40 protein-coding genes and 3 pseudogenes are annotated in these 41,566 nt (G+C 44.8%); 20 read left to right on the top strand and 23 right to left on the bottom strand.

Annotated features, from left to right (window positions below; genetic code table 11):
- Positions 1-144: 144 nt before the first annotated feature.
- Positions 145-1,230, bottom strand: coding sequence for a hypothetical protein (locus NHN17_RS16505; RefSeq protein ID WP_255043721.1), 1,086 nt, complete (start codon positions 1,228-1,230; stop codon positions 145-147).
- Between the two features lie 317 nt (positions 1,231-1,547).
- Here NHN17_RS16505 and NHN17_RS16500 point away from each other — a divergent pair, with 317 nt between their 5' ends.
- The gene (locus NHN17_RS16500; protein ID WP_255043720.1) at positions 1,548-1,829 is read left to right on the top strand and encodes a hypothetical protein; all 282 of its coding nucleotides are present in this window, start codon (positions 1,548-1,550) and stop codon (positions 1,827-1,829) included.
- A 139-nt stretch (positions 1,830-1,968) separates the two neighbouring features.
- On the opposite strand, the gene NHN17_RS16495 is transcribed toward NHN17_RS16500, so the two are convergent.
- Genes NHN17_RS16495 through NHN17_RS16475 form a run of 5 tightly spaced genes read right to left on the bottom strand, consistent with a single transcriptional unit; the run spans position 1,969 to position 6,981 of the window.
- Positions 1,969-2,898, bottom strand: coding sequence for a hydroxymethylglutaryl-CoA lyase (locus NHN17_RS16495; protein WP_255043719.1), 930 nt, complete (start codon positions 2,896-2,898; stop codon positions 1,969-1,971).
- Positions 2,891-3,733 (bottom strand): enoyl-CoA hydratase-related protein, encoded by an 843-nt coding sequence (locus NHN17_RS16490; RefSeq protein WP_255043718.1) that lies wholly within the window; start codon positions 3,731-3,733, stop codon positions 2,891-2,893. The genes NHN17_RS16495 and NHN17_RS16490 overlap by 8 nt, the downstream gene beginning before the upstream one ends.
- Before the next feature lie 33 nt (positions 3,734-3,766).
- Complete coding sequence (locus NHN17_RS16485) at positions 3,767-5,371, bottom strand: carboxyl transferase domain-containing protein (RefSeq protein WP_255043717.1); 1,605 nt, start codon at positions 5,369-5,371, stop codon at positions 3,767-3,769.
- A 9-nt stretch (positions 5,372-5,380) separates the two neighbouring features.
- Positions 5,381-6,550 (bottom strand): isovaleryl-CoA dehydrogenase, encoded by a 1,170-nt coding sequence (locus tag NHN17_RS16480; RefSeq protein WP_255043716.1) that lies wholly within the window; start codon positions 6,548-6,550, stop codon positions 5,381-5,383.
- Positions 6,551-6,588: 38 nt separating this feature from the next.
- Entirely contained in the window at positions 6,589-6,981 is a 393-nt protein-coding gene (locus tag NHN17_RS16475) for a MerR family transcriptional regulator (protein WP_255043715.1), read from the bottom strand.
- A 167-nt stretch (positions 6,982-7,148) separates the two neighbouring features.
- Here NHN17_RS16475 and NHN17_RS16470 point away from each other — a divergent pair, with 167 nt between their 5' ends.
- Genes NHN17_RS16470 through NHN17_RS16440 form a run of 7 tightly spaced genes read left to right on the top strand, consistent with a single transcriptional unit; the run spans position 7,149 to position 14,798 of the window.
- The gene (locus NHN17_RS16470; protein WP_255043714.1) at positions 7,149-8,351 is read left to right on the top strand and encodes a thiolase family protein; all 1,203 of its coding nucleotides are present in this window, start codon (positions 7,149-7,151) and stop codon (positions 8,349-8,351) included.
- Positions 8,352-8,364: 13 nt separating this feature from the next.
- Positions 8,365-9,873: a CoA-acylating methylmalonate-semialdehyde dehydrogenase gene (locus tag NHN17_RS16465; RefSeq protein WP_255043713.1), complete on the top strand. Its 1,509-nt coding sequence runs from the start codon at positions 8,365-8,367 to the stop codon at positions 9,871-9,873.
- Positions 9,874-9,904: 31 nt separating this feature from the next.
- A complete protein-coding gene (locus NHN17_RS16460; protein ID WP_255043712.1) occupies positions 9,905-11,065 on the top strand; it encodes an acyl-CoA dehydrogenase family protein in 1,161 nt (386 codons plus the stop codon).
- Between the two features lie 25 nt (positions 11,066-11,090).
- The gene (locus NHN17_RS16455; RefSeq protein ID WP_255043711.1) at positions 11,091-11,873 is read left to right on the top strand and encodes an enoyl-CoA hydratase; all 783 of its coding nucleotides are present in this window, start codon (positions 11,091-11,093) and stop codon (positions 11,871-11,873) included.
- 43 nt (positions 11,874-11,916) lie between these two features.
- Positions 11,917-13,095: an enoyl-CoA hydratase/isomerase family protein gene (locus NHN17_RS16450; protein ID WP_255043709.1), complete on the top strand. Its 1,179-nt coding sequence runs from the start codon at positions 11,917-11,919 to the stop codon at positions 13,093-13,095.
- Positions 13,095-14,000, top strand: a complete 906-nt coding sequence (mmsB, locus tag NHN17_RS16445; protein WP_255043707.1) for a 3-hydroxyisobutyrate dehydrogenase — start codon at positions 13,095-13,097, stop codon at positions 13,998-14,000. Before NHN17_RS16450 ends, mmsB begins: the two co-directional genes overlap by 1 nt.
- A 39-nt stretch (positions 14,001-14,039) precedes the next feature.
- The gene (locus NHN17_RS16440; protein ID WP_255043706.1) at positions 14,040-14,798 is read left to right on the top strand and encodes an SDR family oxidoreductase; all 759 of its coding nucleotides are present in this window, start codon (positions 14,040-14,042) and stop codon (positions 14,796-14,798) included.
- A 247-nt stretch (positions 14,799-15,045) separates the two neighbouring features.
- Here NHN17_RS16440 and NHN17_RS16435 read toward each other — a convergent pair whose 3' ends face one another.
- Positions 15,046-15,570, bottom strand: coding sequence for an NUDIX hydrolase (locus NHN17_RS16435; RefSeq protein WP_255043724.1), 525 nt, complete (start codon positions 15,568-15,570; stop codon positions 15,046-15,048).
- 24 nt (positions 15,571-15,594) lie between these two features.
- Positions 15,595-16,620, bottom strand: coding sequence for an alpha/beta fold hydrolase (locus tag NHN17_RS16430; RefSeq protein WP_255043705.1), 1,026 nt, complete (start codon positions 16,618-16,620; stop codon positions 15,595-15,597).
- 101 nt (positions 16,621-16,721) lie between these two features.
- Between NHN17_RS16430 and galE the strand changes: the two genes are divergently transcribed.
- Complete coding sequence (gene galE, locus NHN17_RS16425) at positions 16,722-17,738, top strand: UDP-glucose 4-epimerase GalE (protein ID WP_255043704.1); 1,017 nt, start codon at positions 16,722-16,724, stop codon at positions 17,736-17,738.
- A 75-nt stretch (positions 17,739-17,813) separates the two neighbouring features.
- Here galE and NHN17_RS16420 read toward each other — a convergent pair whose 3' ends face one another.
- Entirely contained in the window at positions 17,814-18,425 is a 612-nt protein-coding gene (locus NHN17_RS16420) for a DUF2238 domain-containing protein (protein WP_255043703.1), read from the bottom strand.
- A 134-nt stretch (positions 18,426-18,559) separates the two neighbouring features.
- Positions 18,560-18,862, bottom strand: coding sequence for a hypothetical protein (locus NHN17_RS16415; protein ID WP_255043702.1), 303 nt, complete (start codon positions 18,860-18,862; stop codon positions 18,560-18,562).
- Positions 18,863-19,357: 495 nt separating this feature from the next.
- Here NHN17_RS16415 and NHN17_RS16410 point away from each other — a divergent pair, with 495 nt between their 5' ends.
- Positions 19,358-20,698 carry a DEAD/DEAH box helicase gene (locus NHN17_RS16410; protein ID WP_255043701.1) on the top strand — a complete coding sequence of 447 codons (1,341 nt, stop codon included), beginning with the start codon at positions 19,358-19,360 and terminating at the stop codon, positions 20,696-20,698.
- Positions 20,699-20,780: 82 nt separating this feature from the next.
- Here the strand turns inward: NHN17_RS16410 and NHN17_RS16405 are convergent, their stop codons facing one another.
- From NHN17_RS16405 to pdhA, 3 genes are read right to left on the bottom strand one after another with little or no spacing between them, the layout of a single operon-like run.
- Positions 20,781-21,929, bottom strand: coding sequence for a dihydrolipoamide acetyltransferase family protein (locus NHN17_RS16405; RefSeq protein ID WP_255043699.1), 1,149 nt, complete (start codon positions 21,927-21,929; stop codon positions 20,781-20,783).
- The gene (locus NHN17_RS16400; protein WP_255043697.1) at positions 21,926-22,909 is read right to left on the bottom strand and encodes an alpha-ketoacid dehydrogenase subunit beta; all 984 of its coding nucleotides are present in this window, start codon (positions 22,907-22,909) and stop codon (positions 21,926-21,928) included. Before NHN17_RS16400 ends, NHN17_RS16405 begins: the two co-directional genes overlap by 4 nt.
- Positions 22,902-23,990, bottom strand: coding sequence for a pyruvate dehydrogenase (acetyl-transferring) E1 component subunit alpha (gene pdhA, locus NHN17_RS16395; RefSeq protein ID WP_255043696.1), 1,089 nt, complete (start codon positions 23,988-23,990; stop codon positions 22,902-22,904). Before pdhA ends, NHN17_RS16400 begins: the two co-directional genes overlap by 8 nt.
- A 373-nt stretch (positions 23,991-24,363) precedes the next feature.
- Between pdhA and NHN17_RS16390 the strand changes: the two genes are divergently transcribed.
- Complete coding sequence (locus tag NHN17_RS16390) at positions 24,364-24,816, top strand: hypothetical protein (protein ID WP_255043694.1); 453 nt, start codon at positions 24,364-24,366, stop codon at positions 24,814-24,816.
- A gap of 346 nt (positions 24,817-25,162) precedes the next feature.
- Positions 25,163-26,077, top strand: coding sequence for a cation diffusion facilitator family transporter (locus NHN17_RS16385; RefSeq protein ID WP_255043693.1), 915 nt, complete (start codon positions 25,163-25,165; stop codon positions 26,075-26,077).
- A 118-nt stretch (positions 26,078-26,195) separates the two neighbouring features.
- Here the strand turns inward: NHN17_RS16385 and NHN17_RS16380 are convergent.
- Positions 26,196-26,858, bottom strand: a pseudogene (locus NHN17_RS16380) (IS1595 family transposase); the annotation flags it as partial.
- Here NHN17_RS16380 and NHN17_RS26055 point away from each other — a divergent pair.
- Together NHN17_RS26055 and NHN17_RS16370 are read left to right on the top strand one after the other, a co-directional pair.
- Entirely contained in the window at positions 26,847-27,080 is a 234-nt protein-coding gene (locus NHN17_RS26055) for an arginase family protein (RefSeq protein ID WP_373689572.1), read from the top strand. The pseudogene NHN17_RS16380 and the gene NHN17_RS26055 overlap by 12 nt on opposite strands.
- Positions 27,081-27,304: 224 nt before the next feature.
- Positions 27,305-27,721 (top strand): annotated as a pseudogene (locus NHN17_RS16370) (ethanolamine permease); the annotation flags it as partial.
- Between the two features lie 132 nt (positions 27,722-27,853).
- On the opposite strand, the gene NHN17_RS16365 reads toward NHN17_RS16370, so the two are convergent.
- From NHN17_RS16365 to NHN17_RS16350, 4 genes are read right to left on the bottom strand one after another with little or no spacing between them, the layout of a single operon-like run.
- Complete coding sequence (locus tag NHN17_RS16365; RefSeq protein ID WP_255043688.1) at positions 27,854-28,348, bottom strand: inorganic diphosphatase; 495 nt, start codon at positions 28,346-28,348, stop codon at positions 27,854-27,856.
- Positions 28,349-28,356: 8 nt separating this feature from the next.
- Entirely contained in the window at positions 28,357-29,448 is a 1,092-nt protein-coding gene (locus NHN17_RS16360) for an ABC transporter ATP-binding protein (protein WP_255043687.1), read from the bottom strand.
- Positions 29,449-29,455: 7 nt separating this feature from the next.
- Entirely contained in the window at positions 29,456-31,201 is a 1,746-nt protein-coding gene (locus tag NHN17_RS16355; RefSeq protein ID WP_255043685.1) for an ABC transporter permease, read from the bottom strand.
- A 2-nt stretch (positions 31,202-31,203) separates the two neighbouring features.
- Positions 31,204-32,187, bottom strand: coding sequence for an extracellular solute-binding protein (locus NHN17_RS16350; RefSeq protein ID WP_255043684.1), 984 nt, complete (start codon positions 32,185-32,187; stop codon positions 31,204-31,206).
- Positions 32,188-32,391: 204 nt separating this feature from the next.
- Between NHN17_RS16350 and NHN17_RS16345 the strand changes: the two genes are divergently transcribed.
- Positions 32,392-33,291, top strand: a complete 900-nt coding sequence (locus NHN17_RS16345) for a LysR family transcriptional regulator (RefSeq protein WP_255043683.1) — start codon at positions 32,392-32,394, stop codon at positions 33,289-33,291.
- 215 nt (positions 33,292-33,506) lie between these two features.
- On the opposite strand, the pseudogene NHN17_RS16340 reads toward NHN17_RS16345, so the two are convergent.
- Positions 33,507-34,145 (bottom strand): annotated as a pseudogene (locus tag NHN17_RS16340) (IS6 family transposase).
- A 674-nt stretch (positions 34,146-34,819) separates the two neighbouring features.
- Here NHN17_RS16340 and NHN17_RS16335 point away from each other — a divergent pair.
- A complete protein-coding gene (locus tag NHN17_RS16335) occupies positions 34,820-35,707 on the top strand; it encodes an IS982 family transposase (protein WP_255043682.1) in 888 nt (295 codons plus the stop codon).
- Between the two features lie 294 nt (positions 35,708-36,001).
- Here NHN17_RS16335 and NHN17_RS16330 read toward each other — a convergent pair.
- The 4 genes from NHN17_RS16330 to NHN17_RS16315 form a co-directional block, all read right to left on the bottom strand.
- Positions 36,002-36,684 (bottom strand): IS6 family transposase gene (locus tag NHN17_RS16330; RefSeq protein ID WP_255043723.1). Its coding sequence is split into 2 segments (ribosomal slippage): positions 36,002-36,280 and positions 36,283-36,684, totalling 681 coding nucleotides; the frame shifts between segments, so codons are not numbered across the junction.
- Between the two features lie 271 nt (positions 36,685-36,955).
- Positions 36,956-37,234, bottom strand: coding sequence for a ParB family protein (locus tag NHN17_RS16325; RefSeq protein WP_255043681.1), 279 nt, complete (start codon positions 37,232-37,234; stop codon positions 36,956-36,958).
- Positions 37,204-37,479 carry a hypothetical protein gene (locus NHN17_RS16320; protein ID WP_255043680.1) on the bottom strand — a complete coding sequence of 92 codons (276 nt, stop codon included), beginning with the start codon at positions 37,477-37,479 and terminating at the stop codon, positions 37,204-37,206. The genes NHN17_RS16325 and NHN17_RS16320 overlap by 31 nt, the downstream gene beginning before the upstream one ends.
- Positions 37,395-37,919 (bottom strand): ParB N-terminal domain-containing protein, encoded by a 525-nt coding sequence (locus NHN17_RS16315; protein WP_255043725.1) that lies wholly within the window; start codon positions 37,917-37,919, stop codon positions 37,395-37,397. The genes NHN17_RS16320 and NHN17_RS16315 overlap by 85 nt, the downstream gene beginning before the upstream one ends.
- A 22-nt stretch (positions 37,920-37,941) precedes the next feature.
- On the opposite strand from NHN17_RS16315, the gene NHN17_RS16310 reads away from it, so the two are divergent.
- The 4 genes from NHN17_RS16310 to NHN17_RS16295 all read left to right on the top strand — a co-directional run bounded on the left by NHN17_RS16310 (position 37,942) and on the right by NHN17_RS16295 (position 41,218).
- Positions 37,942-38,595 carry an IS6 family transposase gene (locus NHN17_RS16310; RefSeq protein WP_255043722.1) on the top strand — a complete coding sequence of 218 codons (654 nt, stop codon included), beginning with the start codon at positions 37,942-37,944 and terminating at the stop codon, positions 38,593-38,595.
- Entirely contained in the window at positions 38,596-38,985 is a 390-nt protein-coding gene (locus NHN17_RS16305) for a hypothetical protein (protein ID WP_255043679.1), read from the top strand. It begins immediately after the preceding gene.
- Positions 38,986-39,797: 812 nt separating this feature from the next.
- Entirely contained in the window at positions 39,798-40,136 is a 339-nt protein-coding gene (locus NHN17_RS16300; protein WP_255043678.1) for a hypothetical protein, read from the top strand.
- A 479-nt stretch (positions 40,137-40,615) separates the two neighbouring features.
- On the top strand, positions 40,616-41,218 hold the full coding sequence (locus NHN17_RS16295) for a DUF805 domain-containing protein (RefSeq protein WP_255043677.1): 603 nt from the start codon (positions 40,616-40,618) through the stop codon (positions 41,216-41,218).
- Positions 41,219-41,566 lie beyond the last annotated feature (348 nt).

Raw genomic sequence — 41,566 nt, 5'->3', positions numbered from 1 at the left:
ATTCAGGTATTCAAACAGCACCGATGCCTCAACGTTTACTTAAATTAGCTGAGGCTCGGTGGTAATCAGGTTTACTTTTGTAGCGTTGAATTTATTACTTATCTAAATTGATATGAATAATATGATTGGCGAGGGGAGATATATTTAATTTGTTGGGTAAGGTATTTTTCTGGCTAATCTATCTATCCCGCCTTCTGCCGTGAAAAATAATTCAAATTCGAGCATGATTCCCGGGTTAACTTTATATTGGTACTCATCCTGAAAGTCTAACTCGGGTGTGACTGTCATATAGAGCCAATCACTATAAAGGCGATGTTTCCATGCTACTGATACCCATGAGTTGGTAATGGAATAATTTGGCCGAGAATCAGCACTAATACCAATTGAATATTGCAGTAAGTCATCTTGACCTATTCTGTCAAATATTTCGGCCTGTTGTACAAACTCCCAATTATCATCATTGTCCAAATACTGTGCTGATGAGCTTAGTTTGAGAATAGTGCTGGGATCTTCAGGTGTAGAGAAGTAAAAATTCAAGGAGGTAAGGGCGCCAGGCCCTTTGGAATCGTAGTAAAAGACTTCTTGTTTAATCCTACTGGTCCACTTGTGGCTGAGTCTATCAATACGTCTGAGATCTGCACGAGCAAATGGATCAAGCGGAAGTTTTATCTTTAAACCAAGGTCAAGGTTTGTCCGCCAATTTCCCCATTGTTGACCTTGTAATTGCACACCACCGACAGCGCCAGATAAACTACTGTTTGAGCTATTTGATATACCACGTTGTTTATCTTCCAGTCTGTCAAAGTCATCCGGATCGGTGTCGAGGATAAGTTTCCAGTTTTTTTCAGTATGGGGTAAGTCGAGTTTCAATTTTACGCTGGCATCCAAATCCGCATAGTCACGGTGTGTATACCGACCTTTAAATTTTAAGCGTAAGTAGCTGCGATTAGTGATGGGTAGCTCTTCATCTTTTTTAGCCATGTAATGATCGATAGTGCTGCTGTAATCATGGATAGTATCAGAGATTTCATCTTGGGTTTCATCAATCCAATCTTGGAAACTATCTTCATCATTTATATCGGAATACAGCCTGTCATAATAGATATCATAGGGCTCTTCTCTTACTTCTGTTGCCATACCAGATGAAGAATGAATAAGTAGGAAGGTTAGGGCTAATCTAATTGATACCGCTTTGAGTATGAAATCAAAGCAAGTTAAATTACGCCACATTTTTGCTCTCCCATAACGACATGGACAATAGTAACCCATTGATATATTGACAAGTATAGACGAGTAACCAATGAATACATACAAAGTGGGTATATTTATGAAAATGAGATCTGATTCTAAAAAATTAAAACAAAAAATACCGAAATAATTTTATGTGCAATGTTCAATTTAAAACTTATGCAACTAAAACAGATGTTTACTACATGGAATAATTTGTTACACATGAAATTCCCGCTAATGAAAAATATTTTCCTCATCAACTACACTTATGATGTCTAGATTGATTAACACTCGTGGTTGAGTATTTGGAGAGACTAATGGATAGTGTTGACTTAGAAGGGATCAAAAGGGATGTTTCACACAAAGTAATCGATATTTTCGAATCATTTGAGGAGGAAAACAATTGTTTACCGACGTTGGAAGAATTTAGGCTGCTTTTCAATAATGAAGCAGATCAATTTATTGGACCTGCAGACACGCTTAACGTGAAGCCGGGTAGTGTCATGCACTCAAGGCTACAAGAGCGAGAGCAAAAAATGTGGCGTGCAGTAAACGAACTGGAGGCGGAGCAACGTTTCCTTCGTTCAGAAACTTACTAATTAATACTCAAGCCTTCGGGCATAATACAGCGGCGTAAGAAAAGACGTTACGAGTATCGGACGTAGTTCATGGTGAGTTAGTGGTAATTACTTTTTCTCGGGTAGTTACCACTTTTTTTTATATTTATGTAGGTTGGTATTACTGAAGGTATTTAGCTTTGAGCGCTAAAGATACATTCGAGCGTGGTGATATATTGAGTGCCTGGCAAATCATCCATCCCGCTTCAGCTAACGTGTTCAGGTTAATACCGGTCTCTATGCCCAATTGGTGACATAGATAGACAACATCTTCGGTGGCGACATTGCCACTCGCACCGGGTGCATATGGGCATCCTCCTAACCCTGCAACACTGGCATCAATCGTGTTAATTCCCATAGATAAAGCTTGGTAGATATTGGGTAAAGCCTGGCCCCATGTATTATGGAAATGCACGGCTATTTGATGGCTAGGGATGCGGCTAATAACAGTGTCTAACAGGTGTGCGACTTTCAACGGTGTGCCGGTACCTATGGTGTCTCCAAAAGAAACTTGATAACAGCCCATATCAATCAGCGTTTCAGCAACGTGCATCACTTGGTTTACGTCTGTGGCGCCGTCATAGGGGCAATCAATAACACAAGAGAGATAGCCTCTTACCGGTATATTGTGGAGAAGCGCTAAAGCCATCACAGGTTCAAAACGTTGAAGACTCTCGCTGATAGAACAATTGATATTGTGTTGGCTGAAACCTTCAGACGCTGAGCCAAATATAGCCACTTCATTGGCTTGTGCACTTAATGCCATTTCAAAACCTTGAATATTGGGGGTAAGTGCGGAATAGGTGATAGTTTGATTTCGTTCGATGGCACGCATCACATTTAAAGAATCGGCCATTTGTGGAACCCGCTTGGCTGAGACAAATGACCCCGCTTCAATATGACTAAGCCCGGATTGTGACAGTAAGTTGATGAAATCGACTTTGGTTTGCGTTGGTAGGGCCGTTTCGTTTTGCAAGCCGTCACGAGCACCTACTTCATATACAGTCACTGAGGTCGGAAAGTCACTGGAATTATCTGGTCGTCTAATCATGTTCTGTCATCCAGTTAGGTTTACGTTTTTCTAAAAATGCGTTCAAGCCTTCTTGTCCTTCAGGTGAAACACGCAATTTTGCAATGATCTGACTGGTTTTTTTTCTTAGTGATGAATCAATGGTCCCAGACTCACACATATGGCAAAGGACCTTAGCTTCTCGAACGGCATTAGGGCTGTTCTTTGCTAAATGACGAATAAAATGCTGAAGATGTTCATCGAAAGATTGAGTGGTTGGAACCATTGTATGGATGAGGTTGAGTTCTTTGGCGAGTTCGGCACTGATAAGTTCTGCTGTGAGCATATAACGCCTTGCCTGCCGTGGGCCCATAGCTCGGCAAACATACGGGCTAATGGTTGCAGGTGCTAGCCCAAGTTTGACTTCACTTAGACAAAATTGGCAGTCTTGAGAGGCTATAGCGATATCGCAACAGCAAATCAAGCCAAGCGCGCCGCCGAAAGCTGCTCCCTGAACCACGGCTATGGTAGGGACTGGGAAGGTGTCTAGCTGGTGGAGTAACTCGGCAAGTTTTTCGGCATCCTTTATGTTTTCTTCCATGCTGTAGTCAGCGAGAGATTGCATCCAATTGAGATCAGCCCCAGCACTAAAATGACTGCCATTTGCTCTTAGGACCATAACTCTTATTTTTGAATCGGCCCGGGAAAGCTGCAGTATATTGAGCAGAATCGCAATGCAGCGACTGTCGAAGGCATTTTTTTTATCTGGCCGGTTGAGTGTAATCGTTGCAATGCCTCTACTATCGATATTGAATAGCACGTCTTTGCTTTCAATGTTTAGATTGCTGTTACCATGCTCCGTGGTGATCCGATTCATGTCGCTACCTCATTTGATTGCTCATGTCGTACCTCACATTCGAAATATACCAAACGTACTGGCAGTTTTCGGTGCCCTTTGGCAAGCATGCAGCGCTGTGCCGACAATATGTCTCGTGTCACGGGGATCGATGATGCCATCATCCCAAAGTCGTGCGCTGGCATAGTAGGGTGAGCCTTGCTCTTCGTACAAATCACGAATAGGTTGCTTGAAGGCATCTTCCTCTTCGGCTGACCACTGTTCACCCTGTTGTTTTTTGTTCTCACGATTTACTTGGGCTAATACACCGGCGGCTTGCTCACCACCCATTACCGAGATGCGCGCGTTGGGCCACATCCACATCATTGTTGGGCTGTATGCGCGGCCACACATTCCGTAATTTCCCGCTCCGTAAGAGCCGCCAATAATGACGGTAAATTTAGGTACATCAGCACAAGCAACGGCCATCACCATTTTGGCGCCATGTTTGGCAATCCCTTCCGACTCGCATTTTTTTCCGACCATAAAGCCGGTAATGTTTTGCAGGAACAAAAGAGGAATGTTTCTTTTGCAGCATAATTCAATGAAGTGCGCCCCTTTTTGGGCTGACTCGGAAAATAAAATGCCGTTGTTGGCAACGATACCTACCTGTTGACCGTAGATTTTTGCAAAGCCACATACCAGTGTAGACCCATAAAGCGCTTTAAATTCATCAAACTCAGAATTGTCTACAACCCGGGCAATGACTTCTCGAATGTTGAACGGTGTGCGTAAATCGGTGCCGACAATGCCAAATAACTCCTCTGCAGGGTAATGAGGAGCCGGCGAGTTATGGTTTAAGGGTGCAAATGGTAGAAGGGCACAACTTTCTACGGCTTGTCTTGCTAATTCAATGGCATGTTGTTCATCATTGGCAAAATAGTCAGCCACACCTGATGTTTTGCAATGAACATAAGCTCCACCTAGTTCTTCCGCTGTGACTACTTCACCTGTGGCTGCTTTAACAAGAGGGGGGCCAGCTAAGAAAATGGTTCCTTGTTCTTTGATGATAATAGAGACATCAGCCATGGCCGGAACATAGGCACCACCGGCCGTGCAGGAGCCCATCACCACCGCAATTTGCGGGATCCCTTTGGCTGACATTCTGGCTTGGTTATAAAAAATACGGCCGAAATGATCCCGGTCTGGAAACACATCGGCTTGATGGGGAAGGTTGGCTCCACCTGAGTCGACAAGATAAATGCAGGGTAGGTGGCAACGCTCGGCGATCTCTTGTGCCCGAAGGTGCTTCTTTACAGTTAGTGGGTAGTAGGTGCCGCCTTTAACGGATGGGTCGTTGGCAACGATCATGCATTCAATCCCTTCTACCCGCCCGATACCTGCCACAACCCCCGCGCAGGGGATAGATTCAGTGTAAACATCCCAAGCCGCAAATTGGCCTATTTCAAGAAATTCACTGTCATGATCGAGTAGGGCTTGGATTCTGGTTCTTACCGGTTGTTTGCCTTTCTCTTGTTGCTTTTTATGTGATTTGGCTCCGCCACCGAGCTTGATGGTTTCAACATATGTCTGCAGCTGGTCGACAATAGCGGCCATATTTTGGTAGTTCTTAGCGTAAAAATTATCGTCTCGATTGACTGAAGACTTGAGTATCGCCATCGTCTGTCCCTATTTGGATTCTTCAAAAAGCTCACGGCCGATCAACATTCTGCGTATTTCTGATGTTCCTGCGCCGATTTCGTAGAGCTTGGCATCACGCAATAAACGTCCGGCAGGAAATTCGTTGATATAACCATTTCCGCCCAATAGCTGAATAGCATCTAACGCGACTTGGGTGGCTATTTCTGCTGAATATAAAATGACACCAGCTGCATCTTTGCGGGTGGCTTCACCCCGATCACAGGCCTTGGCAACGGTATAGACATAGGCACGTGCAGCATTGGTGCGGGTATACATGTCAGCGACTTTGGCTTGGACGAGTTGGAACTCACCAATAGATCGGCCGAACTGCTTTCGGTCATGAACATAAGGCACAACGAGGTCTATACTGGCTCTCATGATCCCCAATGGCCCGGCAGCTAAAACAACCCGTTCATAGTCCAGGCCACTCATGAGAACTTGCACGCCTTGGTTTAGCTCTCCCAGCAAGTTAGCGGTCGGTACAACGCAATCAGCAAATACAAGTTCACAGGTATTGGAGCCGCGCATGCCGAGTTTATCGAGTTTCTGAGCATGGCTAAAACCGGGGAATTGCTTTTCAACAATAAATGCGGAAATGCCATGTGAACCTTTGTCGGGGGCCGTTTTAGCATACACAATCACTGTGTCGGCATCAGGACCATTGGTGATCCACATCTTGCTGCCGTTAAGCAGATAATGATCGCCTTGTTTCTTCGCTTTGAGTTGCATGCTGACAACATCCGATCCCGCATTCGGTTCACTCATAGCCAGTGCACCGACATGCTCACCACTAACCAGCTTGGGCAGATATTTGGCTTTTTGCTCCTCCGTACCATGGCGATAGATTTGGTTGACACAGAGGTTGGAGTGAGCGCCATAGCTTAGGCCGACAGAAGCGGATGCACGGCTGATTTCTTCCATGGCGACAACATGGGCGAGGTAGCCCATATCAGCACCGCCATATTCTTCGCTGACGGTGACTCCCAACAGGCCCATTTCCCCCATCAATGGCCATAAGTGATTGGGAAACTGATTATTTCTATCTATATCTGCAGCGAGAGGCAGGATAGCTTGCTCAGCAAAACCATTGACTTGCTCACGAAGCATATCAATGGTCTCTCCTAGGCCATAATTTAAAGGGGTGAAGCTGTCTTTCATAAGCGCTCCATGGGTCCATTAGACAAAGTGAAGTGAGGTTAGGGCTCTGGTTGATTATCTGAAGCCTGAATATTCAAAGCCTGTTGGCATTTATTTTTGGCGATTTGCAGTTCGGTCATAACGACATTGATGTCTTCAAGCTGACGCTCGAGTGCGGCTTGTTTAGTATCAATGATGATCAGCATTTTATTGAGCTGCGATGAGCTTTGATTCGTGTCGTACAGATCGAAAAGTTCACGGATTTCGGCCAATGAAAACCCGAGCCTTTTGCCGCGTAAGATTAGCTTGAGCCTGATTTTATCTCGGCGATAGTAAACACGGGTGCTGCCTTGTCTTTTGGGCTGCAGTAACCCTACATCCTCATAGAACCGAATGCTTCGGGTGGTGATGTCAAACTCTTTGGCCATTTCACTTATTTTGAACGTTTCCACCTTGCTTTGCCCCCCAACGTGACCGTACAACAATGGTTAGGTCATGGCTTTAATGCTGCAATGTGTACCGGGTTTGTTTCTTAACGTTTACGTAAATGTTAGTGCTATGCTTACGTAAACGTCAAGAAATCGCCTGCAGAGATAAAGCACACCAAGAGGGCTTTGTTATGAGTAAGGAAGTGTGGGTCATCGCGGCAAATCGAACACCTATCGGTAGTTTTCAAGGGGAGCTATCGTCACTGAGTGCTTCCGAATTGGGTAGTGTCGCCATTAAAGGCGCATTACAGCATTCCGGTCTTTCGGCAGAAATAATTGATGAAGTATTGATGGGGCATGTGCTGCTGGCTGGCTGTGGTCAAGCCCCTGCCAGGCAGGCTGCGTTAAAAGCCGGTATACCAGAAAACATTGGTTGTACCACCATTAATAAAGTCTGTGGTTCTGGCATGAAGAGTGTAATGCTGGGCCATGATGCTATTTTAGCTGGCACCGATCAGACGGTGGTGGCTGGCGGGATGGAGAGCATGAGTAATGCGCCATACCTGCAAAGTAAAATACGTTCGGGCCTTCGTTTAGGTCATAGTACCTTGCACGATCATATGTTCCTTGATGGCCTACAGGATGCTTATGAAGGGGACTTAATGGGTGTCTATGCCCAGAAAGTTGCCGACGAACGCCATTATACGCGTCAAAGCATGGATAAGTGGGCAGTTAAGTCAGTAGAGCGCGCGCTGATTGCTCAAGAACAAGGTTGGTTTGATAGTGAAATTATACCGGTTAAAGTGGCAAACCCTAAGGGTGACGTTGTTGTTAGCCGAGATGAACACCCGAACGAAATCAACCTAACGAAACTACCGGTACTCCGCTCTGCATTTGTCGAGGGAGGCACTGTTACCGCGGGGAATTCCAGCTCAATATCAGATGGGGCTGCGGCTCTCGTTTTAATGGAAGGCAGTCTTGCTAGACAGCAAGGTCACAAGCCATTAGCGATTATATCGGCTCATTCCTGCCATGCCCGTCAACCGGCAGAATTTACGGTTGCTCCTGTTTACGCTATTCGCCAGTTGCTAGACAAACTTGCGTGGTCGCCAGAGCAAGTAGATAGCTGGGAAATTAACGAGGCTTTTGCCGTTGTAACGCAAATAGCGACGAAAGAATTAGGAATCGATCCCGAACGTGTTAATCCTGATGGTGGAGCATGCGCACTGGGGCACCCTATAGGTGCTAGCGGGGCAAGAATTATCGTGACATTAATACATCGTCTTAACCGGTTACACCAAAGTATCGGCCGCCCTGTTCGCGGTATTGCCGCCTGCTGTATTGGTGGGGGGGAAGCCACAGCCATAGCAATTGAAGTGGGTACCACTGAATAAGCGAGGATCGGATATGAACGATACAAGTCCTATTTTTTCTGTGCCGCTATTCATTGATGGAGAATTTAAAGATTCGGCTGCTAAGCAATGGATTGAGGTGACAAACCCTGCAACGAATGCGGTGATTGCCAGTGTCCCCTGTGCGATCTTACCAGAATTGGAAGCGGCCATTGCTAGTGCCGCAGCAACTTTCGATCATTGGCGGGAAGTCCCGGTTCCAGAGCGTGCACGTTTAATGCTTTCGTATCAGCAAATATTGAAAGATCACCATGATGAGTTGGCCGAATTACTTTCGAGTGAAACAGGAAAGAACTTTGCTGATGCTAAAGGCGATGTCTGGCGTGGCATTGAGGTCGTTGAGCAAGCCGCCAATATTGCGAGCTTGATGATGGGGGAAACGGTAGAAAATGTCGCCACTGACATAGACAGTTATTCTCTGATTCAGCCGCTTGGTGTGTGTTGCGGTATTACCCCCTTTAACTTTCCGGCGATGATCCCTTTATGGATGTTTCCAATGGCGATCGCTGCCGGCAATACTTTTGTTCTTAAACCTTCCGAACAAGTACCACTGACCGCAATGCGTTTGGCTGAATTGTTTGAACAAGCTGGAGCGCCGAAAGGGGTACTACAGATAGTTCATGGCGGTAAAGAACAGGTGGATTATCTGTTGGCCCACCCGGAGATCCGCACCATTTCTTTTGTTGGCTCAGTGCCAGTGGCGAAGCATATTTACCAAACAGGGACCCACAATTTAAAACGTGTTCAAGCGTTTGCAGGGGCTAAGAACCATATGGTTGTCATGCCTGATGCCAATATGGGGCAAGTTGTGAATCACCTTGTGGGCTCATCGGTTGGTGCAGCAGGCCAGCGATGTATGGCGATATCAGTGGCGGTGTTGGTGGGCAATGCAAGCAAGATTATTCCAGAGCTCAGAACGGCGATGGAAAAAGTGAAACCGGGGCCGTCAGATGACAGTAACGCCGCTTATGGTCCACTGATAAGCCCTGCCGCTAAACAGCGGGTGTTGCAATTGATTGAGCAAGGCAAACAGCAAGGCGCAATCTGTGAGGTCGATGGCTCAAATTGCACCGTTGAGGGATATCCGGACGGCAATTGGTTGGGGCCTACCTTGTTTAGTGGTGCAACCACTGATATGGCGATTTATCAGCAGGAGATCTTTGGCCCGGTATTGGTATGCATTGCCGTTGATACGCTTGATGAGGCGATCGCTCTTATCAATAACAACCCATATGGCAATGGTACATCTATCTTCACAGCGTGCGGAGCGGCAGCAAGGAAATTCCAACATCGTATTCAAGTTGGGCAAGTTGGGGTCAATGTGCCGATACCCGTCCCGCTACCTTTTTTCTCTTTTACCGGATGGCGTGGCAGTTTTTACGGCGATTTACATGCATATGGTAAGCAAGCGGTAAGGTTTTATACCGAAACCAAAACCGTAACGGCTCGTTGGTTTGATGAAGATATTCCCGATGGGCCGAATATGACCATATATCTGCGCTAAATGTTCGATAGACCTTTAATAAGGAGCTGGTATGGATTTCTTTTTGACAGAAGACCAACGCGCCTTTGCGGATGCCGCGACTCAGTTTGCGAAAGACAAGCTTGCCCCTAATGCTGCCGATTGGGATGAAAAGCAATTATTTCCTAAAGATGTATTGAAAGAAGCGGGTGAAATGGGCTTTTTGAGCCTGTATGTCCCGGAGCAGCAAGGAGGCTTGGGGCTACCTAGGCTTGATGCCTCTATTATTTTTGAACAATTGGCAATGGGTTGCACGTCAACAACCGCGTATATGACTATTCACAATATGGTTGCCTGGATGATAGCAAGCTTTGCTACTGATGACACCAAGGCGCTATTTTGCTCTCAGTTGAACAGTGGCGAGAGCCTTGGTTCTTATTGTTTAACGGAAGCTAATGCCGGTTCTGATGCTGCATCGTTGACAACGACCGCTATAAAACAAGGCGATGAATACATTATCAGCGGGGCGAAGGCTTTTATTTCAGGTGCCGGTGATACAGATGTTTTGGTCGTGATGGCAAGAACTGAACCAAGCCTCAAGGGGGCTTCGGGGATATCAGCCTTTGTGGTGCCAGCGGCTGCAAACGGGATCAGTTATGGCCGAAAAGAGCCTAAAATGGGGTGGAATAGTCAGCCGACCAGAGCAGTTACATTCGATGATGTACGTATACCTTCAAGTTACTTACTGGGAAACGAAGGGGACGGATTTAAGTTTGCCATGAAGGGGTTAGATGGCGGTCGGATAAATATTGCCACATGCTCGTTAGGTACAGCGCAACAAGCGTTGGAAATGGCGAGGCAATATGTTGATGAACGTAAGCAATTTGGAAAAAAACTGGCGGATTTCCAATCCGTTCAATTTAAGCTTGCTGATATGACCACAGAATTGATCGCTGCAAGGCAATTGGTTCGCTATGCCGCTTTTCAATTGGATCAACAAGCGCCAGAAGCAACGGCGTATTGTGCAATGGCGAAGCGGTTTGCAACCGATATAGGCTTTAAAGTCTGTGATGAGGCACTGCAGTTATATGGTGGCTATGGTTACATCAAAGAGTATCCGTTAGAGCGTTATTTTCGCGATGTCAGAGTCCATCAAATTCTAGAGGGTACCAATGAAATCATGCGGTTGATCATTGCCAGGCGGGTTCTCAGTGAAGGCAGTCGTCTGCTGTAACCATTATTTACTAGAGGGGAACCTCATGTCACAAACCAATGCCATTGAAGTCACTTTGGATGGTCACACCGCAGTGTTGACCATGAATAACCCTCCGGCCAACACCTGGACAGAAAGCAGTTTAAAACTCCTGCGCAATATCGTACTCAAACTCAATGAAGATAAAAGTGTCTATGCACTGGTGATTACTGGGCAAGGAGATAAATTCTTCTCGGCTGGGGCCGATTTGAACTTGTTCGCCGATGGCGATAAAGCGGTTGCTCTTGGCATGGCACACGCATTTGGTGAAGCCTTTGAGACGCTCAGTCAGTTTCGAGGTGTATCGATTGCCGCCATCAATGGATACGCAATGGGCGGTGGTTTAGAAGTTGCGCTGGCGTGCGATATTCGTATCGCAGAAGCGCATGCTAGTTTGGCATTGCCCGAGGCAAAAGTTGGGTTGTTACCTTGTGCTGGCGGTACTCAGAACCTGACTTGGTTGGTTGGGGAAGGGTGGGCCAAACGGATTATACTATGCGGCGAAAGGGTGACGGCGTCACAAGCGTTAGATATTGGTCTTGTTGAGCACGTCGTCGCTTCAGGACAATCATTGGAAAATGCAAAACAGTTGGCAAGTGAGGTTGCTAATCAATCGCCTTCATCAGTCGCAGCGTGTAAAGCCTTGATACAAAACTGCCGTCATTCGCCTTTGAACCACGGTCTGATCAGGGAACGCGAGTTATTTATGAAGCTGTTTGATACCGAAGATCAAACCGAAGGGGTTAATGCTTTTTTAGAAAAGCGCCGCCCAGAATGGAAAAATCGCTAAGAAGTTTGGGGCTGATCGTAATCGCTAATTTAAGGGGGAAGAGATGTCAGGCTTGGTCAATATCAGTGAACTAGATTGTGGCGGTGGGTTGAAATTCGGGATTGCAGAATTAAACAATCCTGACTCTTTGAATGCTTTGACCTACGAAATGCTGGTGGTGCTTAATGAAGCGATGAAGCATTGGCAAGATGATCACCATATTGTCGGTGTGGTGATCCACGGTGTTGGGGAGAAAGCCTTCTGCGCCGGAGGAGATGTCAGGGCAATGTATCAGGTCATGCATGAGACAGTCTCCTCAGAGTCCTCTGATAGTACCTGCCAAGCGATGGGTTACTTAACCGATTATTTCACCATTGAGTATGAAACCGATTATCTCATTCATACATACTCCAAGCCTGTTATTGTGTGGGGGCAGGGAATTGTCATGGGCGGCGGCATTGGGCTGTATATTGGTGCAAGCCACCGTATAACAACGCCGACGACAAAGCTAGCAATGCCGGAAATCAGTATTGGTTTGTACCCTGATGTTGGTGGTACATGGTTTCTTAATCATTTGCCACAAGGTGTTGGCCTGTTTCTCGGGTTAACCGGAGCGACTGTCAATGCAACAGATGCCCTTGCGTTATCTATGACTGAGCATATTTTGCTGCCCCAGCAAAAAACATTGATGTTTGAGAAGTTTCAGCAAGTTAATTGGGATGATGTCGAACCCTACCAGGGCGTCACTGAGCTATTGGATAGCTTGGGCAATGATGCAAAATATACCCACCCACAAAATGTGCTGTTACCCCATCTGCAAGCCATTCAAACGGCTTGCCAATATGGCTCGTTGCAAGAGGTGTATGAGCAAATCCAAGCCATGGCCGAGCCTGTAGATGAAAGCGAAGGTCAATGGCTACGAAGGGCGAAGCAAACGTTAAGAGAAGGTAGCCCAATTACCGCCCATATCTGCTATCGCCAGTTAACTCAATTCCACTACGAATCGCTAGCCGATTGCTTTCGCTTAGAGCTTACCCTGTCTGTTCGCTGCGGTGAACTGGGGGAGTTCTATGAAGGTGTAAAAGCGCGGTTGATAGAGAAAACCAACAAGCCAAAGTGGCTATTTTCAGATATAGCCAGTGTGGATCAAACTGTGATCGACACGTTATTTACCCCGCTGTGGGCAGACAATGAACATCCCTTGCAAATGTTGGGGCTCACCGACTTACACGAAGGAGATTAGTGATGAACATTGCTTTTATCGGTCTCGGTAACATGGGTCACCCGATGGTAATTAACTTGCTTAAAGCCGGTTGCCATGTCTCTGTTTATGATATCAATACAGCGGCTGCACAAGCTTTAAAACCAGAGGGAGCAACGGTTGCGAGTTCAATGGATGAATGTGTAAAAGGTGCCGAAACAGTGATGACGATGTTGCCAGCGGGAGAGCATGTTAGGACCGTGTATCTTGGTGATCATCAGGGTGGTGTGGGGTTGCTTAAAATGATTGACGCTGGCACCTTCCTCATCGACTCGTCAACTATCGATCCTGCTTCAGCAAAGCTGGTCGCACAGGAAGCGCATTTGCAAGGCTTTGAATTTGTTGATGCCCCTGTGTCAGGTGGTGTAGCTGGTGCGCAAGCTGGCACGCTGACATTTATTGTGGGTGGTACCGAGGCGGGGTTTAAACAAGCGCAAGCGGTCTTGCAGCATGTGGGTAAGAATATTTTTCATGCCGGCAAAGCCGGTGATGGCCAAATGGCGAAGATCTGCAACAACCTCATGTTAGGAATTCTCATGTCCGGCACGTGTGAGGCGCTGAGCTTGGGCATGGACAATGGCTTGGATCCCAAAGTGCTGTCGGAAATCATGCTGCAAAGTTCAGGACGTAATTGGGCGCTGGAGCTCTATAACCCATGTCCAGGAATTATGGAAAAAGCACCCGCATCAAACCAGTATCAACCCGGCTTTATGGCCAAGTTAATGTTGAAAGATTTAGGGCTTGGGTTGGAAGCGGCAACGAATAGCCAGTCACCGATCCCTATGGGGACGCTTGCCCGTAACTTATATGCTTTCCATAACGTTGAAGGGAATGAACTTCGGGATTTCTCAAGCTTGTTTGAGTTTTACCGCAAGCAATCTAAATAACCAATATGGCCTGAGCGATATTATTGTTGGGGGATAAATATGGACTTGAAACAAAGCGTGATTGCGATTACAGGGGCAGGACAGGGGCTGGGGCAAATGATGGCGATCAGCCTGGCACAATCAGGTGCAGAACTGGCTTTGATCGATTTGAATGAAGAAGGATTGCATGAGACCAAAAAGCAGTGCCAAATGCTCAGTGCCAAGGCGTTAACTTATCTGGCAGATGTGACTCATGAGCAACAAGTTGTCGCGGTTTTTGAAAACATAATGGAAGACTTCGGTCAGCTAAACGGTTTGATCAACAATGCGGGTGTACTTAGGGACGGGCTACTGGTTAAAGCGAAAGGTGATGCAATAGAGAAAATGACGCTGGAGCAATTTTCGACAGTGATGGATGTGAACGTTACAGGTACATTTCTGTGCGGTAGAGAAGCTGCTGCCAATATGGTTTCAGCTGGAAATCATGGAGCGATTATCAATATTTCAAGTGTGGCCCGGGCGGGAAACATCGGTCAAACTAATTACGCTGCGTCTAAAGCTGCTGTCGCAACGATGGCGGTATGTTGGGCCAAAGAGCTTGCCCGTTATGGGATCAGGGCCGCTGCGATTGCCCCTGGTGTGGTAGAAACGGCAATGGCGAAGCAGCTCAAGCCTGAAGCGATAGAAAGGCTGAAGTCAATGATCCCAGTAGGCCGAATGGGCGACGCTAGTGAGATTGCCCATGCGGTAAGGTATATTTTCGAGAATGATTACTTTACCGGGCGTGTACTTGAAGTTGATGGTGGTATGCGTATGTAGCACATACCATTAGTAATAGACACTATTGGTACGTACCCAGAGACTTAATTGCCGTAAAAGAACACAAATAAAGCCATGCCACCACCAGCAACAAACATGAGCATTGCAACGATAGAAGCGAATTTATTAAGAAAAGAAAAAAGTTTATCCATGGCTGATAACGTCACTTATATGGGCTTGGCAGCAAGATGCCACAGTTAGCAGTAAAATGCGATAGGCCGCTTGGCTTCTTAATGTTTCATTACAATTAGTTTAGCTGTAGCAACCCTTTAGCTTGCAGTTTAAGAAATGCGGCTAGCGTTTTGGCATCTTTGATCTTGTTCTGCGCCACCTTGCTAAGAAAGTCTGATGGTGTGAGTGTCACGACTTCAATGACTTCATCTTCATCACATTGGGCTTGGTGAGGTTTAAGATGTGTGGCGAAGAACAGGTACTGTACCTCGTCACAGAACCCGGGAACTGGAAATAGTTCTCCCAAATGATGCCAATGCCGAGCGCTCAACTGGGTTTCTTCTGCTAACTCACGTTGGGCGCAGCCAAGAATATCTTCGTTGCTTTCTAGGGTTCCTGCCGGAAACTCTAATATCCAATCCTTTATGGCTGGCCGGTATTGGTTAATCATCACCAGGTTACCCGCCTCGTCGATAGGAACGATAATCACTGCTCCAGGGTGCTTAACGGTTGTAAATTCAATCTCCCTTCCATCGGGCAGGGTGTGCTGAGACTGTTCAACAGAGAAACATTTCCATTGACAAAGGGTTTTTGTTGTCATCATTTTCCATCCAATATTGTTAACCTAACTAATGAATATTTTCAATAACTTAGTTACGGTGTCTGGCTGCTCATTTGTTACTCCATGTGCCGTCTCAGGTAACACTACGATGGCCGAGTTGAGGTATTGACTTAGCGCAATACCATTTTTCAATGGAAAAATTTTATCACTATCACCCCAAATAAGCATTGTTGGTGGGAAAACAGCTGTGTCTGCTTGTGAAATATGCTCCCTGTCAACTACAAGAGATTGTATTAATTGCTCTTTTTCTTTTTTGAAAGGTGAAAAATAGCCGCTGTATATCTGTTCTGCAACAAAATTGGGCATGCTTTTCGGTTCATAGAACACATTATCAAACAGCCGCTTTACTTCATCGCTATTCGTAGGCACGAACAGTTGCTCTGGCTTCTCGACACCTGCGCGAAGGCACAATTCAGCAAGATCGTCGTCGCTAAAGAGGGGCCCTGGGCTGGCAATGATTACGCCTTTTTTAATTCTGTCAGGCTTCATCATCATGTTGTAGGTAACGAAGCCGCCATAAGAGATACCAGCAACGTTGACCTCATCAATTCCAAGGGCATCAAGCAGTTGCCACATTGTCTCGGTTTGTGTTGTTAGATTCGGGGGGCCCATACTGTAAGACTCACCAAACCAAGCTAAATCGGGTGCGATAACTTGATAGTGTTTGCTGAGCTCAAGCATTTCGTCTTTCCAGGTTGCGACAGCAGTTCCACCAAAACCATGGATCAGCAATAAAGGTTCACCTGTACCGCCGACCCAGTATTTAAGCTGGCCACCTTCTTTTAGGGGGAGGAGGTGCTCCTGGTAACCCTGGGCAAACAGTTGGTCATGATCATGTTTTTCTTTCCATTGCACTATTTCACACCCATTTAGCACAAGGAGGGAGATGAATAAGGCAATAAATTTAGTTAGTTGGCGGCTTAATATAAAGCGCATGAGAATTTCTCCATTCCCAGAATTAAAAACACCAATATTATACACCGTTTTATTGTTGTTGGCAGTAATCAGATTATTGCTCGCATTTTGCATGTTTAATGTGATCGTTACTTTATTTTCCAGTAAGTTATGTTACTTTATGGCCAGATTAACTAAGATTGTTTGAGTAATTCCTCACTCAAAGGGAGATAAGCATGCGAGTTCTCGTCACTGGTGGTATGGGCTACATTGGCAGCCACACTTGTGTTCAGATGATTGAAGCGGGTATGACGCCAATTATTGTTGACAACCTATACAACAGTAAGAAATCAGTATTGGCAAGAATTGAAAAACTGACGGGGGTTACACCTGCATTTTATCAGGGCGATATTCGTGATCGTGCTTTCCTTGACAAGGTGCTAGCGGAAAATGAAGTCGAGTCGGTGATTCACTTTGCTGGCCTTAAAGCCGTAGGTGAGTCAGTAGAAAAGCCTCTTGAGTACTATGACAACAACGTTCACGGTACTTTGGTATTGGTTGAAGCGATGCGAGCAGCGGGTGTTAACAGCCTGATTTTCAGTTCATCTGCTACGGTGTATGGCGACCCGGCAAGCGTACCTATTACCGAGGACTTCCCAACCAGCGCGACGAACCCTTATGGTCGTAGTAAATTGATGGTTGAGGAGTGTCTGGCCGATATTCAAAAAGCCCACCCAGAAATGAGCGTTACGCTATTACGTTACTTCAACCCTGTTGGTTCACACCAAAGTGGTGAGATGGGTGAAGATCCGCAAGGGATCCCGAATAACTTGATGCCATTTATCTCACAGGTTGCTGTGGGTCGTCGCGAATTCCTATCTGTATTTGGCGATGACTACCCAACAGTTGATGGCACTGGGGTTCGCGACTATATCCACGTGCTTGATTTGGCCGATGGCCATTTGGCTGCGCTAACCCACAAAGGGAAACAGGCTGGCCTGCATATCTACAATCTAGGTACAGGCAATGGCTTTAGTGTATTGCAAATGGTGAATGCTTTCGCCAAATCTGCTGGTGTTGAGGTTGCCTATAAAATTGCACCTCGTCGTGCTGGTGACATCGCTGAGTGTTGGGCTGATCCTGCCAAAGCGAAAACTGAATTGCATTGGGAAGCGACGCGTACTATAGATGATATGACTTCAGATACGTGGCGTTGGCAGTCTGCTAACCCGACAGGTTACCCTGATTTGTAATCAAACTCTGAATTTACTTCAGTGTATGAAATAAGCCCGTAATTGTGCGGGCTTAGTTTTGAGCAATGTTAAGCGTTAATTACCTATTTCTAGCTGATAGGGTTTGATGATGTGAAAAAGCACCAAACTGGTGATCGCACCTAATGTATCTGCGAGCATATCTTTTTGAGCATCCCAAATGTCTCCTTGGCTACCAAGGAACTCAATACCGGCATCACCGCCAGCTAAAGCTGCATACCACCATTCGATGATCTCATAACCAGCGGCAATGGCCATAATTGTTGCGAATGCGAAGAGAGTGGCCACGATGGGCTTGCAATGTCCTTTTCGGACCATGAACTCTGCTATTGGAAAGGCGTATAAGCCGATTGAAAAGTGCGCGATACGGTCGAAATTGTTGCGCTGTGACCCTATCAATTCGTTAAACCAGTCAAAAGGAACTTTGGCGAAGGTGTAGTGGGCGCCGATTGTGTGGAGCGACATCCAGATAGCAATAAGAATATAAGCAGTATTAGAAAATTGGAAAAAACGGTAGGTAATGAGCAAGGGGGCTAAAATCAATACGACGGGAATAATTTCGGCTAGCCATACATCCGGGAATACAGGATCAAGCCCCGACCAAATGATAATCAGGGTTACAGAGGTAAAGGCCGTAACTGGTATGGCATGGTTACGAATTTGTATCATAAATTCAAGATCCTACATACTTATTTCTATGCCTGAAGGTTAGCACAAGAAAGATGACGAATACTTAACACACTTAATTTTCTTCCTGGGCTGCTAAATAAAAATAGACACCGGCAAGTAGATCGTCGCTTGGATTATCTGGTCGCTGCGTGGATTGATATCTCGGTCTCTAGACGCTCATTACAATCCTCGTAATACAAGGTGATTTCTTTAATTCCACGGATTTTGGTCGAGTCTTTGAGATGAATATCCGGTTTGCCTCTTTCTAGTACGAGGAAGCGATGCTTATGGGCTAGTTGTCCAAATCGTGATTTAGCTGCAAGTAGACGTCGTTGAGTAAATGCGCTGTTTGCTTTTGTTTTAATACGTTTAATTTTTTGAGCTGGTTTAAGTATTTTCTCTAGGCGAAACTTCGTCCATTTTGCTTCTGGCTTCATCGATATCATTTCTCAAGGGTATGTTGGTCAGTTTGTGACGAAAAGTACGTTATCCCTGGGAAGTTTGGGAGGTCATTTTACGACAATTGTAAGAAAAAGCCCCCTTACGATAAGCAGGTAATCGAAGGGGGAGAACCAAAAATGGTCAATACCCTATTGGAGAGCTTGGGTATAATGCGAAATAGTAGATGTCTATCGTTTTTACATTGCTGACTGAAGTCGTTAGCTCTTTGATAAATTTATACATCTTTATCTCAGATAAGTGCAGGTCATTTTACGACAAGCTCCGATGCTACGAATGCTAAGCTCGTCAGTTGTCAATCAATAGGGTTGCTATCTTTATGAAAAGCCATTAAATCTGCATCAATTAGGTGCTAGCAAATTGAAATGTGGTATAATGCCCAGCTAACCAAATTTAGAGCTGTGTGATTACTGTCACATAGGCTCGTACTGTATTATTCTTGCTCATAGTTGGGCAATTACCGGAGCATCACTTTGCAATTTAACGATCTTGGATTAGACCAGCGCCTACTTAAAAGACTCAATCACTTGGCGTTCGATAAACCAACTGAAATTCAAAAAGCAGCAATTCCTGTTGGCATTCTAGGCAAAGATATCTTGGCCTCATCCAAAACAGGTTCTGGTAAAACACTGGCCTTTTTGTTGCCAGCTATGCAGCGTATGTATCGTAGCAAGCCATTTACTCGCCGTGACCCACGTGTTTTGGTATTAACTCCAACTCGTGAATTAGCAAAACAAGTTTTTGCACAATTACGTACTTTAAACGCGGGTACGCCGTACGATGGTGCCTTGATTGTTGGTGGCGAGAACTTTAACGACCAAGTTAAAGAACTACGCAAAGACCCAATGTTTGTGATTGCAACTCCTGGGCGCTTGGCAGACCATCTTGAACATCGCAGCACCCACCTTGATGGTTTGGAAATGCTGATCTTGGATGAAGCTGACCGTATGCTTGACCTTGGTTTTGAAGACCAACTTCGTCGTATCCATGAAGCTGCCAACCACCGTCGCCGCCAGACAATGATGTTTTCAGCAACGCTTGACCACACAGATGTTGTTAGCGTTGCCAGCGATATGCTGAATGCACCAAAACGTCTCTCGATCGGCCACTCAGCAGAAGAGCACACTGATATTACTCAGCGTTTCTTCCTTTGTGATCACCTAGATCACAAGCAAGCGTTGCTAGATAAGGTTCTGGAAACTGAAAACTATAACCAGCTGATTATCTTCACTGCAACCCGTGCTGACACCGACCGTCTAACCAAAGAGTTGAACGAACGTAAATTAAAAGCGGTTGCGTTGAGTGGTGATATGAACCAGACCCAACGTAATGCGATTATGAGTCAGTTCGAACGTGACTGTCACAAGATCCTTGTTACAACCGATGTTGCATCACGTGGTTTGGATATCGAAAAAGTCTCGCACGTGATTAACTTTGATATGCCAAAACATGCTGAAGAGTACGTTCACCGTATTGGTCGTACAGGTCGTGCCGGTAACAAAGGCGATGCGATTTCCCTTGTTGGCCCTAAAGACTGGAAGAGCTTCAAAAATGTTGAAGCTTTCCTTCAGCAGACTATTAGCTTTACGACTTATGAAGGTCTTGAAGGTAAGTTCAAAGGCTTGAAACCGGCACCGAAGAAGAAATTTGTTAAGAAGAAGCCGACTTCTGATAAGCCTGCAGCGAAGAAGCAGCAAGCCAAGCCTAAGGCCAAGAAGAAGGTTGATAAGCGTTTCTACGACAACGTGGCTGTTGGTGACAGTGTCTTTATTCCTAAGAAGAAAAAACCGGTTAGTCCTTCTTCAGAAGACTAATTGTGTTGTTGAATATCAATGAAAAATGCCAGTCAACTGACTGGCATTTTTATATCTGTTGCATGCTTAAAGTAGAACCGCTTTACAGTTCCGGCCGTTGAAGGTGCCTTACTAGTACGTTTATGAACCTGGCGGCTTCACCACCGGTACATGCTCGATGATCAAATGTCATCGATAGTGGCAGGGTTTTAATTGATTTTACCTCTCCTCGCTCAAGAACGACCTTTTCTATGATCCGTCCCGCACCAACAATGGCAACCTGCGGGGGCGTTACTACGGGTGTGGCAAATATTCCGGCAATAGCACCAAAATTGGATAAAGTGATCGTCGCATGTTGGAGTTGCTCTCTACCAATTTTTCGCTCACGAATACCGGCAACGGTGCTATCTACCCATTGCCTGATCCCTTTGGTGCTGAATTCATCAGCGTGACGTAATACAGGCACATATAGGCCGTGCTTGCTATCAACCGCAATACCAATATTCACCGTGTGGTGCAGACAACGGGTCATGGTTTCCGCATCGAACCAAGCGTTGAGTGCAGGCTCCTGTTGGCAGGCCTCAACGATTGCTTGAACAAGTCGGCAGGTGATGTCCTGTTCAGGTAACCATGCTGCTAGGCTTGCTTCTTCGGTTATCGTAACAGCAGCAATACTATGGTGGGATTCTGACATTGCACTCACCATACTTCGGCGAGCGCCTTTTAGAACTTCGGTTCCAGGTAATTGCTTGTCGCAGGCATTATAGACATCACGATCTAGGATGACGCCGTCTGGGCCGCTGCCTGTAATTGTGCTTAGTTCGACCCCTAGTTTTTGAGCAAGTAGCCGTGCTGATGGCATAGCGCTAAGTGGATGGTTTGTGTTTTGTTGTAGAGAGTTACCAACCCAGAATTCATCCACATTAATATCATGGCTTTCTTGGGCGACTGTACCGACAACAGTGGCGGCATCTGTTTGTGGTGCAGCACTTTTTTCTTTTAGTGTTGCAGATGCCGTGGATTCCTCGATTTCTAATAGCAGACTGCCGATACCTATTACATCACCGGCGTTGCCATGGCGGCTGATAATTTTTCCGCTATACGGGGCAGGGACTTCTACCGTTGCTTTTGCTGTTTCCACGGTTAGAACAACTTGGTCAACTTCAACGTAATCCCCAATATTGACATGCCATTGGACAATCTCTGATTCAGCTAATCCTTCGCCTAAGTCGGGCAAATTAAATGTTTTCATTTCCACCCCTCTACCAGCGCTTTCGCTGCGTCAGTAATATCATCTTTCTGAATCATGAAGTAATCTTCATTGCGGTAGTAGGGCATAATGGTATCTGTCCCCGTTACTCGTTTCGGTGGTGCTTTTAGCAAACACATCGCCTGCTCAGAGACTCGAGCAATGATTTCTGCACCTACACCACATGTTTTGCATGCCTCATGCACAACGAGTAACCGCCCTGTTTTTTCTAGAGACTTGATAATGGTGGCCATATCAATTGGTTTAATCGTTGCCAAGTCGATAACTTCAGCTTCTATACCCATTTCAGACAATGTTTGCGCTGCTTGCAGTGACTCGACAACACATGCCCCCCATGTCACCAAGGTCAAATCACGTCCCTTCCTTAGGGTGAAGCAAGTGTTAAGAGGAAGGGCTTCACCATTATCGACAACGGTCGATTTCACCGTGCGATAAATTCGTTTTGGTTCAAAAAACATGATTGGGTCATTACTTCTGATCGCCGCCAGGAGTAAGCCATAGGCACGCTGCGGTGAAGATGGGATCACGACACTAATACCTGGTATATGAGCAAATAGTGCTTCTACACTTTCTGAATGATGTTCTGGTGCATGGATCCCGCCACCGAACGGCGCACGGAAAACGGCAGGGCAGGTCAAACGGCCGCGTGTACGATTGCGCATCCTTGCTGCGTGGCAAATAAGATGTTCCATAGCAGGGAAGACAAACCCCTGAAACTGAAACTCAGCCACCGGGCGTAATCCTTGTGTCGCCATACCGACAGTGATCCCCCCAATAAGCGCTTCAGCTAATGGAGAGTCGATGACACGCTTGCAGCCGTATTTCTCTTTAAGCCCGACAGTTGCGCGGAACACACCGCCGTTATCGCCAACGTCTTCGCCTAAAATCACAACGCTGTTGTCATGCTTCATCTCGTAATGCAACGCCATATTAACGGCGTCTAGGAGGGTTATTTCAGCCATGGTGACCTCCTTGCATACGCATCGCCTTATTGATGATGTGATCTCTCTGGCTTAGCAAATCCTCGTTAAGCTGCTCATAGAGAAAATCGAAAGCTGACTCTGGCGTTTGTGGTGTGGTCTCTTGGTATTTCTTAACAACTTGCTCTATCGCTTCTTTGCAGTGAGTTTGCCAATCGAGCTCATCTTGTTCAGACCAAGCCCCTTGATCGATAAGGAATGTTTTGAGGCGTGTAACGGGCTCGTATTGCCAAGCTTGCTGAAGTTCATCATCACTGCGATATCGAGATGCATCATCAGCTGTTGTGTGGTCGCTAAGCCGGTAACTTACCGCTTCTATTAGTGTTGCTCCTCTGCCTTTACGAGCGTGATCTAACGCTCGTGCGACAATATCAAACATAGCGACTACATCATTACCATCAACGGTGACGCCATCGATCCCTGCACCTTTGGCTTTGTCAGAAAGCAGTTCGGCACCGCACTGAATCGAACGCGGAACTGAAATTGCCCATTGATTGTTGTTAATGACAAAAACCAGTGGGATGTTCCAGGCACCAGCGCAGTTTAATGATTCCAGGAAGTCGCCTTTCGACGTTGCGCCATCACCACATGTGACGAGTGCTACTTGATGGTTGCCTTGAATTTTTAGTGCAGCAGCAACACCAACAGCATGGGTACATTGGGTTGCGATCGGTACGCAGAAGGGGAGATCTCGGCAGTGGCTCTCGTTGGGGGAAAAGTCACTTCCGCGTTCGTCACCTCCCCAGTATTGAAGGTTTTTTTCCATACCAATCCCACGGGCCCACAAGGCGGGAAGGTCGCGATAATAGGGGATGAATACATCGGATTGTTGTAAAGCTCGGCCTATAGCAATGCCAATTGCCTCGGACCCAAGGTGAGAAGGATAAGTACCCAGTTTACCTGTACGTTGAAGAGCGACAGCTTTGCTATCGTATGTACGGGTTAAAACCATATCGCAATAGAAGCCTTTCAGGGTTGTAAGATCAGCCCATTCAGGGAGTGGATTAACCAACTTACCGCGATGATCGATGAAGCGATGCATCGGCATGGCCAGAACATTCATCGTTAGCTCCTTCTGGTGCTGCCTCAAAAGAGGCGGACAGCAAATTGAAGAACGTGCCTATGGAGAATGATGAAAATAATCGTTAGCTTGAGCTTGTTGGGCAGCGTTCAATAGTACTAAGTGTAATCAAATTGTTAGTATTCGCCGCTGGCCGGGTTTCTCTGGTTAGTAAACTTATCGGTACACTTGACAAAATTATCAGTAAAGCGAATTCGAGAGTGATGTTTTAGTGTTAAGACCTAGGCTCGTTATTTTCACAATGCTTAGGCTATCGCACATACTTACTCGTGTTGGAAAAAATATATCGCTGCACACGATGTTCATACGGTAATGGTGTGTGAAGTTTGGTAACCTTCTTTGTGAGGGCGTATTAATGAAATGGTACAGTAGCTTCGCTATGGTAGTCGTAATGTCCGCCTGTTCATCGCAAGCCAATGTCAGCGAAATAACCCAGCAAAAAACGCAATACATCAAGGAAGAGTGCTACGTAAACGAAGGTAGTTCACTCAATGATGCGTTTAAGACCTTTATGTCAGATAGGCAGGAGGAGTTAGGTGGCTTGCGTAAATCACTGAGTGATGAAAACTACGAACAACTGGATTATGCATTGAGTCATTTTGTCACTTATTGGGACCAGTTACAGACTGAACGTAATCTGGCCTGTGAACAGCATGCAACCTGTGAATTTATCCAATTTAAAACTCCTGAGTTGCAGAGTAATAATGACTTGTGTGATGGTACTGATTTTGAGTACAGTGTGAGCCGTGCAAAAATCATTAACTTTTATAGTGATATAGAGCGGTTAGAATTACAGAAGTCTCCGTAGTTCTAAATCGTAGTCAAACTAACCTTTGCGCGTACCATTGCCGTCAAGGCGCTAGTCTAGTGCCTCAATCACTATCGATTACCGTTAGGTGTCGTCCCTGTAACGCATTCAAGCTGATAGTTGCCAATATTGCAAAAGAGCAAGCAGTTTTGAATTCGGCCTTACGCAAAAATGAATGTTCTAACTGGTTGCAAGAGTCATTATCAGTTTGATCACAAAAGAGTAACTGTTATAAAGGTATAGTAATATAATAGTGGGTATAAACAGGCAAACGAACAGAGCATATTGGAAGCTGTTTGTTTGCGTATTTTCAACACGATGTAATTAAATGTATAAGGAGGATTTTATGGCTACTAGCCGTAAAATTAGTAAGGAGCGTTTAGCTCTGAAGTTATCCCTGGCGGGTACTGTGCTTTTGTCTTCGTTAGGTATAGGCTATGGGTTGCATGTTGGATCCAACGCCATTCTTCTCGACGGTATGTTTTCTTTACTCAGCATGGGGATGACAGGTTTAAGTCTGTATACCGCTTACCTCGTTTCTAAGCCAGATGATAAGTATTTCCAATTTGGCTATGCGCACATTGAGCCGTTAATCAACGTCGTCAATGGCTTGCTCATCTTACTTACCTGTATTTTTGCTTTTATTGGTGGTGTGCAAACCATTGTCAATGGTGGCCACGAAATAGTCCTTGAGCATGCAATATTCTATGCTGTTCTTTCTACTATTTGCAGCTTTGCTATCTACTTTACTGAGACTTATATTGCTAAAGCCGAACATTCTGAATTGGTTAAAGTAGATTCACAAGAATGGCTTATTGATGGGATTTTAAGTGCGTCGATTCTGGTTGGGTTTATTGCTGTGATGATCCTTGATCACCATGGATATTCACAATGGAATCGATATGTTGACCCTATCTTAGTGTCTGCTTTATCGCTCGCAGCGGTAGTACTGCCAATTACGGTGTTACGTCGTAACATCAGAGAGGTGCTACTTGTTGCTCCTCAGGATGATGTGCAAGACAATGTAGCTCGCGTTATTGCTAAACTTTCTAAGCAGTACCATTTTGACGATTATACGCATCACTTTGCCAAAACCGGTCGGCAGTATGATCTTGAAGTGAACATCCTTGTTAAAGACGATACTTATTGGACGACTAAGCGACAAGATCAAATTAGACTGATTTTATGGGAAGCGTTATCCGATGAACTCGGTGATACATGGTTATCTGTGAGTTTTACTGGGCAAGCAAGGTGGCTCTGAAGTTTAATTCAACACAATATTTGGCTAAGAAGGGGCATTCATTGCCCTTTTTTCTTCACAAAATAAAATGTCCAATTATCATCATCGCTATAATACCAACCTACATAAATATTCCTGATTACCACCGAGCCTCAGCTAATTTAAGTAAACGTTGAGGCATCGGTGCTGTTTGAATACCTGAATAAATGAGCTGTTCCAACATCTTTTCCATGTTAAACCGCCGATTAAACTTAAAACAGAACTCTGCAAGATAGCGTGGTAGATGCTTCTTATTTATCGCATGATATGTACCATGCATCGCATTTTTAACATTACTAATCATAGTGTTGACCCACTTGAAATAGGGTAGCTCCACACAGTCGGCACCTCCGCCAGTCACAATGGCAAGGTGAAAGCTTTTTGCATCCTCAACACCTCTAAAACAGGCTAAGCCATCTGAAATTGCCAATGACTTAGGCCGCAAGTGCACCTTAGCCCATTTCGTTAACTCCACTTTCCTGAATCCTTCGACAACACTAAATCGCATTCTCATTGGGTGACCTTCTTCATTCATTGATACTGCTGCAACGAATGGCCGCTTCCCTTTGGCTCCCCGTCCGCGAGCACCTCGCTGCACGCCCCCCCAGTAAACATCATCCATTTGGATATACCCATCCAAAGGAGATTCATCATCACGCTCTTTCATGGCCTGCATGAGCTTGTGCTTGAGCCGCCATGCTGCGTTATATGAAACACCCAATTGTCTTGAAAGTTCAAGCGCTGAAATACCATTCTTTTCATTGATGCTGTTGATCTTGCTTATGCACCAGGAGCCGGTGCTCATGAGCCTGGTGGTATTAGTTCAGATGAAGCCCTTCAGATGGTTGAAATGTTGGCACCTCATTGTGATGTTATGGCCATTACCGAAGTAAACCCAACGACAGATGTGGGAAATATGACATCAACACTTGCAGCGTATCTGGCATTTACTTTTGCAGTTTACGGAAGTCAAAGATCCAAATAGCTTCTATAAGTTAGCAATGTGGGTTTTGTCGCAAAAGGGAAAATGCATCAGTGTCTGGGATAGAAATCTGATGAAGGCGCTAAAGCCACATTCGCCGGCATAGAGCAAAAATGGACAGCTCGACAATCCTGATGGTTTATCTGTTTGGGATGAATTCTACGCACTTTCAGCCTAATTGCATCTGGAAATCAGTACGGTTGTACTTCAGCATAACTTTGCGACATAACCAGAAAGTGCCTTCACGTGCATTGGTTGTCCCTGGTGTCTTTGGTTTCGTGTTTTCATTGACGGGGGAAGGGGACTTAATTTTGGCGATGGCGGTCGTCGGTGCCACGGTATATTATGCGCTGATGTAATTGAGTCACATTGTACTGCGAATTAAACAGCCAGAGTTAGAGCGACCATATAAGACTCCCGGTGGCATGTTTACGTCAGGTATTTCATTAGTCCTATCCCTTATTGCGATGACAGGGGTGTATGCGTTTGACCCATCTGCCTTCTTCATGACTATGGGACTCTTTTTGATTGGCGGCGTGTATTACGGGCTATATAGCCGTAATAAGCTGGTAGCAAGCAGCGCGGAAGAAGAGTTTGCGATGTTGTCACTTGCAGAGCAAGATCTCAACGCGAATACAAACTAATCCATTAGCAAGATGATAAGAACCAGAGTAAACGTTTATACGTTATTCTGGTTCTTTGCTATATGAATGCCTTTCGCTTGGCTTCAATCATCCACGGCGCTGAAGGCTAATTATGAAGTGCAAAAGGTAAAGTTAGGCCACTGATTTTGCGAATCTTGCCTGCGCCTTATCAAGCAATGCATAAGCGGCTTTCTCATCCTGATAGCCATCAAGCTGGACTTCTTTTCGCCCTGCCGGCAACTGTTTATAGATGCTATAGAAAGCATAGATCCTATCGAGTTCTGCCTTTGGCAGGTCAAAAATCGAGTTTATATCGGCGTATGTGGGATCAACGTCTTCGATGGGCACTGCGATAAATTTTTCATCTTTTTCTCCACCATCCGTCATATCGATATAGCCGATCACTTTGATATCGATATAAGTCGCTGGCAGGAGTGGCTCGCGGGTTATTACCAGTACATCGGAAGCAGCACCATCATCGGCCAATGTTTCATCTATATAGCCGTAGTTTGCCGGATAGCTTACCGGCATGGATTGGAAGTGCTTTACTTTTAGTCGTCCCTTTTCATCGAAGCTGTATCGCGTAATGCTGCCAGCAGGGATTTCCACTTTCATTGTATATTTCATTTATCACTCTACTCGTTAATCAGCAAACAATGGTCATAGGGCATATGGATATTGACTGTGCTATCTATCTCTATACTTTCCGGGTGTTGTATGGGGATAGCAACCTCAGCACCAATATCGAGATCGATACGCCAATGGCTACCTTCAAAACTTGATTTCAACACCCGGCCAGGGATGCAGTTTTCAAGCTGCTCATTATTTGCAGTGAACCCTAGACCGGCACTTCTTAGCCAGATGTGTTTGCTTAATTCATCTGCATGAGCCGAAGGTTTTGCATGTAAAGTTCTGCCGTGGAAAGAAACACTAGCCGTGTTTGTTCCTGGGTCTATCAAGACGTTTTCAACCGGTAGCTTGCAGTCAAAACCTGCCAAAGAAGCGATCCAAGGTGAATTAGGGGCGGAAAATAGCGTTTGTGGAGAATCTATTTGTTCTATTTCACCGTCTTTCATTACGATGATTTTATCAGCGAATGCGCAGGCCTCTAGTGGGTCGTGTGTTACATATAGTACTGTTTTGTTGAGCTTTTTGAATAATTTGGAAAACTCACCTCGCATTTCTGCTCTTAGCTGTATATCCAGATTTGACAGTGGCTCATCAAAAAGCAAAACATCAGGGTTGGTGGCAATGGCTCTCGCAATGGACACCCGCTGAGCCTGGCCCCCGGAAAGTTCGCGAGGGTAACGGTCAGCATACTGGGTGATTTGCAGGAGTGAGAGCATTTCATCAACACGACGGGTGCGCGCCTCACGGCCAATTTTATTCAAGCCATAACCGATAATATCTCTGACTTTCATATGTGGCCATAACGCGTAGTCCTGGAATACCATATTCATACGACGCAGCTCAGGCGGCAGCATTTTTGGCCCTTGGGTGATTAGGGTATTTTGCAGGGTGACGCTCCCATTATCTGGAGCGTCAATGCCAGCCACTATCTTCAGCAAGGAAGATTTACCTGAACCCGACGGTCCGACAATACAGTAAACTTGGCCTTCCTCAAGGGTAAAAGACACGTCCTTCAAGATAGTCTGTTGTCCAATCGAGCGAGAAACGTTACTACAGCTCAAAAAAACTTGAGAGTGCGTGTGTAATTGATTTGACATGTCTTGATTACTCTTTTATCAAATGTCCAAAATGGCGGCGCAGCAAGGCGTTACAGACGGCAATAATCATCGCGGCCACCGTTCCCGCAACAAACACGGCGGCGGTTGAAATACCATATTCCCCCGAGTCAAATTGTGCGCTGACAAACGGTGCAAGCATCTCAAACTTCGGTGGGCGAAGCATTGAGTTAATTGCTAGCTCAAAGATACTCGAACCAAATCCTGATAAGGTGGCTGATATCAGTGCGGTTAACACCAGTGGCATAACAATAGTGTGCAAGCGCCTGATCAAGCTTGCTCCTTGAAGGCGTGCCGCATTCAGTTGGCTAATAGGGATTTGCGCCATCGCTCCCATCAATATACGAACGGCAACAGGCACCGAAGTGGCAGTAGATGCGAGTACCAACAGTTCAGATTTGCCGTAAAGGTTCAAGCCGAGCGAAGAGAGCCAAGGTGAGTTCCAGACGAAGATGAATCCTACGCCGAGAATCACCCCAGGTATTGCCATCGACAATGTACAAGCGGTATCAATGATCTTGTTCATGCCATTATTGGTAAAGGTCAGTAGGTACGCCGCCAAGAAAGCTAATATTGCGCTCAAGATAGAAGACTGACCTGCTATAGCAATAGCATTTTTTAATCCCTCAGCAAACAAAGACCGGTTATGGAAAAGGTTGACATAGTTATCCAAACTGAAGTTATCAATGAAAAAACCATTCCAAAGCTGGCCCATAAAGGACACCATAAAGCTGGTACCAATAGGAATGCCAACAGCAACCAAAAGAAATAACCAAACACCCCCGGCAAGCATTTTCGGGTAAGGGGCAATCGGTGTTTCTTGCATACCGGACTGACTGCTTAAAAATTGGTATGGCCTTGCCCGTAATATCCAAAAATAGATAAATAGGGCAACAAACATTATGATCGCCAAATACGTTGCGAGTATTCCGGCTAAATCGAAACGGATTGGTGAGTGGTTAATGGCTGCATAGATCGTATATGGGAGTGTTGGATATCGGTAACTTGTCGCCAAAGCCGCTGGTAATCCGAAATCACCGATGGTATCAATGAAGACCAAGACTATCCCTGACAGCAGGGCTGGCAGTAGCAAGGGAATCCGCACGGTAAAAAAAACTTGCCAGGCTGATCTGCCACACAGTCTTCCTGCTAGGCTCAAGTTTTTCATGCTCCACTGCAGGGCTGCCGACATAGCCAAATATGCGAGGGGAAAGTTCTTCATAGCCATGATCAATACCAACCCATTGGGATTGAACACTAGATCAGAAACGAGATGAGATCCCGTCAGCTGCGTCGAGATCCCTGAGCGGCTGGCGAATAATACCCAGCCTTGTGCGATCACAAAGGATGGGATGATTAAGATGCACCATACGATTAGATCGACATAGCGGCTTCCTGGGAAGCGGTATGAGTGTCTGGCTATGGCAAGCATAGCCCCCATGACACCGCCAAGTAAACCGGCTCCAACAGAGAGGTAGAGGCTATTTTGCAACGAAGCCATCCAAAGCCGACGTTGAAAAATTTCCCCAAGCCCTACGGCATTGGATCCAACTTCTACCCATTGCAATACCGGCTGCAGAACTACCATCAGCATAGGCAGCAAAACGAGCAACCCCAGAATAAACAGGATTGACAAGCCGAGGATTTGGTCTGGAGAAAGACGGAATAACGGCTTGAGTTTGGTGAAGTTAATAGGCGGGGCAAGTTCCGCCTGTGATTTAGATTGAGTGGGCATAATTAGTTAATCGCGTTGTCTGCAAACCAGCTCTTGATCGCTTCATCGTTTTCGTAAGCAAACTTCACAGGTGTGAAGTTGTATTTCACATCCATTCCCGGGCCGAAAGGTACCTCAGTAGCTTGTGTTATTGTCGGCCGGAAAACACCATCACTGCCACCATTGTCAGCGAGGAACTGTTGGCCTTTTTCGCTCAGCATCCAGTTAGCAAAAGCTTCGGTAGCCTCGGAATGTGCAGTGTTGGCCTGTACACCAAAGGCGCGGACAGTTGCTGGAGTGCCCGTTTCTGGCCAGATAATGTCAAAGTCAGCGCCTTGATCAACAAATGTATAAGCTTGTTGTGAAGTGAGAAGGGCTACCTCGATTTCACCGGATTGCAGAGCACGACCAGTTGGACCGTTGGTACGGAATATACGCATACCGTTATCAAAGGCATCAGAGAATAGTGCTTTAGCCTCTTTTTCACCCAGTTCGTGGAATAGGCCTGCTACACAAGGATAAGTTGGCGCGGCAATTGACGGGTCAGCCATGCCAACCACACCTTTTAATTCAGGCTTAGTAATGTCCTGATAGCTGTTAACGTCAACATTGTTGCCTTTGCGCTGAACAATGACACATGCAGAAGAAATACCGACTGGGTAAAATGCATGGTTGCTCGGAACAAGTGCCTGAGCTTCTTCGGTTAGGTTTGCCGCATTGGCTGGGTTTAGGTTCTCTTTCAGGTCACCGGTCATACTCAGAGAGTGTAGGGTGTTATCACCGTTAAAAAGGATAAGGTCCCATTGTGGGTTGCTGCGCTCTGCAGCAATGCGCGCAATCAGGTTACCGCCAGACATTTTTACGACATCTAACTCGTATCCGGTGTCCTTGGTAAATTGCTCGCCAATAATCTCTTCAAAGTCATTCGTATATAACACTGGCGCAGCCAGTGCCTGTACGCTAAACGCCGCAGAGAGTGCCAATGAAGAAAGCATGTATTTGTTCATAGTTTTAAACAGCCTTGTTTAATGAATTTGAATTATTAAATCGCTTTTTTTGTTTCTGGGTTGGCATTCTATGAGGAGAGTAGGACAAATCAATGATACTTATGGTCATAACTGAAACAACAATTAGTTGAAGGTGGTTTCATCTTTTCGTCATGAAACGACAGCAAAATAACGTTCAATTTTCACTAAACTGAATGGCTACTTTTGAATACTGCCTCTTTTTCCCACATGTTGTCATTTGTCTATTCAGTGAAGTACGGCAGTTTTTCTGAGGCTGCTCGGCAGATAGGTATTTCAGCCTCTGCTGTTAGCAAAAACGTGTCTCGACTCGAGAAATCATATGGAGTTGGACTGATCCGTCGCACGACTCGAACTTTAGTACCGACAGATTTGGGGATCCAGGTATTTGAAAGGCTCAAAGCTATTCTGGAAGAGCTTGAAGAAGTCGAGAATAGTATTCAAGATTCGGTCAGCACCCCGTGTGGTAATATGAGTATTAAGCTGCCAAGGGTGTACGGTGGACGGTATATTGTTCCTCTGTTACACCAGTTTGCCCAACAGAACCCAGAGCTTACCTTTGATATTATTTTGGATGACCGACCAGCTAACTTATTTGAAGAGAAATTTGATCTGGCAATACATATCGGAGAATTAACGGACAGTAATTTCATCGCAAGGAAGCTTGACGAAGAGCAACTCACAACTTGTGCATCACCTGAGTATCTTGATATGCACGGTATTCCTGAAAATTTAGAAGACCTAGATAACCACCAGTGCTTGATATTACGTTCACAAATCACCGGTATGCCCGAAAAATGGCAGTTCAAAGTAGGCCTGAAGACACAAGCCATCAGCATGAAAAGCCGGTTTATTATTAATGAAGGAATGGCATTGGTCCGAGGTGCTGACAAAGGAATGGGAATCGTTCAGCTACCTAAAAATATGCTTGGTCGGTCAATTAGTGCCGGTCGGTTGAAGGTGATATTAGAAGAGTACCAACCTTTAGCCACTCCGATATATCTTGTTTACGCTGACAACAATCAACCAACCCGAATTAAGATGCTGATTAATTATTTGTTATCCCTCCGGGGGGGAATTAGCTAGAACAAGAACCATCTGTGGCCAACTCAACATAACCAGCACAACAATAACCACGAAAATATATTTAGACTTAGAAAGTCTTTTCAGAAGTGATGTCGTCTATTTTGATGTTTTTTGCTGAGTTAAGAATGACGGAGTAAGATTTTTCCACGGCCTAAACTATAGGGTTATGTCGAAAAGTTATGCTGAAGTACAACCGTACTGATTTCCAGATGCAATTAGGCTGAAAGTGCGTAGAATTCATCCCAAACAGATAAACCATCAGGATTGTCGAGCTGTCCATTTTTAATCATCGACCACAGCTCTATGCCGGCGAGTGTGGCTTTAGCGCCTTCATCAGATTTCCATCCCAGACACTGATGCATTTTACCTTTCACTCTGCGGTGGCTTTGCTCAACAATGTTGTTCAAATACTTAATTTGAAGGACTTCAATCAAGTTGAGCATCTTCCCCATCAACCAGAGTTGGACATTGATATGATGCAGTGCTAACGCGTTGGAATGGCTGCCGTCAATCACCACCTTTTCGGGTAATCCATGTTGGCCGATGGCCTTTTGGGAAAAGGCTATCGCTGCCTTTTTATCTCGCGTATCACGCAATATAAAATCAATCACATCACCGTATTTATCTACAGCTCGGTAGTAATACTTCCACTGACCTTTGACGTTAATGTAAGTCTCGTGCATCCACCACGAAGAGGCGACTGGCTTTTTTCTTCCGCGAGCTCAATGCTCCAGCAATGGCGCATATTTGATGACCCACCGGTTGATAGTTGAGTGATCAACATAGATACCCCGCTCAGCCATGATCTCTTCGATTTCACGGTAACTGAGTTTATAAGAGACGTAATAGCGAATAACCTAGAGGATGATGTCGGAAGGAAAGTGGTGCCCGGAAAAGTTGATAGTCATAATGCTAAAGGTAATGAGTGCTGACGGAGATCCTAACTCAGCACTCTTGTTTGCGACATAACCCGTTTGTGCATCAGCATAACTTTGCGACAAAATCAAAAAAAGCCTCCGCTAGCCAGAAAGCGGAGGCTTTTTCTTTTTTTTGTTGTTTTTAAAGCTTCTTGTTACCGTTCGTACCATATGCAGCATGACGCTCATCATCCATTGAAGCATAATTTCTTGCTGAAATAAAGATGACGTTCACTTTCGTTAGCAACTAATCCAATATAACCGCCATTTAGTAAATTACAGAATTGGTTTGTTATTTTTAATAATTGAATATGTTAGAACTTGTGTGGATAATAATTCCTGTTCGTTGCAATATGACGTGTCCAACCAAAAATTTTTATCCTTCCCTTCATGGGGTGCTGTCTTATGGCAGCTTTTTTTATACCCTTATTTTGCTTATTTAAGTCTCGACTAGTTATCCACCTATTCTGTGGATGCCAATGGGGGGAAGCTGGGCGTCTTTAAGTGAGATAAATTAACCTGAACTCGGGATAATAATAGAAGGGAACTAAAAGATGGTTCTGCGATCAGATCTTTCGACCAAGAACGACTAATCGCAAAAGGAACCAGCTGTGAACAAATTAGTAGACTTGTTTTGTCATGTCGATGACTTTTGTTTGGCTTTTTTACCTCAATGGCAAAAACTTCAGTTAAAAAATGGTGAACGTAAACGGAACCGAAAAGGTCACATGTCGGAGAGCGAGATAATGACCATCATTATTGCTTTTCATATGTCTCATCAGCGTGATTTCAAGAACTTCTATCTTGGCATCATTCATCGCTATCACAAAAGTGATTTCCCAGCCTTGTTGAGTTACACCCGCTTTCTTGAAGTCATGCCATCAGTACTTATTCCGCTTAGTTCTTTCTTCACGCATGTAAAAGGTGAGCCGACAGGGATTGAGTTCATTGATTCCACAAGCATTAAAGTCTGCCACAATTTACGCATACCACGGCATAAGGTTTTCAAAGGAGTAGCCGCAAGGGGTAAAGGAACAATGGGTTGGTTTTATGGATTTAAGCTTCACATCATCACTAACCATCTTGGTGATATCGTTGCAGCCAAACTCACACCCGCAAATACTGATGATAGAAAGCCAGTTCGAGAGCTATCAAAAGGCCTACTCGATAAACTCTATGCTGATAAAGGCTATATCAGCAAAGCACTTACCGCCGATTTAAAAGAGGATGGGATCACTCTTATTACGACTCACCGTAAAAACATGAAACCCAAAATACTTGCTGCTTGGGATAGAGCAATGTTATCAAAAAGGTTCATTATCGAGACCATCAATGACCAACTGAAAAATATTTCTCAGATAGAGCATTCTCGCCACCGGAGTCTACACGGCTTCATGCTGAACTTACTTGGCGGGTTAATCGCCTACTGTCTGAAACCAGAAAAGCCATCGCTCAACATCACAAGCACAGAAAAATCAGGGTTGATGGCGATGGCTTAAACTGATCTGAGGTTAAATTAGCAATGTAAGTTCTTGCTTTAAATGATTGAATATATTGATACCTTAATCAATAATCCTCACTCATTGCATGATGATGTACCCATCTAATTCATGAGTTGTGTCCTATCTTTTGGGGCGGCCGCCATAAGGCGGCTTTTTTTTACCTAGATGAAAAAGGTGACCCGAAACTGTTCGTATCAGGTCAAAATACATGGTTTGAGGTTACAACCCGACGATTTCAGGTTTTGTCGCAAAGTTATGCTGATGTACATGCGTACTGTTTTTCAGATACAACTAAGCTGCAAGCGCGTAGAATTCGTCCCAAACAGATAAACCATCAGGGTTGTCGAGCTGTCCATTTTTAATCATCGACCACAGCTCTATGCCAGCGGGTGTGGCTTGGGCTCCTTCATCAGATTTCCATCCCTGGCACTGATGCATCTTACCTTTCACTTTCCGGTGGCTTTGCTCTACCAGGTTGTTCAAATACTTAACTTGAAGCACTTCAATGAGGTTGAGCATCAGGCCATTCTGCCAAAGCTCAACATTGATATGATGCAGCGCTAACGCATTGGTGCGCCACTCTTATCGAGCACCACCTTTTCTGGTAATCCGTTATGGCCTATTGTCTTAATAAAGAAGGCGCGAGCGGCTTTCTCATCACGGTGTTTACACAATAAAAAGTCAATGGCATTGCCGTACTTGTCAACGGCTCGGTAGTAATACTTCCACTGACCTTTGACATTTATATACGTCTCGTCCATCCGCCACGAAGAGGCGACTGGCTTCTTTCTTCCGCGAGCTCGATGCTCCAGCAATGGCGAATATTTGATGACCCACCGATTGATGGTTGAGTGATCAGCATGGATACCCCGCTCAGTCATGATCTCTTCGATTTCACGGTAGCTGAGTTTATAAGAAACGTAATAGCGAACAACCTGAAGGATGATATCGGAAGGAAAGTGGCGGCCAGCCAGAAAGGCTGATAATCATTGAGGTCGATCGTTGCGTGTTGGAAGCCAGATTTTAGCTTACGACATCAGTTTGCGACAGAACCGATAACCTTCTCATAATTGTCTTCCTTTCAAATTAATCAAATTACCCAATTTTTGTAGGTGTCAGACTTGCTAAAGCACCCTAAATATTCACCATAAATAAGAACCAAACAATTACCTTTTAAACAATACCTTAAATAATAAAAGTGTAAGGTGTTCACGGTGAACACTCCAAAATGCTCACGTAGGCCAATTAAGAAAATAGTTCAGACATTGCTTGCTCGATAACACTATCAAGGTGTTTCTGCTGGTCTGCTGTCAGTCGGCTAAATTCATAGCTAACATCACGGCCCTTGATGCGCTTACGAGCATGCTTGATCTTGTCATCGAACTTCACTAGCTGAATAACTTCAGTGCGAGGGGCTTTTGTCTTTGGTTGCTTAACCGACTCTCGCAAGCTGACCATAACAACATCTACGTCGCCCTTCTCAACACCAGTAATCAAGTCATCACGATCATCACGCAATGCCATTGTTCATTCAACTTGCTTAGTTCAGCATTGTCTTTGACTGTCAGTTCGTTAATGTCACTGAACAGTTGGTATATATCTTTGGAGATTGATGCGGCCTGAAGAGTACGGACTACTTTCGGCCTTGAGATTCCCATAGCCTCAGCAATAGCGGCTTGTATCTTTAGGCCTGACTCTTTGTATAGCTCACAACGCTGGCCAATCTCATAGAGATTATGTTCTTTAGCAGACTGTAGAGACTTGGCCAAAGTTTTAGCATCTGAAGATTCAATCTCTTCTTCAGCGACAAGAACAGTAAGCTTCTCAATAGCACCATTTTTTGCAAGGAAGTAGCCTCGGCGGCGCGAACCGTCAAGGAAGTTAACCTTACCTCTTTCCGGCAGGCAATAGCAGGGTAGAACTGCTGGTAGTCCATTATCGAAAGGTCTGATAAGTTTTCTTCGTTTAGGAAATCCTGATCACGACCATTAATTTCAAACTCAACAACAGTGTCGTTCTTCACCTGCTCATAGCTTAGGCTGGCCTCAATGAATTTTGCCTTACGACCAGATTCAAGTGTCCACTTAACCTCTTTGGATGCCGAATCGATACCAAATGCTTCACGTAGATACGTACCTAAGTCAGTGCCAGTTATCTCCAAATCATTTTTCAGTTGGTCAGGTAGGGCAGATAGCTTTTCTTCTGCCAAACGGCGCCACCTTCCTTCCGACATCATCCTTCAGGTTGTTCGCTATTACGTTTCTTATAAACTCAGCTACCGTGAAATCGAAGAGATCATGACTGAGCGGGGTATCCATGCTGATCACTCAACTATCAACCGGTGGGTCATCAAATATGCTCCCTTACTGGAACATCAGGCCTGTCGAAGAAAGAAGCCTGTCGCTTCTTCGTGGCGGATGGACGAGACATACATCAATGTCAAAGGTCAGTGGAAATATTACTACCGAGCCGTTGATAAGTACGGCAAGGTCATTGATTTTTTACTGTGCGCTCAGCGTAATGAGAAAGCTGCTCGCGCCTTCTTTATTAAGGCAATAGGCCATAACGGATTACCAGAAAAGGTGGTTATTGATGAGAGTGGTGCCAATGCGTTAGCGCTGCATCATATCAATGTTGAGCTTTGGCAGAATGGCCTGATGCTCAACCTCATTGAAGTGCTTCAAGTTAAGTATTTGAACAACCTAGTCGAGCAAAGCCACCGGAAAGTGAAAGGTAAGATGCATCAGTGCCTGGGATGGAAATCTGATGAAGGGGCTAAAGCCACACTCGCTGGCATAGAGCTGTGGTCGATGATTAAAAATGGACAGCTCGATAACCCTGATGGTTTATCTGTTTGGGGTGAATTCTACGCACTTGCAGCTTAGTTGTATCTGAAAAACAGTACGCTTGTACTTCAGCATAACTTTGCGACAAAACCTAAGGAAGCTGGGTGTAGCCATGGTCTGATCTATAAGTATCCCGAGGTCGTTGCAGATGCCAAGGTGGCAATTGAGCAGCATAAGGCGAAGCAGCAGCGCGACGGGATTCTTGCGAGCCTGTCGGCAGGCGTTGACAGGGAAACCCGCCTAAAGGCAGAGCGTGACAAGCAGGAAGAACTGAAGCGTGACTACCGTGAGCTGCGTGATAATTTCCAGGCGCTGGCTGATGATGCGATTAAGCGGGAAAATGCACTGCTGTTTCGTTGTCATGAGTTGCAGCTAGAGCTGAACATGCGTGACAACGCCAAGGCGATCCCATTTGTCGGCAGACAATAAAGTTTGATCGTAAATGTGCCAAGTCGACACGCCTATTGACGATGAGAGAAGCAAAGTTTGAGCATTTTTGCGCTTCATTTCGACTCGTGGAGTCTGGAAAGCGACAATAAAGATTGTTATGAATCCCTAAAGGTGTAACACCCATTATAATGGTTAATATCTAAGATTATGTGGATGAACTGAAAGAAAGCATGGTCCTTATAGCAGCAGTGTTTTCTTTGCTGATTGGGATCGGATAGGGGGCGATATTGGCAAACTCATTCTTGCCCCATTCCGAGTTTAGATAACGTTACTCAAAAGCTCTCATCACAAAATTTGACAAATAATATCTAATAGCTGTACTTAGCCAAATGGAGTAATAGAGAGGTGCATATGGATAGGCTCAAAGTTTTGCTCATGATAGTGATTTGTATATTGCTTTCCTTGTTGCTAATGGAACGCTCAATTTTGATAGTGAAGCGGTCTGAACCAACTACGAGAAGTGACTATTTACTGAAGATTAATAAGATTTCAGGGCACCGCTGTTTCCTGGTTGATTCATCGCTATCTAGAACTTATTTAAATGCGGCAGTAGGCTTTGAAATTGATGAGTGCGACTAGTTTTTGCCCCTTTCCGTATGCGCCGCTCACCTTGGTAAACAACATTGCTGTTGTTTGCCCTACTTTTTCTCACACTTTGAGAGTGTCTTCGGATTCAGAGTGTTGCTAGCACAATAGATCAGGTATAGTTGTCTTATATCGTTACACTTTTCAGGGTTAACCCTTGGTTATTAAAAGATAAAGTAACCTTTTAACTCATCATTAGGATCGCAATGGAAGCCTTTTTTACACTCTTCGTGATTTTTCAAATAGCTGCTCTAATTTACATGATATTCCTCTGTAGAAATCTTGTTAAAGGTACATATCGTTCAAAAGGAGGCCTTTTGGGTTTTCTAGGCTACATCGGTTGTTTCGGACTAATCCTGAGTAATATTATTACTGTTAGCATTTGGTTTGCTGTAATAGAGGGCTATGGGACTGTTGGTGTAGGTTGGCTATTTATAAGCGCCCCTTTTATCTTTTATCCTATCTTGTTGGTATCTTGGTTATTCATTTTCATTGGTTTTACGAAAAATTCAGCAACGGTTTTACCACCGCGCTCTGGAGCTTAAACTAGTTCACTATTGATATGATGATAGCTTGAGTTGAGTAACTCATCGATTTAGTAAGGTATATGCCACCTCTAAGATGTTTGTGCCGCCAAGTCTGTTGATTCATGGAGCAACACGCCTTTGTCCGTATGATTAGCTTCTCGATTCAATAGACCGTCGCTTGACTTACATTTACTTATGTTAGGCTTGTGGGTAGATTAGAGTGCGAAATGCTGGCAAGAGGCTTAAGCGTTTTCAGAACTGAAAGATTATGATTTGCCGACCATTGGTAGTGAAATTAATGAACTATACGGAAACTAAAAAATTAGTGGATTTTGGCTTGTGTTTATATGCAAAAGATTATTATCTAGCAGCACAAACCTTGAAAGATATTGTGGTAACAGGCAAATATTTATATAACTCTAACCTATTATTTCGAAAAATTTAACTCGTAAATTTTGATGTATCAGTTTGTTTGGCTACCTCTTACCTGAGTAGTAATGTATAATTTTATTTTTTACAATTATCATTGTGGTCGTTTAATGAATGCATATCAAATATTAATGAAAAATGGTGTTTATGTTGCGGTTAATTTAATGGAAGAAACAGCGTCAACAGAAATTAGTACACTAAGCAAGCAAGGATTTAATATCCATAGTGACGTGATTGAAGCAACAACTAAAGAGTTAGCGTTGGATATTTTTAAAGCAAATATATCTCCAAGCACGAAACGTGTTGAGTTTTCGATTAAGAGTGCGTTGTTATTTAAGACAAATGGTTTGCAGCGTTTACCATACTTAGGTTATTCGGTACTTTGTTTCGTTTTAGTTATTGTCGCACTTTTTGTACTATTCGCTGGCATTGACAGTTTGGCTGAAGGGTTTCTTGTATTATTGGCGGTGGTTTCATTTTTTATATTGACATGGTTTGGTTTAAGTTTATCGGTCGCTAGATGGAAAAACTGTGGCAATAAAGGTTGGTATTATGCCATTGCTCTTATAATTACTCTTGTGTTAGATACGTTATTAATGGGTGTTGCTGGCTTTGTGCTTTGGCTATATTTATTGTTTAACCCTCAAGACTCTTCGATAGAAAATACATAGTAACAATTAAGGTATATAAATACTTTTTCTCATTAGACTTGATCGCGTTAAGTTAAGTGCTCTAAGCTGCTTTTGTTCACCTCCGTGCCAGTCACTCATCCTGGCACACTTTTGCCCCATTCCTTTTCAGTGCGAAAGTTTACTCACAATCTGTGACAGTACGTTTGCCTTACCTGTAGTTATCCGAGAAAGTGTCGAAGTAAGTTTATTTAAAATTATGCGTCATTTTGCAATCTAATACCCATCACCTCTCATTAACCTATTGATTATTAATCGCTATGTTCCCTTAAGTTGTTGCTACACTTAAAGTAGGCAGCAACTGGAGGGAATTTTTATGCTCCAAGCTCA

The organism is Photobacterium pectinilyticum, from assembly GCF_024357955.1.
Taxonomy (GTDB): Bacteria; Pseudomonadota; Gammaproteobacteria; order Enterobacterales; family Vibrionaceae; genus Photobacterium; species Photobacterium pectinilyticum.
The sequence above is the reverse complement of the archived record's forward strand: the minus strand, read 5'-3'. Positions and strand labels throughout refer to the sequence as shown.

Bases quoted from the DNA above. Each gene is read 5' to 3' on its own strand.
- NHN17_RS16505 (WP_255043721.1), bottom strand. From the start codon at position 1,230: ATGTGGCGTAATTTAACTTGCTTTGATTTCATACTCAAAGCGGTATCA.
- NHN17_RS16500 (WP_255043720.1), top strand. From the start codon at position 1,548: ATGGATAGTGTTGACTTAGAAGGGATCAAAAGGGATGTTTCACACAAA.
- NHN17_RS16495 (WP_255043719.1), bottom strand. From the start codon at position 2,898: ATGATTAGACGACCAGATAATTCCAGTGACTTTCCGACCTCAGTGACT.
- NHN17_RS16490 (WP_255043718.1), bottom strand. From the start codon at position 3,733: ATGAATCGGATCACCACGGAGCATGGTAACAGCAATCTAAACATTGAA.
- NHN17_RS16485 (WP_255043717.1), bottom strand. From the start codon at position 5,371: ATGGCGATACTCAAGTCTTCAGTCAATCGAGACGATAATTTTTACGCT.
- NHN17_RS16480 (WP_255043716.1), bottom strand. From the start codon at position 6,550: ATGAAAGACAGCTTCACCCCTTTAAATTATGGCCTAGGAGAGACCATT.
- NHN17_RS16470 (WP_255043714.1), top strand. From the start codon at position 7,149: ATGAGTAAGGAAGTGTGGGTCATCGCGGCAAATCGAACACCTATCGGT.
- NHN17_RS16465 (WP_255043713.1), top strand. From the start codon at position 8,365: ATGAACGATACAAGTCCTATTTTTTCTGTGCCGCTATTCATTGATGGA.
- NHN17_RS16460 (WP_255043712.1), top strand. From the start codon at position 9,905: ATGGATTTCTTTTTGACAGAAGACCAACGCGCCTTTGCGGATGCCGCG.
- NHN17_RS16455 (WP_255043711.1), top strand. From the start codon at position 11,091: ATGTCACAAACCAATGCCATTGAAGTCACTTTGGATGGTCACACCGCA.
- NHN17_RS16450 (WP_255043709.1), top strand. From the start codon at position 11,917: ATGTCAGGCTTGGTCAATATCAGTGAACTAGATTGTGGCGGTGGGTTG.
- NHN17_RS16440 (WP_255043706.1), top strand. From the start codon at position 14,040: ATGGACTTGAAACAAAGCGTGATTGCGATTACAGGGGCAGGACAGGGG.
- NHN17_RS16435 (WP_255043724.1), bottom strand. From the start codon at position 15,570: ATGACAACAAAAACCCTTTGTCAATGGAAATGTTTCTCTGTTGAACAG.
- NHN17_RS16430 (WP_255043705.1), bottom strand. From the start codon at position 16,620: ATGCAAAATGCGAGCAATAATCTGATTACTGCCAACAACAATAAAACG.
- galE (WP_255043704.1), top strand. From the start codon at position 16,722: ATGCGAGTTCTCGTCACTGGTGGTATGGGCTACATTGGCAGCCACACT.
- NHN17_RS16420 (WP_255043703.1), bottom strand. From the start codon at position 18,425: ATGATACAAATTCGTAACCATGCCATACCAGTTACGGCCTTTACCTCT.
- NHN17_RS16415 (WP_255043702.1), bottom strand. From the start codon at position 18,862: ATGAAGCCAGAAGCAAAATGGACGAAGTTTCGCCTAGAGAAAATACTT.
- NHN17_RS16405 (WP_255043699.1), bottom strand. From the start codon at position 21,929: ATGAAAACATTTAATTTGCCCGACTTAGGCGAAGGATTAGCTGAATCA.
- NHN17_RS16400 (WP_255043697.1), bottom strand. From the start codon at position 22,909: ATGGCTGAAATAACCCTCCTAGACGCCGTTAATATGGCGTTGCATTAC.
- pdhA (WP_255043696.1), bottom strand. From the start codon at position 23,990: ATGAATGTTCTGGCCATGCCGATGCATCGCTTCATCGATCATCGCGGT.
- NHN17_RS16390 (WP_255043694.1), top strand. From the start codon at position 24,364: ATGAAATGGTACAGTAGCTTCGCTATGGTAGTCGTAATGTCCGCCTGT.
- NHN17_RS16385 (WP_255043693.1), top strand. From the start codon at position 25,163: ATGGCTACTAGCCGTAAAATTAGTAAGGAGCGTTTAGCTCTGAAGTTA.
- NHN17_RS16365 (WP_255043688.1), bottom strand. From the start codon at position 28,348: ATGAAATATACAATGAAAGTGGAAATCCCTGCTGGCAGCATTACGCGA.
- NHN17_RS16360 (WP_255043687.1), bottom strand. From the start codon at position 29,448: ATGTCAAATCAATTACACACGCACTCTCAAGTTTTTTTGAGCTGTAGT.
- NHN17_RS16355 (WP_255043685.1), bottom strand. From the start codon at position 31,201: ATGCCCACTCAATCTAAATCACAGGCGGAACTTGCCCCGCCTATTAAC.
- NHN17_RS16350 (WP_255043684.1), bottom strand. From the start codon at position 32,187: ATGAACAAATACATGCTTTCTTCATTGGCACTCTCTGCGGCGTTTAGC.
- NHN17_RS16325 (WP_255043681.1), bottom strand. From the start codon at position 37,234: ATGGCATTGCGTGATGATCGTGATGACTTGATTACTGGTGTTGAGAAG.
- NHN17_RS16300 (WP_255043678.1), top strand. From the start codon at position 39,798: ATGGAAGCCTTTTTTACACTCTTCGTGATTTTTCAAATAGCTGCTCTA.
- NHN17_RS16295 (WP_255043677.1), top strand. From the start codon at position 40,616: ATGTATAATTTTATTTTTTACAATTATCATTGTGGTCGTTTAATGAAT.